The sequence below is a fragment of the Ensifer sp. KUDG1 genome (assembly GCF_050434285.1).
Taxonomy (GTDB): domain Bacteria; phylum Pseudomonadota; class Alphaproteobacteria; order Rhizobiales; family Rhizobiaceae; genus Ensifer.
The window spans coordinates 280,396-335,189 of sequence record NZ_JBNDIG010000002.1; the positions used below are offsets into that span (position 1 = coordinate 280,396).

61 protein-coding genes and 1 pseudogene (2 of these 62 only partly in view) are annotated in these 54,794 nt (G+C 64.6%); 29 read left to right on the plus strand and 33 right to left on the minus strand.

Annotated features, from left to right (window positions below; all coding sequences use genetic code 11):
* Positions 1-481, minus strand: the 5' portion of a protein-coding gene (locus tag M2267_RS06775) for a class I SAM-dependent methyltransferase (RefSeq protein ID WP_429113432.1). Its footprint begins 245 nt before the window's first position; 481 of the gene's 726 nt are visible here — the first part of the coding sequence; its start codon is at positions 479-481; its stop codon lies beyond the left edge, outside the window.
* 291 nt (positions 482-772) lie between these two features.
* Between M2267_RS06775 and M2267_RS06780 the strand changes: the two genes are divergently transcribed.
* Both M2267_RS06780 and M2267_RS06785 read left to right on the plus strand, forming a co-directional pair.
* Entirely contained in the window at positions 773-1,249 is a 477-nt protein-coding gene (locus tag M2267_RS06780; RefSeq protein WP_429113435.1) for a hypothetical protein, read from the plus strand.
* Positions 1,250-1,252: 3 nt separating this feature from the next.
* On the plus strand, positions 1,253-2,485 hold the full coding sequence (locus M2267_RS06785; RefSeq protein WP_043622471.1) for an HlyD family secretion protein: 1,233 nt from the start codon (positions 1,253-1,255) through the stop codon (positions 2,483-2,485).
* Positions 2,486-2,528: 43 nt separating this feature from the next.
* On the opposite strand, the gene M2267_RS06790 is transcribed toward M2267_RS06785, so the two are convergent.
* From M2267_RS06790 to M2267_RS06800, 3 genes are all read right to left on the minus strand, one after another.
* On the minus strand, positions 2,529-2,936 hold the full coding sequence (locus M2267_RS06790) for a hypothetical protein (RefSeq protein WP_429113438.1): 408 nt from the start codon (positions 2,934-2,936) through the stop codon (positions 2,529-2,531).
* A 595-nt stretch (positions 2,937-3,531) separates the two neighbouring features.
* A complete protein-coding gene (locus tag M2267_RS06795) occupies positions 3,532-4,008 on the minus strand; it encodes a GNAT family N-acetyltransferase (protein WP_043622477.1) in 477 nt (158 codons plus the stop codon).
* A gap of 188 nt (positions 4,009-4,196) precedes the next feature.
* The gene (locus M2267_RS06800; RefSeq protein ID WP_429113439.1) at positions 4,197-4,628 is read right to left on the minus strand and encodes a rhodanese-like domain-containing protein; all 432 of its coding nucleotides are present in this window, start codon (positions 4,626-4,628) and stop codon (positions 4,197-4,199) included.
* An 84-nt stretch (positions 4,629-4,712) separates the two neighbouring features.
* Here M2267_RS06800 and ftrA point away from each other — a divergent pair, with 84 nt between their 5' ends.
* Entirely contained in the window at positions 4,713-5,747 is a 1,035-nt protein-coding gene (gene ftrA / locus M2267_RS06805; RefSeq protein WP_429113440.1) for a transcriptional regulator FtrA, read from the plus strand.
* Between the two features lie 25 nt (positions 5,748-5,772).
* Here ftrA and M2267_RS06810 read toward each other — a convergent pair whose 3' ends face one another.
* Entirely contained in the window at positions 5,773-6,756 is a 984-nt protein-coding gene (locus M2267_RS06810) for a nucleoside recognition domain-containing protein (RefSeq protein ID WP_429113442.1), read from the minus strand.
* A 114-nt stretch (positions 6,757-6,870) separates the two neighbouring features.
* Here M2267_RS06810 and M2267_RS06815 point away from each other — a divergent pair, with 114 nt between their 5' ends.
* Positions 6,871-7,323, plus strand: a complete 453-nt coding sequence (locus tag M2267_RS06815) for an Lrp/AsnC family transcriptional regulator (protein WP_429113444.1) — start codon at positions 6,871-6,873, stop codon at positions 7,321-7,323.
* A gap of 98 nt (positions 7,324-7,421) precedes the next feature.
* Here M2267_RS06815 and M2267_RS06820 read toward each other — a convergent pair whose 3' ends face one another.
* The 3 genes from M2267_RS06820 to M2267_RS06830 form a co-directional block, all read right to left on the minus strand.
* Positions 7,422-8,171, minus strand: coding sequence for an SDR family oxidoreductase (locus M2267_RS06820; RefSeq protein ID WP_429113445.1), 750 nt, complete (start codon positions 8,169-8,171; stop codon positions 7,422-7,424).
* A gap of 328 nt (positions 8,172-8,499) precedes the next feature.
* Complete coding sequence (locus M2267_RS06825) at positions 8,500-8,631, minus strand: hypothetical protein (protein ID WP_256364293.1); 132 nt, start codon at positions 8,629-8,631, stop codon at positions 8,500-8,502.
* A 412-nt stretch (positions 8,632-9,043) separates the two neighbouring features.
* Positions 9,044-9,235: a hypothetical protein gene (locus M2267_RS06830; protein WP_156134222.1), complete on the minus strand. Its 192-nt coding sequence runs from the start codon at positions 9,233-9,235 to the stop codon at positions 9,044-9,046.
* Between the two features lie 32 nt (positions 9,236-9,267).
* Between M2267_RS06830 and M2267_RS06835 the strand changes: the two are divergent.
* Positions 9,268-9,351, plus strand: a pseudogene (locus M2267_RS06835) (DUF2280 domain-containing protein); the annotation flags it as partial.
* Between the two features lie 17 nt (positions 9,352-9,368).
* Here the strand turns inward: M2267_RS06835 and M2267_RS06840 are convergent.
* Positions 9,369-10,274 carry a LysR family transcriptional regulator gene (locus tag M2267_RS06840; RefSeq protein ID WP_429113449.1) on the minus strand — a complete coding sequence of 302 codons (906 nt, stop codon included), beginning with the start codon at positions 10,272-10,274 and terminating at the stop codon, positions 9,369-9,371.
* Between the two features lie 113 nt (positions 10,275-10,387).
* Between M2267_RS06840 and M2267_RS06845 the strand changes: the two genes are divergently transcribed.
* Complete coding sequence (locus M2267_RS06845; protein WP_429113450.1) at positions 10,388-10,612, plus strand: hypothetical protein; 225 nt, start codon at positions 10,388-10,390, stop codon at positions 10,610-10,612.
* 59 nt (positions 10,613-10,671) lie between these two features.
* Here M2267_RS06845 and M2267_RS06850 read toward each other — a convergent pair whose 3' ends face one another.
* The 8 genes from M2267_RS06850 to M2267_RS06885 form a co-directional block, all read right to left on the minus strand.
* Entirely contained in the window at positions 10,672-11,244 is a 573-nt protein-coding gene (locus M2267_RS06850; protein ID WP_429113453.1) for a nucleotidyltransferase family protein, read from the minus strand.
* Positions 11,241-11,942 carry a Type 1 glutamine amidotransferase-like domain-containing protein gene (locus tag M2267_RS06855; protein ID WP_429113456.1) on the minus strand — a complete coding sequence of 234 codons (702 nt, stop codon included), beginning with the start codon at positions 11,940-11,942 and terminating at the stop codon, positions 11,241-11,243. The genes M2267_RS06850 and M2267_RS06855 overlap by 4 nt, the downstream gene beginning before the upstream one ends.
* A 44-nt stretch (positions 11,943-11,986) precedes the next feature.
* The gene (locus M2267_RS06860) at positions 11,987-12,385 is read right to left on the minus strand and encodes a hypothetical protein (protein WP_429113458.1); all 399 of its coding nucleotides are present in this window, start codon (positions 12,383-12,385) and stop codon (positions 11,987-11,989) included.
* 109 nt (positions 12,386-12,494) lie between these two features.
* On the minus strand, positions 12,495-12,920 hold the full coding sequence (locus tag M2267_RS06865) for a hypothetical protein (RefSeq protein ID WP_429113460.1): 426 nt from the start codon (positions 12,918-12,920) through the stop codon (positions 12,495-12,497).
* A gap of 69 nt (positions 12,921-12,989) precedes the next feature.
* Positions 12,990-13,406, minus strand: a complete 417-nt coding sequence (locus tag M2267_RS06870) for a hypothetical protein (RefSeq protein ID WP_429113462.1) — start codon at positions 13,404-13,406, stop codon at positions 12,990-12,992.
* Between the two features lie 92 nt (positions 13,407-13,498).
* Positions 13,499-15,442 (minus strand): MacB family efflux pump subunit, encoded by a 1,944-nt coding sequence (locus M2267_RS06875; RefSeq protein WP_429113464.1) that lies wholly within the window; start codon positions 15,440-15,442, stop codon positions 13,499-13,501.
* Positions 15,443-15,462: 20 nt separating this feature from the next.
* Entirely contained in the window at positions 15,463-16,800 is a 1,338-nt protein-coding gene (locus tag M2267_RS06880; protein WP_429113466.1) for an efflux RND transporter periplasmic adaptor subunit, read from the minus strand.
* Between the two features lie 179 nt (positions 16,801-16,979).
* Positions 16,980-17,588 (minus strand): cysteine hydrolase family protein, encoded by a 609-nt coding sequence (locus M2267_RS06885; protein WP_429113468.1) that lies wholly within the window; start codon positions 17,586-17,588, stop codon positions 16,980-16,982.
* 198 nt (positions 17,589-17,786) lie between these two features.
* On the opposite strand from M2267_RS06885, the gene M2267_RS06890 reads away from it, so the two are divergent.
* The 3 genes from M2267_RS06890 to argS all read left to right on the plus strand — a co-directional run bounded on the left by M2267_RS06890 (position 17,787) and on the right by argS (position 21,075).
* Positions 17,787-18,635: a LysR family transcriptional regulator gene (locus tag M2267_RS06890; protein ID WP_429113471.1), complete on the plus strand. Its 849-nt coding sequence runs from the start codon at positions 17,787-17,789 to the stop codon at positions 18,633-18,635.
* 130 nt (positions 18,636-18,765) lie between these two features.
* On the plus strand, positions 18,766-19,149 hold the full coding sequence (locus tag M2267_RS06895; RefSeq protein ID WP_429113473.1) for a hypothetical protein: 384 nt from the start codon (positions 18,766-18,768) through the stop codon (positions 19,147-19,149).
* A 222-nt stretch (positions 19,150-19,371) separates the two neighbouring features.
* Positions 19,372-21,075 (plus strand): arginine--tRNA ligase, encoded by a 1,704-nt coding sequence (gene argS / locus M2267_RS06900; protein ID WP_429113475.1) that lies wholly within the window; start codon positions 19,372-19,374, stop codon positions 21,073-21,075.
* Positions 21,076-21,097: 22 nt separating this feature from the next.
* Here the strand turns inward: argS and M2267_RS06905 are convergent, their stop codons facing one another.
* Positions 21,098-21,676 carry an AAA family ATPase gene (locus tag M2267_RS06905; protein ID WP_429113478.1) on the minus strand — a complete coding sequence of 193 codons (579 nt, stop codon included), beginning with the start codon at positions 21,674-21,676 and terminating at the stop codon, positions 21,098-21,100.
* A 439-nt stretch (positions 21,677-22,115) separates the two neighbouring features.
* On the opposite strand from M2267_RS06905, the gene M2267_RS06910 reads away from it, so the two are divergent.
* Both M2267_RS06910 and ilvC read left to right on the plus strand, forming a co-directional pair.
* The gene (locus tag M2267_RS06910; RefSeq protein WP_402318770.1) at positions 22,116-22,763 is read left to right on the plus strand and encodes a TetR/AcrR family transcriptional regulator C-terminal domain-containing protein; all 648 of its coding nucleotides are present in this window, start codon (positions 22,116-22,118) and stop codon (positions 22,761-22,763) included.
* 54 nt (positions 22,764-22,817) lie between these two features.
* On the plus strand, positions 22,818-23,837 hold the full coding sequence (ilvC, locus tag M2267_RS06915; RefSeq protein ID WP_104663209.1) for a ketol-acid reductoisomerase: 1,020 nt from the start codon (positions 22,818-22,820) through the stop codon (positions 23,835-23,837).
* Between the two features lie 196 nt (positions 23,838-24,033).
* On the opposite strand, the gene M2267_RS06920 is transcribed toward ilvC, so the two are convergent.
* From M2267_RS06920 to M2267_RS06965, 10 genes are all read right to left on the minus strand, one after another.
* Positions 24,034-24,243: a hypothetical protein gene (locus M2267_RS06920; RefSeq protein ID WP_429113483.1), complete on the minus strand. Its 210-nt coding sequence runs from the start codon at positions 24,241-24,243 to the stop codon at positions 24,034-24,036.
* 116 nt (positions 24,244-24,359) lie between these two features.
* Positions 24,360-25,274 (minus strand): pyridoxal-phosphate dependent enzyme, encoded by a 915-nt coding sequence (locus M2267_RS06925; protein ID WP_429113485.1) that lies wholly within the window; start codon positions 25,272-25,274, stop codon positions 24,360-24,362.
* Positions 25,275-25,533: 259 nt separating this feature from the next.
* Positions 25,534-25,656: a hypothetical protein gene (locus M2267_RS06930; protein ID WP_256364274.1), complete on the minus strand. Its 123-nt coding sequence runs from the start codon at positions 25,654-25,656 to the stop codon at positions 25,534-25,536.
* Between the two features lie 107 nt (positions 25,657-25,763).
* Positions 25,764-25,985 carry a hypothetical protein gene (locus M2267_RS06935; RefSeq protein ID WP_043612665.1) on the minus strand — a complete coding sequence of 74 codons (222 nt, stop codon included), beginning with the start codon at positions 25,983-25,985 and terminating at the stop codon, positions 25,764-25,766.
* 41 nt (positions 25,986-26,026) lie between these two features.
* A complete protein-coding gene (gene rpsU / locus M2267_RS06940; RefSeq protein ID WP_043612663.1) occupies positions 26,027-26,263 on the minus strand; it encodes a 30S ribosomal protein S21 in 237 nt (78 codons plus the stop codon).
* Between the two features lie 176 nt (positions 26,264-26,439).
* Positions 26,440-26,649, minus strand: a complete 210-nt coding sequence (locus M2267_RS06945; RefSeq protein WP_043612661.1) for a cold-shock protein — start codon at positions 26,647-26,649, stop codon at positions 26,440-26,442.
* Between the two features lie 454 nt (positions 26,650-27,103).
* Complete coding sequence (locus M2267_RS06950) at positions 27,104-27,340, minus strand: helix-turn-helix domain-containing protein (protein ID WP_043612659.1); 237 nt, start codon at positions 27,338-27,340, stop codon at positions 27,104-27,106.
* Positions 27,341-27,612: 272 nt separating this feature from the next.
* Positions 27,613-29,199, minus strand: a complete 1,587-nt coding sequence (locus tag M2267_RS06955; protein WP_429113487.1) for an acetolactate synthase large subunit — start codon at positions 29,197-29,199, stop codon at positions 27,613-27,615.
* A gap of 154 nt (positions 29,200-29,353) precedes the next feature.
* Positions 29,354-29,986, minus strand: a complete 633-nt coding sequence (locus M2267_RS06960) for a LysE family translocator (protein WP_429113489.1) — start codon at positions 29,984-29,986, stop codon at positions 29,354-29,356.
* A 126-nt stretch (positions 29,987-30,112) separates the two neighbouring features.
* Positions 30,113-30,736 (minus strand): FMN-binding negative transcriptional regulator, encoded by a 624-nt coding sequence (locus M2267_RS06965; RefSeq protein WP_429113492.1) that lies wholly within the window; start codon positions 30,734-30,736, stop codon positions 30,113-30,115.
* A 75-nt stretch (positions 30,737-30,811) separates the two neighbouring features.
* Here M2267_RS06965 and M2267_RS06970 point away from each other — a divergent pair, with 75 nt between their 5' ends.
* The 11 genes from M2267_RS06970 (at position 30,812) to M2267_RS07020 (ending at position 41,903) form a co-directional block, all read left to right on the plus strand.
* The gene (locus tag M2267_RS06970; RefSeq protein WP_429113495.1) at positions 30,812-32,341 is read left to right on the plus strand and encodes a PLP-dependent aminotransferase family protein; all 1,530 of its coding nucleotides are present in this window, start codon (positions 30,812-30,814) and stop codon (positions 32,339-32,341) included.
* Between the two features lie 126 nt (positions 32,342-32,467).
* Entirely contained in the window at positions 32,468-33,055 is a 588-nt protein-coding gene (locus tag M2267_RS06975) for a hypothetical protein (protein ID WP_429113497.1), read from the plus strand.
* A 63-nt stretch (positions 33,056-33,118) separates the two neighbouring features.
* A complete protein-coding gene (locus M2267_RS06980) occupies positions 33,119-34,102 on the plus strand; it encodes a threo-3-hydroxy-L-aspartate ammonia-lyase (RefSeq protein ID WP_043626713.1) in 984 nt (327 codons plus the stop codon).
* Positions 34,103-34,439: 337 nt separating this feature from the next.
* On the plus strand, positions 34,440-35,102 hold the full coding sequence (locus tag M2267_RS06985; protein ID WP_043626719.1) for a peroxiredoxin: 663 nt from the start codon (positions 34,440-34,442) through the stop codon (positions 35,100-35,102).
* 405 nt (positions 35,103-35,507) lie between these two features.
* The gene (gene ubiA / locus M2267_RS06990) at positions 35,508-36,422 is read left to right on the plus strand and encodes a 4-hydroxybenzoate octaprenyltransferase (RefSeq protein WP_429113499.1); all 915 of its coding nucleotides are present in this window, start codon (positions 35,508-35,510) and stop codon (positions 36,420-36,422) included.
* A gap of 137 nt (positions 36,423-36,559) precedes the next feature.
* Complete coding sequence (locus tag M2267_RS06995; RefSeq protein ID WP_034792977.1) at positions 36,560-36,775, plus strand: hypothetical protein; 216 nt, start codon at positions 36,560-36,562, stop codon at positions 36,773-36,775.
* A 130-nt stretch (positions 36,776-36,905) separates the two neighbouring features.
* On the plus strand, positions 36,906-37,415 hold the full coding sequence (locus M2267_RS07000; protein WP_429113501.1) for a metal-dependent hydrolase: 510 nt from the start codon (positions 36,906-36,908) through the stop codon (positions 37,413-37,415).
* Positions 37,416-37,575: 160 nt separating this feature from the next.
* Entirely contained in the window at positions 37,576-39,267 is a 1,692-nt protein-coding gene (locus M2267_RS07005) for a methyl-accepting chemotaxis protein (RefSeq protein WP_429113502.1), read from the plus strand.
* Positions 39,268-39,808: 541 nt separating this feature from the next.
* Complete coding sequence (locus tag M2267_RS07010; RefSeq protein WP_043616378.1) at positions 39,809-40,723, plus strand: glycine betaine ABC transporter substrate-binding protein; 915 nt, start codon at positions 39,809-39,811, stop codon at positions 40,721-40,723.
* Between the two features lie 44 nt (positions 40,724-40,767).
* Positions 40,768-41,427 carry a L,D-transpeptidase gene (locus M2267_RS07015; protein WP_429114507.1) on the plus strand — a complete coding sequence of 220 codons (660 nt, stop codon included), beginning with the start codon at positions 40,768-40,770 and terminating at the stop codon, positions 41,425-41,427.
* A 182-nt stretch (positions 41,428-41,609) separates the two neighbouring features.
* Complete coding sequence (locus M2267_RS07020) at positions 41,610-41,903, plus strand: hypothetical protein (RefSeq protein ID WP_429113504.1); 294 nt, start codon at positions 41,610-41,612, stop codon at positions 41,901-41,903.
* 32 nt (positions 41,904-41,935) lie between these two features.
* Here M2267_RS07020 and M2267_RS07025 read toward each other — a convergent pair whose 3' ends face one another.
* Complete coding sequence (locus tag M2267_RS07025) at positions 41,936-43,456, minus strand: arylsulfatase B (protein ID WP_429113506.1); 1,521 nt, start codon at positions 43,454-43,456, stop codon at positions 41,936-41,938.
* A 631-nt stretch (positions 43,457-44,087) separates the two neighbouring features.
* On the opposite strand from M2267_RS07025, the gene M2267_RS07030 reads away from it, so the two are divergent.
* Positions 44,088-45,329: an RDD family protein gene (locus tag M2267_RS07030; RefSeq protein ID WP_429113508.1), complete on the plus strand. Its 1,242-nt coding sequence runs from the start codon at positions 44,088-44,090 to the stop codon at positions 45,327-45,329.
* A gap of 45 nt (positions 45,330-45,374) precedes the next feature.
* Here M2267_RS07030 and M2267_RS07035 read toward each other — a convergent pair whose 3' ends face one another.
* A complete protein-coding gene (locus M2267_RS07035; RefSeq protein WP_429113509.1) occupies positions 45,375-45,974 on the minus strand; it encodes a class I SAM-dependent methyltransferase in 600 nt (199 codons plus the stop codon).
* 228 nt (positions 45,975-46,202) lie between these two features.
* Here M2267_RS07035 and M2267_RS07040 point away from each other — a divergent pair, with 228 nt between their 5' ends.
* Positions 46,203-46,865, plus strand: coding sequence for a LysE family translocator (locus M2267_RS07040; RefSeq protein ID WP_429113510.1), 663 nt, complete (start codon positions 46,203-46,205; stop codon positions 46,863-46,865).
* A 125-nt stretch (positions 46,866-46,990) separates the two neighbouring features.
* Here M2267_RS07040 and M2267_RS07045 read toward each other — a convergent pair whose 3' ends face one another.
* Positions 46,991-47,440, minus strand: coding sequence for a hypothetical protein (locus M2267_RS07045; RefSeq protein ID WP_429113511.1), 450 nt, complete (start codon positions 47,438-47,440; stop codon positions 46,991-46,993).
* Positions 47,441-47,666: 226 nt separating this feature from the next.
* Positions 47,667-49,298 carry an arylsulfatase gene (locus M2267_RS07050; protein WP_429113513.1) on the minus strand — a complete coding sequence of 544 codons (1,632 nt, stop codon included), beginning with the start codon at positions 49,296-49,298 and terminating at the stop codon, positions 47,667-47,669.
* A gap of 459 nt (positions 49,299-49,757) precedes the next feature.
* Here M2267_RS07050 and M2267_RS07055 point away from each other — a divergent pair, with 459 nt between their 5' ends.
* The 5 genes from M2267_RS07055 to M2267_RS07075 all read left to right on the plus strand — a co-directional run bounded on the left by M2267_RS07055 (position 49,758) and on the right by M2267_RS07075 (position 54,403).
* Positions 49,758-50,987: a PLP-dependent aminotransferase family protein gene (locus M2267_RS07055; RefSeq protein ID WP_429113515.1), complete on the plus strand. Its 1,230-nt coding sequence runs from the start codon at positions 49,758-49,760 to the stop codon at positions 50,985-50,987.
* 264 nt (positions 50,988-51,251) lie between these two features.
* The gene (locus tag M2267_RS07060; protein ID WP_429113517.1) at positions 51,252-52,022 is read left to right on the plus strand and encodes a siderophore-interacting protein; all 771 of its coding nucleotides are present in this window, start codon (positions 51,252-51,254) and stop codon (positions 52,020-52,022) included.
* A 301-nt stretch (positions 52,023-52,323) separates the two neighbouring features.
* On the plus strand, positions 52,324-52,884 hold the full coding sequence (gene recX, locus M2267_RS07065) for a recombination regulator RecX (protein ID WP_429113518.1): 561 nt from the start codon (positions 52,324-52,326) through the stop codon (positions 52,882-52,884).
* Positions 52,885-52,964: 80 nt separating this feature from the next.
* A complete protein-coding gene (locus M2267_RS07070) occupies positions 52,965-53,486 on the plus strand; it encodes a MarR family winged helix-turn-helix transcriptional regulator (protein WP_429113520.1) in 522 nt (173 codons plus the stop codon).
* On the plus strand, positions 53,483-54,403 hold the full coding sequence (locus M2267_RS07075) for a DMT family transporter (RefSeq protein WP_429113522.1): 921 nt from the start codon (positions 53,483-53,485) through the stop codon (positions 54,401-54,403). The genes M2267_RS07070 and M2267_RS07075 overlap by 4 nt, the downstream gene beginning before the upstream one ends.
* Positions 54,404-54,455: 52 nt before the next feature.
* Here the strand turns inward: M2267_RS07075 and M2267_RS07080 are convergent, their stop codons facing one another.
* Positions 54,456-54,794, minus strand: the 3' portion of a protein-coding gene (locus M2267_RS07080; protein ID WP_192446611.1) for a group III truncated hemoglobin. The gene runs 132 nt beyond the window's last position; the window shows 339 of its 471 coding nt (coding positions 133-471); its start codon lies beyond the right edge, outside the window; it ends in the stop codon at positions 54,456-54,458.

Genomic DNA, 54,794 nt, shown 5'->3' on the forward strand with positions numbered 1-54,794 from the left:
CGTCGACGATGCGCCAGCCGGGGTTGTGCGAGGCCATGTAGATCGGGTGCTCGATGGTGAAGACGAAATGGGCGCCGGGCGCAAGCGCCCGGTGGATGGTGGCGACCAGCCGGCCGAAATCCTCGATATAGTGGAAGGCAAGCGAGCTGTAGGCGAAGTCGAAGCTTGCCTCGGGCAGGTCGAGCTGGTCGAGGTCGGCGATGCGGTAGTCGATCGCCGCATCCGACGTGTCGGCCTTGGCGCGGGCGATCATCTTCTCGGAGAGGTCGAGCCCGAGCACATGGGCGGCACCGGCCTCACGGGCGTAACGCGAAAACCAACCATAGCCGCAGCCGAGATCGACGACGCGGTTGCCCGACAGATCAGGCAGGAGCGCGCGGATCGCCGGCCATTCGGCAGCGCCGGCAAGGCCATGCACGGAGCGTCCGAGCTGGCTGTAGCCCTCGAAGAATTCCGGACGATCATAGATGTTCTGGGCCATGGCGGTCTCCTTCTTCGGCAATGCGTGGCGCGAGTCGCTCGGCGCGTCGCGCGGCGCAGATGCCTGCGCGCGATAGGCCGCTCCGGCATCCAACGCCGTTCCCGCGGGAACAGCAAGCTGGCTTTGATCCTGCTCGAACGCGGCGGCATTTCAATGCGTCTTCGCGGCGATTTGTTAGGGTGCACGGCTCCGCAATGTCAAGTTGCGCTTGACGTGCAAGCTTTTGTTTTTGTTTTCTAGCGGTGTGCTAATGTACGATTCTCGTGGTCCAGTCCGAATTGCGGAGGCCTAATGTCCGAAGCCATCCATCCTGCTGCCATTCATCATCTTCCAGGCTTTATCACGGCGCCCGGCCAGTCCGACTGGCTCCTCAATGCGGTCGCCGTGTTCCTGATCGTTTCGGTCTTCGCGCTCGGCACGATCTATCTCAGACTGCACTCCTTGCCGGAGCTCATGGCGCACAAGACCAACAAGATCCAGCTCGAGCTGGTGGCGGTCCTGGCGCTGTTGTCGCTGCTCACCCACAACAACATCCTATGGGGCGCAGCGCTGCTGTTGGCGCTGATCGACCTTCCCGATTTTTCGTCGCCGCTGTCGTCGATCGCCGGCTCGCTGGAAAAGATTGCCGGCAAGGTGGTTGATCAACCGGCAGCCGTGGAACGGGCGGCGACGGAGGCGGATCCGGCCGCAACCGAGCCGCTGCCGCTGCCGCGCGCCTTGCCCGGCCATGCGTCACCCGATCAGCCGTCGACGGAAGGGAAGGCATAAGCCATGTTCGAGTTCATCCTTTGCTCGATGCTGACCATCCTGCCCGACTACCTCTTCCGCCGCTATGGCCAGGGAAAACGCATCGGGCGCGAGATCACCATCTACTCCATGTGGTTCGAACTGCGCTGGGGCATCACCGCCTGCATCGTGCTGACGATCTCGCTGATCACGCTGATCTTCTACTTCCACCCGTCGACGAAAAACGTGACGGCGGCGTTCCGCACGGTCGCCGTTCTGCCGGAGACCAACGGCCGCGTCACGGAAATCTACGCCACGCGCTTTGAGAAGGTGAAGGCCGGCCAGCCGCTGTTCAAGCTCGACAGTTCGGAGGAGGAGGCGAAAGCCGAGGTTGCGCGCCGCCAGATCGCCGAGGTCGACGCCGAGACGACCGTTGCACGCACCGAACTTGTCGCCGCCGACGGCGTGATCGTCCAGGCGCAGGCCGCCGTGCAGCAGGCGCAGGACGAGTACGACACCCAGGTCGAGCTCAACAAGCTCAATCCGAATGTCGTTGCCCGTCGTGAGATCGAGCGCCGCCAGGTCAATCTCGAGGGGCGCAAGGGCGCGCTGACGGCCGCCCAGTCCAACAAGCAGACGCTGGAGACGAAGCTTTCCTCGCTGCTACCCTCGCAAAAGGCCAGCGCCGAGGCGGCGCTGAAGCAGGCGGAGGTCGATATCACCAAGACCACCGTGCGCGCAGGCGTGTCCGGCACGTTGCAGCAGTTTACGCTCCGGGTCGGCGAAATCGTCAACCCGCTCTTGAGGCCCGCCGGCGTGCTCGTTCCCGAAGACGCGGGCCGGGCACGACTGGTGGCCGGCTTCGGGCAGATCGAGGCGCAGGTGATGAAGGTGGGCATGATCGGGGAGGCGACCTGCGTCGGCAAGCCGTTCACCATCATCCCGCTTGTTGTCACCGAGGTGCAGGACGTGATCGCCGCCGGTCAGGTGCGCGCCAGCGACCAGCTGATCGACGTTGCGCAGATCTCGCAGCCAGGCACGCTGACCGTGGTGATGGAGCCACTTTACCCCGGCGTGCTCGACGACGTGCCGCCCGGCAGCAGCTGCATCGCCAATGCCTATACCAGCAACCACGAGGAACTGGACAAGCCCGGGATCTCGACGCTGCAATGGGTCTATCTGCATGGCGTCGATACCGTCGGCCTCGTGCATGCGGCGATCCTGCGCATCCAGGCGCTGATGCTGCCGGTTCAGACGCTGGTGCTTGGCGGACACTAAGCGACAAGCCAAACCGGCCGGGGTTCTCGATCCCGGCCGGTGCCTATTGCACGCAGACCTTGCCCTTCATGTGAGCCACGGCTTCTTTCAGTCTTGCCCGGTCGGTCTGCACATTCCCGCTCTTGTCCTTCTCCATCGGGCCGATCCTCCAGCGCCAAAGCCCGTGCGGGCCGTCCTTGCTGTTGAAACGGTCGCATGCGCCGTCGAATTGCGATGCGAGGCAGCGCATCTTCGCGCCGGCAAAGATCGTCACGGCCCCATCGTCGGTCTTGCCCACCTCGACAGTTTCAAGGGCGGAGAAATCGACGGAGAACGTTCCCGCCCGAAAGACCGCAAGCGCCCCCGTGTCCGAAAGCTCTGCCCTGAAGCTGCAGGCCCCGGTGCGTTCGACGGTAATTCGCCCGATTTCGGCGCGCTGGGACCCTTCCACCATGGCGATGGCCACGGTCAAAGGCTTTGCCGACGGGGAGAAGGTCAAGAGGCCGGGCGGTGCCGGGGCATGCCGATCCAATCCGAACAGGAGATAGGTTGCGACCTCCTCCTCGGACATGGTCTCGAAGGAACCGGCTGCGCTCGGGGAGGCCAGGAGCATCAGGGCGAGGGCTGTGCAAAGACGGCTGATTTTCAAGAATGGCCTGCCGCAATCGTGACGGGAGCGCCCGGTTCGGGGCGCCATCTTCCGTTGCGTCTACACCTTGCTGCGATTTCTGGAAAGTCCCGACAATGCCAGTCGGTCAAGGACCCAAACGGGCCCCAAAAATGATTGAGCCCCCGTGGGGACGGAGGCTCAAGCGCGCAATTAAATTAATAAAGCAACTGCACTGCAATATAACCGCAAGCATGCATACTCTTCCGGGGATTGCATACTTCCGGGGCGCAATCGCAAGTACAGTGTGGCAAAACCGGCCGCTGAAAGCAATGGAATTTAAGGGGATTTTAATAGTCAATTTGGGTTACGGGAAAATCCCCAACTTATTCACCCGATAGGGCCAGGATTTTCCTGACAATAGCCCGCAGGGGCAAAGGCGGGATCCCGACACATTCTTTTAGGCGTCATCACTCCCGATCGACAGCGCCCAGGGCTCCCAGATTGCGTCGAGCACGGCGCCCTGGCGCCGATAGAAGCGCTTCGCATCGTCGTTGCTCGCAAGCACCGACCACTCGATACGCGGCGCGCCGATCGCCGCGGCGTGGCGTTTCAGCGCTGCGATCAACGCCGCGCCGGCGCCCAGGGAACGTGCTGTTTCATCGACGAAAAGCTCCTTCAGCACGAGCGTCGGCTTCAGGTCGTAGGTCCAGGGGATGACGTAGTGCACGGCGATGCCGACGACGCGGCCGTCAAGTTCGGCGACCAGCACGCCGAAGCGCGGGTTGTCGCCAAGTCCGTGCGCGATCAGATCGCCCTCGGTCACGCGGAAATCGTCGATGTAGCCTTCGAACACCGCAAGGTCGCGCATCAGTCGCAGCACGCAGGCGACGTCATCTCGTTCGAATGGGCGGACGATAAGGGGTGACGCGGTCATCGCGATACCTCGTGCAAAGGGGTTAGCGGGCCGGCGCGGGTTACAGAGGCCCGGTGAAGGGGCGATCGTACCGCATCATCGGCTGCAATCGCGATCGATTTCAGGCTGAAACCGACCGCGATCCAGAATGCTGCAGCGCCGTGCATCCGGCCAGGCGTGCGGCGCTGCAAAGGGCCTTCGGCGCCGGCTCAAGCGGCGAGCAGCGCCTGCGCTTCGCCGGGGGCAGCGCCGGTCGCAAAGGCGAGACCTTCGTCCTCCCAGCCGGTGATGCCGCCGATCATGAGCTTCACCGGCCGGCCGAGACGGGCGAGCTTGAGTGCGGCCTGGTCGGCGCCGTTGCAATGGGGGCCGGCGCAGTAGACGACGAACAGGGTGTCTTGCGTCCATTCGGCCAGACGCTCGGCCGAAATCTGCCGGTGGGGCAGGTGGATCGCGCCCGGCACGTGGCGGCGGGCATAGGCCGCATCCGAGCCGACGACGTGCAGCAGCACGAAATCCTGATCGCCGCTCTTCAGCGCCTGGGCGACGTCGGAGCAATCGGTCTCGACGCTCAGGCGCCCGGCGAAATGGGCAATGGCGATTTCAGGCGATGCGGCGGCGATTTCGGTGACGGTGCTCATCGGGCTCTCCTTGGTGTGTGTGTGTTGACGAGGAGATGTGTAGCAGCGCTCGATCGGGGCTGGCAGTTGGCAACATTGCCATATATGCTCAAGATCATGCCAAAGTCGTTTTCCGCCGCTGTGCCACTCACAAACCCGCTCGTCGTGGCTCTCGCCTATGACGGGCTCTGCACCTTCGAGTTCGGCGTCGCCGTCGAAATGTTCGGCTTGGCGCGGCCGGAAATGGGCGAGGGCTGGTATCGCTTCGCCGTCGCCTCGGTCGACCCGGGCGAGCTTCGGGCAACCGGCGGCGTGCGCTTCGTCGCCGACGGCGGCATCGAGCTTTTGAGGCAGGCCGGTACGATCATCGTGCCCGGCTGGCGCGGTGCCGATCAGCCTGTGCCGGAGCCGGTCTGTGAGGCGCTGCGGCAGGCCCACGCCCGCGGCGCGCGCGTGCTTTCCATCTGTTCCGGGGTCTTCGTGCTGGCGGCGACTGGGCTGCTTTCGGGCCGCCGGGCGACGACCCACTGGCGCTATACCGACAAGCTGAAGGCGCTCTATCCCGATATCGAGGTGGTGCCGGATGTGCTCTATGTCGATGGCGGCCAGGTCTTGACCTCGGCGGGCAGCGCCGCCGGCATCGATCTTTGCCTGCATCTGATCCGCCGCGATTTCGGCAGCGAGGCTGCCAACCGCGTGGCCCGTCGTCTCGTCGTGCCGCCGCATCGCGACGGCGGCCAGGCGCAGTTCATCGAGCGGGCAGTGCCGGATGTGCACGAGAGCGCCAGGCTCGGGCCGCTGCTTGACCGGATGCGCGAACGGCTCGGCGAGGATTTTTCGATTGCAGCGCTTTCAAAGGCCGCCGCCATGAGCGAGCGCACCTTCCTGCGCCGCTTCGAGGCGGCGACCGGCACGACGCCGGCGCGCTGGCTCTTGTCCGAGCGGCTGTCGCGCGCCCGGCAATTGCTGGAGGAAACGGCACTCGGCATGGAGCAGGTGGCCGAAGCTTCCGGATTCGGCTCGACCCAGACGCTGCGCCACCACTTCCGCCAGCAGCTTTCGACCACACCCGCCGCCTATCGCGCCGCCTTCGGGCGGATGCCGGGTCCTGCCCTGGCTGTAGAGGTCGCGGCGGAATAGCGCCGCCGCGCCTCGATTGCAGGCTTCAAGCCTCCGACAGGGCGGGCTCGCCGCCGTCCTTGCGGAAGAAGGAGCGGAAAAACACGGCGTCCGGCGCCGAAGCGACCACCCGGGCGATGATCGCGGTGGCGACGATGGCGAAAACCAGCCGGCCGAAGAAGACGCTGGCGAAATCCGCGCCCAGTGCCACGACCACCAGCGTGTCCTCGATCAGGCTGTGGCCGAAACCCATGAAGACGCAGGCGAGGAAGACCTGGCGCGGCTCGACCTTTGCCTCGCGCGCCTCGCGGATCAGAAGCGCGCCGCCATAGGAAATCCCGAGCAGCACGCCGACGGCGGTGAAGGGCACCGTTTGCGTCTGGATGCCGGCCAGACGGAAGAGCGGCGCCATGGCCCGGTTCAGCCAGCCGAGAATGCCGACAAGCTTCAGGATCTCGATCAGCCAGCTCAGCGAGAGCAGCACGACGAGCATGGTGGCAAGGGTCTTCAGCGTGCTCCACGCAAAACCGGTCCAGGTGGCCGTCTCGTTCGCCGGTATCCAGCTCGGAGCCAGCGGCGTCGAAAGCCAGCCGGTCAGCGCGAAGACCTGGTGGAGCAGCGCTGCGAAGACCAGGCCGCCGCCGATGCGGATCACGGCGGTGGCGAGAAAGCTCGGGCCGGCCTTCTGGATGATGCGCTGCTCGATCGGGATCGCGTGCGCTACCAGGATCAGCGCCGAAAACACCGTCATGTCGGCGGTCGTCAGCTCCGAGACCGGCACCAGCGTGAAGACGACCACCACGGCGCCCCAGATGCCGACGAGCAGGCCCGTCAACCAGGCAAAGGCAAACTCCGGCGGCAGGCCGACGATCGTCATCAGCGGCTCGAAAACCGGCGCGACGGCGCGGATGACGCCGAGTTCCTGCAGCACATGGGTGGCGATGGTGACGGGAACGATGATGCGCACCAGGTCCCAGTAGACTTCGAGCGTGGCGAGTGTCTTGCGGTAAAAAATGATCAGAACGGGCATGGCGGTCTCTCCTTGAATTTGTTGTCCAAGGACTAACGCGAGGCGCTTCGCAGTTGTGGTCAAAATATGCGCTTTCGTGCAATAAAATTGCATGGGGCCGAAACGGGGACGAACATGGACAAGATCGACAGCAAGCTTTTGAGGCTCCTGCAACAGGATGCGTCGCGCACCAATGCCGAGCTTGCAGCGGAAGTCGGCCTGTCTCCTTCGAGCTGCCTGCGCCGCATCCGGCGGCTTCATCAGACGGGTGTCATCGACCGCATCGTCGCGGTTCTCAATCCGGCCAAGGCCGGTCGCACCATGAAGGCGATCATCACCGTCGAACTCGAGCGCCACGGCGAACAATATATCCGCCGCTTTCTCGACATGGCGACCAGGGAGCCGGCGGTGGTCCAGGCCTATAGCGTCAGCGGCGAGACCGACGCCATTTTGATGCTGCGGCTGAAAGACATGGACGAGCTTGACGCGCTGACCGAGCGGCTGTTTCGCGAGGAAACCAACGTCGCGCGCTATTACACCGCCTTCGTGATCCGCACCGGCAAGGAGACGACGGAGATACCGGTGTGAGGACGCTCGCCGAAAGGCAATAGCGGCGACCGCCGGCGACAGGCTTGCAGAACATGCGGTTGCGCCGGGGAACAGTCTCCCCGGCGCTTCGGGTGGCGTCACTTGACCGCTGCGTTGCCGCCATCGGCAAAGAGTGCGGCGCCCGAGACGAAGCTTGCCATCGGGCCGGAGAGGAAGAGGGCGGCCTGGGCGATTTCCTCCGGCTGGGCGATGCGCTTCATCGCATGCAGGCCGGCGGCCCATTCCTTGTTCTCCTTGCTGCCGGCCGCCGGCGTGTCGACGCCGCCCGGAAGGAGCGCGTTGGCGCGAATGCCCTTGGCGCCATAGTCGGCGGTGATGCCCTTGACGAGGCCCATCAGGCCGGCCTTTGCCGCGCCATAGGCGGCCATGCCGGGGATGCCGACGCTGGTGCCGACGAAAGTGGAGGTGAAGACCAGCGAGCCGCCATCGCGCTCAAGCATCGCCGGGATCTGGTGGCGGGCACCGAGGAAGGCGGAGGTCAGGTTGGTTGCAAGCGATTGCTGCCATTCCTCAAGCGTGATCTCGGCGACCGGCTTCATGACGTTGACAGCGCCGGCATTGTTGACGGCGATGTCGAGGCCGCCAAAATGTTTGAGCGCCGCTTCCACCAGCCGGATATGGGTGTCTTCCGCGGTGACATCGCCGCCAACCGCGATCGCTTCGCCACCGTCCTCGCGGATAGCGTCGACGACGGCGTCGAGCTGCTCTTCACCGCGGGCGTTGGCGACGATCTTCGCACCCTCGGCGGCAAAGAGTCTCGCGACCGCGCGGCCAATGCCGGAGGAAGCACCGGTGACGATCACGATCTTGTCTTGCAGCATGGTCATGGACTTTTCCCTTCTCTTGATTGAGGCGCCCTGCCTACTGCCGGCGGGCATCAGCGCCCACCCGATTTCCGATCGGTGATTGTGACAGCGCAGATTTTCAATCGCCCCGGCGGCATAGCCCGCGTGGGCGAGGAAGGAGAGAGGGAAGGATGCTGAAGACCGAGAGCGGCAGCTGCCAATTGCGGCGCAGTGCGGATCGAAGCGGCTGAGATCCGCCATGTGCGGCGCACCCAGACTGTACTAATCGCAGCCGCCCAATTTTTCACCGGGCGGCTTTTCCAATCTGGCAAGCGCGGCCGCCCCGTACCGGTTTGTCACCCGAGCAGGGTCACTTCTTTTTGTTGAGCGCGCTCTCGCTATTCTTTACCTGCGAGCCAAGGGCTGGCGCCGCCGATTTCTCGACCTTGTCCTTCTTCGGCTTGCGAACCTCTTTGTTGCTGCGAACCTGACCTTTAGCCATCACCTAGACTCCTCTGGTTGATGGACGAGAAATACCCGCTTTCACCCCACTATCCAAGGGCGCGCTAGGGCTGCTAATCCCGCATGCCTGAATAGGGAGCCGGACCTCAGGCCCGGTTCCCCCGATGTCTCAACTTGTGCCCTCAGGAGGATAGAGGTTGCGATGTCATGCACCCCGCTCGTCAGCGCTCTTCGGTCTAACAATCCTCAAGATGCTTTCGGCAGGCCCCGAAGTTCAGCGGATCGGCTGGCAGCCCGATGTTCGTCATCCGTGCACACGAGGCGCTCGCCGGAGTAGCCAGATGTTTGGGTGCTGCCGGCGTCCGGGCCAGGGTCGATACAGCCAACCAGAAGCCCGAGATCGCCAGGGTGCAGAGCGCGCATGCATGCGGCGCCTGCCAGTTTCGCGTTGCTTAGTCCTTGTCCGGCGCAGTCGACATATCGCGCAAGACGGCCTCGGCCGCGACTTCGGCATTGCGTCTTGAGCCCGAGATGGTTCCGGATTTGACGATCTGCTTGCCATCGAGCAGCAGCTGCCAGTTCCACGTGTTCAGGCCGCGCCCCTGGATGCGGAGTTTCAATCTATCGGGATCGTACTTCGTCACTTCTTGCTCCTTTGACGGACTTTGACAGACCAATGGCCAAACCAAAACTAAACGATGAGGTCAAGTGCTACATCGTTCAGGCTCCGGCATGCTTCGACAGCCCGTCTGTCGTCGCTAGGCCTTGAATAGGGGTTTAGGGCTTGATGTCGGGCTGTCCAAGCGCAGCCGTCGTCTTCAGTGCGGCGAGCGTTTCGCGCAGGGCCCGGTCGAGCCGCTTGTCGCTTCGAAGCACCAGGGCGAAACGGCGGAAGAGCGTTGGGCTGACGGGTCGCACCACCAGGCGTTCCCGGTCGCCGGGGCGAAGGGCGATTTCGGGGACCAGGGCTGAGCCGAGGCCGACGGCGACCATTTCCTTGATCGCGTCGACGCTGCCGAGTGCCATCACCGGCTTGACGGCCGTGCCTGAGGTCGCCAGCCATTCGTCGGTGATCCTTCGCGTGTTGGCGCCGGGTTCGTAGAGGATCAGCGGCCGTTCAGCGAGCATCGCGGGCGTGACGGTATCGGGCAGAACGGTTCCGAGCGGCGCAATCGCCACGAAGCGCTCGTCGAAGAGCGGGGTGATGTCGAAGATGCGGCCGGAGACGGGCAGGCTGACGAGGCCGATGTCGAGGAGGTTCTCGTCGACCGCGCGGACGATGTCGGCGCTGTTGCCTGTTGTTACGGTGATGTCGAGATCAGGAAAGCGGCGCTTGAGATCGGCCAGGAGCGGCGGCAGCAGGAAGGCGCAAGGCGTGGCGCCGGTGCCGAGCCGGACGCGGCCGAGCACGCCCTTGGCGTGGCGGGCGACCGCCTCGATCGCCCGGCTGGTGGCAGCCTCGATGCTGCCGGCATGGGCCAACAGTTCCTCGCCGGCCGCACTCGGCCGCGCCCCGCGGCCGACCCGTTCGACCAGGCGCACGCCGAGCTGTCTTTCCAGTACCCGCACCTGCAGGCTGACCGCCGGCTGGGTCAGGCCCAAGCGCTCGGCGGCGGCCGAAAAGCTGCCGAGTTCGGCGACCAGCGCGAAGGTTTTGAGATAGTCGAGATCAAGCGCACTCATGCTCGGGTTTCTCTTGTTATCAAAGTTTCTCTTATGCGTGGAATAGGAATGCTAAGCTTCTTTTAGGAGATGTCGAGGCGCAGACTGTGTCCATGGTTGGAAACGAAACATGGATGTTCGACATGATCCGGGAACTCGGTCTTTATCTCGTTGCCTCGCCGCGCTCGCGGTACTGGCAATTGCAACACCTGCGCGACCTCGATGTGGAGCGGCTTGCCGATATCGGCCTGACGGAGGCGGAGGCGAAGCTTGGACGGCGCAAGGCCGCGCCGCTGCCGGTGCGCGAAGGGTCCATGGCCGTCCGGCAAGCGGAAGCTGCGCGGGCCGGTGCGATGTAGCGGTTTCAGCCCGCGCACGGCCTCAAGTGGCGCGCGCGACCGTCGCAGGAGCGTCTCGCTCAAGCCGGCTTCAGGTCCCAGCTTTCGATCGCAAGGGCTGGCCAAAGGGCGCGCCACCGTTCAACTTTGCGCTCGTAGATGGCGCGGGTGATCTGGCTCCTGTTGGCGCGCACGATCGGTGCGAGCAGGTCCGCAAGGCCGAAAGGGGCACAGATCTCCAGTCCGTCCCGAGACGGGCGAAGACCGACAGCGGTTGCCGTCGTCGGAAATGTCGCGATCGCGTCTCGCGTCGATACGTAGGGCCTGATCGGCGCGCCGAACTTTCCTTCGTACCAGAGGTGGACGCGCGCTTCGTTCTTGACGTCGTTCCGCACGGGCAGGTCTGCAAACAGGCCGCCGATCCGCTTCGCATGCGCGGCCTCCACCTCTTCCGAGAGGTCGTCACCGTCAAAATAGACGATGTCGATATCGCCGATGCCGTGCGTCGCGGGCAAGGCGAAGGCATGGTTCCAGACGGTCTGAGCGACCGCGCCGGCCGCCAGCCATGCGTCGGGCAGGGCAATCCGGTCCCAGCGATCCAGGATCGGAACCAATAGCGGGCTCTTCAGGATGATCGTCTGCAGGTCCGTCATGGCATCTGCATCCGCATGAAGCCCTGGAGCATGGGCTCCGTCGGCGGTCGCGCGGCGCCCGCGGCGATCCATAGAGGATTACCAAAACACTCGATCCGCCCGCCCGAAACGACGATGCCGTCGCCGTCGTTGCAGGCAAGGATCGGTCGCGGCGTCGACAGGCTGTAGCGCAAGAGCGCGGGCAGGTAGCTGTCGTCGTCGCCGAGATGCGGGAAGAACTCGAAGGGCGTGAGATCGAGTGCAGCGCCGTCCTCGATGTCCTCTGGCCGTTCACCGATGAAGAGCGCGTCGGTCGCGATCGTCGGGGCCATGAGAATGGCGCCGGCGCTGACGCCGATGAGGATGCCGCCGGACCGTGCCCAGTCGCTGAGCGGCCCGAGCATGCCGCTCCGCTTCAGCCGTTGGAGAAAGCCGCCGGTGTGACCGCCTGCCAGGTGAATGGCGTCGGAGGCGAAGAGCGCCGCAATGTCGCCTGCCGAATGCGGTTCGTCCAGATCGAAGAACAGCGCGAGATCGAGACCCAGTCTGCCGTAATAGGCCTGCCCGGCAAGGAAGAAGTCGCGGTCCGGTTCCGGACCGGAAGCGACATAGGCGATGCGTTTTCCGGCGCCGCGTGCCGCCATCATCTCCACCAGCCTGAGATCGATCGCCGCGCAGGCGGGGACGATCTGGTCGCTGTAGAGGATGAGGTTGAGCATGTCTTTCCTGTCGTGACGAAGGGGTGCGGGCCGGTTTACTCGGGTTAGCCCGCGATCGCCTTCACCCGGCGGCCGTAACGCCAGATCCCGAGCCAGCTGAAATAGTTGACCAGAAGGGACAGGCAAAGCCAGAGCAGAGGGGTGAGGTCGTCGCCGCCTTCGAACTGCCCGGCAAATCGCACGACGCTGATCAGCGACAGTCCGCCGAGAAGGATGCCGAGCAGCCAGCTGTAGGGCCGCCAGAACCCGAAGGGGGGGACCTGCAGGTTAAAGGCGTAAGCGACGAGGCCGATCGCCGTTGCCAGCGCCATGACCAGACTGATGCCGCCCAGGATCTTGATCCCGTATGCCATCTCGTCCCACAGGCCCAGGAGCAGCGTCGCGCCTATGACCAGGCCGAAGGCGAGGCTGAGCACGTAGAAAATTGCAAATGCCTTCCACATCGCGAATCATCCTGTATCTGCGTTGGTGGCAGCTTCGGCGGTGATGGGCGCCTTGTCCATCGTTCGGCGGGACAGGTCGTCGCAAGGCCAAGCGGCCTGCGTGCCGCCGCTAGGCCATGGAGGCCGGTTGCTGCGCTATGCGGCGGCCATAGCGCCAGACGCCGAGCCAGCCGAAATAGTTGAGAAGGAGCCGAAGCAGCAAACCGAAGGAGGCCGACAGCAGGCCTTCGTCTCCGGGCTGGGGGCTGGTAATGAGGGTGACGAGATCCCAGGCATCGGCCAGCGACGAGTAGAGACACCAGCAGGCGAGAACCCAGCTGAATGGCCGCCAGAATGACAAGGGCGGGACCCTCAGGTCGAAGGCGTAGGCAAAGACGCCTATCATGGCCGCAAATTCCACGGCCAGGACCGCATAGAACAGGGCCCGGTCGGCGGACGACAGCTGCACGGCGATTTCAGGGGGTAGCGTGACGAAAGCCAGTGACAGCAGGAAAACGAAAATCAGCCCGTAAAGAACGGCAAACGCCTTCCACATCGCGACGCGTATCTCCCAACCAGAATGCTTCGTCCGTCCTCAGCAGGACCAGACCCTGAACACTTGCCTCTAGCGCGCTTGCGCCGGTTGCTGCGCCATGCGCTGTCCATAGCGCCAGACGCCGAGCCAGCTGAAATAGTTGAGAGCCAGGCCGAGGACCAGCCAGATGAGGTTCGTGACGCCAACGTCGCTTCCGGCCGGGATGGTGGCGAACATCTGTGCGAACCGCACGACGCTGAGCAGCGACACCAGCAGCTGATAGACGCCGATGAGCCAGCTCAGCGGCCGCCAGAGCCCATAGGGTGGGGCATTCAGGTTGAAGGCGTAGGCGACGAGCCCGACGGCGGTCAACAACACCATCACGAATGCCACGGAAGCCAGGCCAAGGCCGATAGTCGACATGGGCCGGCCCGCCATCAGGTAGCCACCAAGCAGGGCGCCGAACGTCGCCAAGAGGCAGTAAAAAACGGCAAACGCCTTCCACATCGCGAATCATCCCCCGAACGTGCAGTGCCTGCTATCTTGGGTCGTGTCGCGACACTTGTCTACCGTCTGACGGGCAGGAACGTCGCTCTTGCCTAGTCCGCACTCAGCGCCACCGCCGGCTGCAGGCGCGAGGCGTTGCGGGCGGGCAGGAAGCCGAAGACGAGGCCGGTCAGGAAGGCGCAGGCAAAGGCGAGCGCCACCGGGCCGACGGTGAAGGAAACGGGCATGCCCAACTGGCCGGCGAGCGCGCCGGTGCCGAGCCCGAGCGCGACGCCGAGCGTGCCGCCGATCGCCGAGACAACCAGCGCCTCGATGATGAACTGCAAGAGGATATCGCGCTGGCGGGCGCCGGTCGCCATGCGCACGCCGATCTCGCGGGTGCGCTCGCTGACGGAGACGAGCATGATGTTCATGACGCCGATGCCGCCGACGAGCAGCGAGATCGCGGCGACCGAGGCGAGGAACAGCTTCAGCGTGTTGGAGGTCTCGGTAAAGGCTTCGCGCACGGACGACATGTTGGTGATCTGCGTGTCCTGGCGCTTGTGGCGCTGGTCGAGCAGCGCCTGGATCGTCTGCTGGGTGATGTCGATCGCCGAGCCGTCCTTCACCTGAACGGTGATGGTTCGGATGTTGCGTTGGCCGAAGAGGCGGATGCTGCCGGTCGAAAGCGGCACCAGCACCACGTCGTCCTGGTCGTTGCCGAAGGAGGTGGCGCCCATTTCCGCCATCACGCCGATGACCTGGAAGGGGATCTTGTTGACCAGCACATATTGCCCGATCGGGTTGTCGCCGTCGGGAAACAGCGTCTTGACCACGGTCTGGCCGAGGACGGCCACCGGTGCGTAGGTGTCCATGTCGTTCTGGTTGATGAACTCGCCCTTGGCCATCTTCCAGGATTTTGCCGTCGTGAACTGCGGCACGGTGCCGTTTGCGGTCGTCTGGTAGTCGACATTGCCGCGGCGAAGCGTGACGGAGCTCGTCATCTCCGGCACGGCGAAGGCGACGTTCGGCACCTCCAGGATCGCGTCCGCGTCAGCTGGTACCAGCGTCACGTTGCTTCCGCCGGCGCTGCCGCGGAAATTCGCCATGCTCGGGCGCACAACGAGCAGGTCCGAGCCCATCGACGAGATGCGGCTCAGGACGGAATCCTGCGCGCCGGTGCCGATGGCGAGCATCGCGACAACCGAGCCGACGCCGATGACGATGCCGAGCAGCGTCAGGATGGTGCGGAAGAGATTGGCCTTCAACGCCCGGAACGCCATCTTGACCGCTTCGGTGACGTCGGCGATCGCGGCCGAGCCTTCGCTGACATGGCGGGCGAGGGCGGCAGCCCCCTCGGCATTCACCCGGGCTTTCTTGGCGCGATCGGCGACGATGCGGCCGTCATGGATCTCGATCAGGCGGTCGGCCTGTTCGGCGACCTCGCGCGAGTGGGTGATGACGATCACCGTGTGGCCCTCACCGTTCATGTCACGCAGCAGCGCCATCACGTCGGAGCCGCTCTGGCTGTCGAGCGCGCCGGTCGGCTCGTCGGCAAGGATCACCCGGCCGCCGTTCATCAGCGCGCGGGCGATGGAGACGCGCTGCTGCTGGCCGCCGGAGAGCTGGCTCGGCCGGTGGTCGAGGCGTTCGCCAAGCTTCAGCGCCTCCAGGAGCGCCTCGGCGCGGTCGTGCCGGTCGCGCGCCGACATGCCGGCATAGACGGCGGGTACCTCGACGTTTTCCTTGGCGCTTGCCGTCGGGATGAGGTTGTAGCTCTGGAAGACGAAGCCGAAGGTGCGGCGGCGAAGGGCTGCGAGCTCGTCGCTGTCGAGGGTCGCGACGCCCTCGCCGTCGATCAGGTAGTCGCCGCCGGTCGGCTGGTCGAGGCAGCCGAGAATGTTCATCAGCGTCGACTTGCCGGAGCCGGACTGGCCGACGATCGCCACGAACTCGCCGGCCTCGATATCGAGCGACAGGCCATGCAGCACCTCGACGGCGAGGTCGCCGTTGAAATAGGTCTTGCTGACGTGCTTGAGCGAGATGAGCGGGGTCATGGCCAGTCTCTAAGCCCTGATCAGAACATCGGCGGCATGCGCATGCCGCGCTGGTTTCTGTTGTCGCGGGTGTTGCCGCTGCCGGTCGATCCGGTGCTGACGACGACCTTCTCGCCCTCTTCGAGGCCGCTCTTGATTTCGGCGCTGACGCGGTTGCGAATGCCGACTTCGACGTCGCGGGTTTCGAGCGCGCCCGAGGCGGTGACGACCGTCACCTGCGCCTTGCGGGGCTCGCTTCCGGTCCCGTTCCTTTGGCCGTCGCGCCGGCTGCTGGCCTGGCCGTTTGCATCTCCGGTACCCTTGGGCGGGTGGCTCAGCGCGCCGCTCGGCACGATCAGCACATCCTTGGCGGCGGCCTGCACGAAAAACACCTGGGCGCTCATCGACATCATCAGCTCGCCTTCGGGATTGGGCACGTCGAAGAGCGCGTAATAGAGCACGACGTTGTTGGCGGTGTCGGGCATCGGCTGGATCTGGCGAAGCTTGCCGGCGAAGTGCTTGCCGGGCTGGCCGAGCAGGGTGAAGTAGGCATCCATGCCGACCTTCAGCCGGGTAACATCGGCCTCCGATACCTGCGCCTTCACCGTCATGGTCGAAAGGTCGGCGATGGTGACGATGGTCGGCGTCGTCTGGTTGGCGTTCAGCGTCTGGCCAGCCTTGGCCGGGTTGGCGACAATGGTGCCCGAGATCGGCGCATAGATCTTGGTGTAGCCGAGATCGACCTTGTCGCCGGCGAGCGTCGCCTGCTGCTTGCGGATCTGCGCCTCGATGGCGTTGACGTCGGCCTCGGCGGCAGCGAGATCGGCAATCGCCTGGTCGAGCGTGGACTGCGCCACGCTCCGGGTATCGACGAGGTTGCGCTGCCGCTCGATATTGGCCTGTTTCAAAACCAGCTGCGCCCTCTTGGAAATCAGCTGCGCCTGGAGGTTGGCAAGTTCCGCCTGGTCGATCTCGATGCGGTTTTCGATCGTGGCCGGATCGATCTCGGCGACGAGCTGATTTTGCGTGACCGTGTCGCCGATCGCCACATGCAGCGCCTTCAGCTGGCCGGAGACCTGCGCGCCGGCATCGACGGAATTGACCGCGTCCAGCGTGCCAACGGCGGTGACGCTGTTTTCGATGTCGCCGCGGGTCACCATCTCGGTCACCATTGCGGTCGAGGCCGGGTTTTCGCCATAGCGCGTCCAGCCGTAATAGCCGGCGCCGGCGACGGCGAGGATGACCGGCAGCCACAGCCAGGACCGCGCGCGGCGCTTGCGCTTCACCGTCTTCACCGCACCGGGAATAAAGGTGACGTTGGGCGCCGCATCGTCGCGGGGCGTGGTGTCGGCTCGCGCCGTCTTGGCTGTCTTGTTCATCGCTTGCGCCTAACCGGCATCGCCGATGCCAAAAATGGATAGGTTCAAAAATAGAAGCGAATGGACGCGGCGAAAAGCATTGAGATCATTATATTTTCGTAATCTTCGCCATCTGCATGGCAGGAGAAAGGCGCCCGCGGCTGCGGGCGCCCCGTTTTCAAAGGGGAACGACGGGCCTATCAGCCCCGTGCCGCAATCAGCTCGGCGACGTCGACGACTGCGCCGTGGTGGTCGGCAAGGCCGGCAAGTTCGGCCTCATGCAGGGCGCGGGCGGAGATGGTGCCGCTTGCCGAAGGCAGGTCGCGGGTGGTGCAGGCATCGGCGGCGATGGTGATGCCGTAGCCGAGATCCTTGGCGGCGCGGGCGGTCGAAGACACGCAATTGTGGGTCATGAAGCCGGCGAAGATGACCGGCGTGCCGGCCGGGCCGATGATTTCCGAGAGGTTGGTGTCCGAGAAGCCATTGGGTCGGATCTTCTCGACGATGGCTTCGCCCGCGATCGGCGTCAACGCATCGACGATCGCGCCGCGGTGCGCCGTCCTGTCGAACATGCCTCCGGCGGCTCCCCTATGAGCGACATGGATGACCTTCGCGCCGGCGTCGCGGGCGGCGACCAGCAGTTGGCGTGCCTTTTCGATCGCCGCTTCCGGCTCGACGAGGCGCACCGGGCCGGCCAGATATTCGTTCTGGTAGTCGATCAGGACCAGCGTCGCCTGCCCAAGCGGCGGCGGGGCGAGCGTGACGCCGGCAAGCGTGAAGAGGGTCGCAGCGGGGGCGGAATCGGACATCGGAAGGCTCCTTGTTTCAAGCGCGCGAGGGTCGAAATGGGTTCGTGGAAGGCGGGTCGGTGGACGTCGGCCCTGGCCGGGCGTTGGCTCCGGGGCCACGGCCCCTGGGTTTGGTTCGTCGAAGCGGTCTGTCTATGGGCTTGATCTTAGCGGCTGCGTCAGCGCAGAGTGATCCGAAATTTTCGGAGGAGGATCTGCATGAGTGCAGGGTCGTGGGCGGATCTCGAACTGCTCGATCATCTCGTACGCGGCGCGACGCTCAGCCAGGCGGCGCGCTCGCTCGGCGTCGACCAGACGACGGTGTCGCGAAGGCTTGCGGCGCTGGAGCGCCGGGTGGGGGCCGCACTCTTCGACCGCATCGATGGCCGGCTGACGCCGACGCCGGTGCTGGCTCCCGTGGTCGAACGGCTGCGGACGATCTCCGAGGAGGCGTCCCTGTCGCTTGCAACGCTCTTGCGGACAACGGCTGAGCTGAAGGGGCAGGTGCGGGTAACGAGCATCGGCTTCGTCCTCAGCGCCATCCTGGCGCCGGCGCTTGCCCGCCTCGAACAGCGCCATCCGGGCCTCACTCTCGATCTCGTTGCCGACAACCAGATGCTGAGCATCGAGCGGCGTGAGGCCGACATTGCCATCCGCATGGCGCGCACCGGCGAGGACAGCGTGCGGGTGAAAAGCCTTGGCACGCTGCGCTTCCGGCTGTTCCGGCCCAAGGGCCAGGGGGCGGGGCCTTGCCCTGTCGTGCGCTACGGCTCGACACTGGCGCATGTGCCGGAAATGCAGGCGCTCGACCGGCTGCGCCCGGATGCCCGCGTGGCGCTGACGGCCGATAAACTGGAGATCCTGATGGAGGCAGCCCTTTCGCTCGGCGCCGAGGTGATGCTGCCGGAGGTTTCGGCAAGGCGCGACCCGCGCTTCGAGCCGGTCGACGAACCAGCGGCTGTCGCCGAGCGCCCGGTCTATCTGATGATGCACCCGGAGCGGGCACGCGTGCCGAGCGTGGCGGCAGTGGCCGCCTTCATCGAGGAGACGATGCGGGGGTGGCGGTAAGCGCCCGGTTCTGCCACGCTCTGCAACTCTTCCGGGCCAGGCTTGAAAATTCTACGCTAAATGGGAGAATGTTCGAAGGAAGCGCCTGGAACGGTACAGGCGATGATTGCTGCGCAACCCGGACACGGCAATGGATACCAATAGTCCCAGCGGCCGACTTGCTGCACTGTCTTTTCTGGTGTTCTGGGTGCTCATCACGATCCCGCTCTTTAGCGCCGCTCGTGCCGGACTTGATGCCGGGCCGAGCGCCGATGATCTGGCCCGCGCGAAAGATCGGTCCGGCGGACGAATAACCCGGTCCATGAACGAAAAAGTTCGGGAAGCTGGAGCCGCAGGTCGGGCCATCGAGGCAAGGGCCGCTTCCTATTTCGCGCGTCGCATCGGCAAAATCCACCTGGCAGCGCTGGCATTTTTCGCCATGACGACCCTGTTTCTCACTTTCTGGAATCTGCATGAGGCCAAAGTGCAGCGCCTGCAGCAAATCCAGGTCCCATCGCCGCCCGACCGGGTCTGAAGGCTTGCAAGCCGGAGGCCCTGCCTCTCGAGAGGCAGCAGGTGCCGGGTCTGCGGCGATTGCGGGACCAGTTGATCGCAAGATTGCCAAGGCGCATCGCACGGTCTATTGAGGGCTTCAATCTAGAGGTCTGCCATGAACATGGTTCTGAAAATTGCAGGACGACGACGCTGAAGCTCCCGCTTTCGCGCCCTACCGTCATGCAATTTCAGGAATTGATCCATGTCCGTCAAATCGGCAGCCCTTGCCGCACTTGCCTCTGCCTATCAACTGAACGGCCTTGATGCCGCCCCCTCGATTGTCCGTTCGACACGGACCGAATTCGGCGATCTCCAATGCAACGACATGATGCGGCTGGCGAAATCCACCGGCGGGAACCCGCGCGCGCTCGCGGCTGAAGTCGCAAAGGCGGCCCGGGGCGCTGCTTTCGAGGACGTATCCGTCGCGGGCCCTGGCTTCATCAATTTTCGGCTGAGCGATGCGGCCGTCGCGGTGGAAGCGAGTGCGATGCTCGCCGATGCGACGCTTGCGGCCGAGACGGTGGAGCCGATGCGCACGGTCATCGACTTTGGCGGCCCCAATGTCGCCAAGGCGCTGCATGTCGGCCATCTCAGATCCTTCGTCATCGGGGAGAGCCTGCGGCGAATCCTCATGGAGATCGGCCACGACGTTGTGTCCGACATCCATCTCGGCGACTGGGGCCTGCAGATGGGCAAGCTTCTGCTGGGGGCGGCTGAAGCGGCCGGGTGGAAGGCTGGCGATCCCGCACCCTTCATCGATCCGCGCACCTTCGATGCCATGACCGTCGATGCGCTCGGCAGTCTCTACAAGGCGGGCAATGCTGCCTGCGAGGACGAGACTGCGCTTGCGCATGCGCGGATGCTGACCACAAGATTGCAGGACGGCGATCCGCTACTGACTGAGGTCTGGGCGCGGATGCGGGCGATTTCGCTCGCGTCGATTTCGGCTACCGCGGCGATGCTTGGCGCGCATTTCGACCTCATCAAGGGGGAGAGTGACGCGCATGCGGAAGTCGCCCCCATGCTCGAGGATCTGACGGTCCGCGGGCTGGCGCGCGAGAGCGACGGTGCCCTTGTCATCGATGTCGCCGGTGACGGACTTCCCGACAATGCGCCGCCCCTGCTTCTTCAAAAGAGCGACGGCGCGGCGCTTTATGGCACGACGGATCTGGCGACGCTGCGCCAGCGGGTGCGTGATATCGGTGCAAGGCAGATCGTCTATTGCACTGACGACCGGCAGGCGCTGCATATTGCCAGCGTGTTTGCGGCGGCGCGGGCGGCAGGCTATGCCGATGGCGTCACGCTGCGGCACGCGACCTTCGGCACCGTTCGCGGCCATGACGGCAAGCCCTTCAAGACCCGTGACGGCTCCGCGGCCTCGCTCGCCGACATGATCGATCTGGCGCTCGCCAAGTCGTCGGAAAAGGTTGCTGACAGTCAGGCGGCCGTGGCCGTGGGGCTCGGCGCGTTGAAGTTCGCCGACCTCTCCACGCCGCGAAACACGGGCTACGTCTTTGACATCGACCGGATGACCTCCTTCGAGGGGCGGACCGGGCCGTATCTTCAATACGCTTACGCGCGGATCGCATCGATCCTCGATAAGGCGGCGGAGTCGGGCATGGTTCCGGCCGAGCGGGTCTCGATCAGCCATCCCTCCGAGCGCGCCGCGCTGATCGAATGCCTCTGGTATCCGCATGCGCTTTCACAGGCGGCCCACCATCTCGAATCGTTCGAAATCGCCGATCGGGCCTACCAGGTGGCGGACGCGTTCAGCCGCTTCTATACGGATTGTCCGGTGCTGAAGGCGGACGACCCGTCGGGTCGGCTTGCCACCTGCAAGCTGGTCGCAAGGGTCATCGGCAAGTGCATCGGGCTTCTCGGGATGGAGCCGGTGCGGCGCATGTAGGGTGGGTGGCCGACCTCGTCGGTCAGCCCGCCGAAAACGCCTGCACCAACGCATCGAGCGCGCCCGGCACTGCAACATGGATGCACCGGATGTTGGCCGTTCGGGCAGCTTCGAGCATTTCCCTGTTTTCCCGAAGCGAGCGCTCGATGAATTTTTCGATGATCGCCGCCTTCTCATCGTATGCTTCGTCACGGCGGGCTTCGTCCATCATCCGCCGGCGCAGGAAATCGTCGTCTGCATGGAGAAAAAGGGCGGTGACGCTGCCGAGGTCGAGTGTGGCCACATATTCCGGCCGCAACGCCGCACCCTCCAGCACGAAGGGCTGCCCACGCTCCCGATGGCTATCGACGATCTGGCGGATGCGCGGCCACATGTTTTCGTGGTGCACCTTCAGGAACCAGTGGATCGTCTCGTCCGTCAGGCTGGCGTAGTATTCGGCGACTTCGGGGCGAACAGTCGGCCAGGGCCTGCCGGGATGGCGGCCGAGCGCGTCCGTCGAGATCAGCTCGCGGCTAAGCGAACGGGCCAGGGTTCCCGCGAGTGTCGATTTGCCGACATGCGAGGTTCCGCCAATCAGGATGCCGAGGGCTGGCTGCTGCATGCGTTGAACTCCTTCACACGATCGACTGGTCTAACTTCGCCGGGACCAGGCCGTTTTGACACGTTGCGCCGATTGTCTGCATTTGCGGGGCGCATACAATCAGCCCCAGGCGACGTAAACGAAGCGGGCAAGCACAAGTGTCCCGCCAATACCGGCAAGACCGCAGCACCATGCTGTGATCGCGTCCCGTTCGTAGTGGAAGTGCCGGACGCCCTTAATGCAAAGAGCGATGAAGAAAACCACGATAATAAGTATGTATGCCTTTTGATGCGGTGGCACCGTCGACCTCTCTCCAGTCTGCTTCTTCAGCCTATGGACAGAGACTTTCTCCGTCACCGCCGAAATTTTGCCGCTTCTTGAGAATCGTCTTGACGCCTTCGGGAGGCTTCACTAGAAGAATGCGAACCGTACCGTACGGTACTGATTGGGGCGAGGCAGCGTGCAGATGACTGTGGCGATGAGGGAGGCGAGTGCCGGGGAGGGGCTGACGGAACGTCAGGGCGCCGTTCTCGAGCAGGCATTGCGGCTTCTCGTCGACGGCGGCGAAAAGGCGCTGACGACGGCCGGCATCGCGCGGGCTGCCAATTGCTCCAAGGAAAGCCTCTACAAGTGGTTCGGCGATCGCGACGGGCTGATCTCGGCGATGATCGGCTTCCAGGCGAGCAAGGTGCGCACGCAGGACGTTGCCGCCCGCGCGCTCGATGCCGAGAGCCTGCAGCGCCATCTGATCGTCTTTGCCAAGGATCTGCTTGAGGTTCTCGCCGGTGATGTGTCGCTGGCGCTCAATCGTCTCGCGATCGGCCAGGCGAGCCGTGACGGCTCCAAGCTTGGCCACATGCTGCAGGAGCGCGGGCGCCGGCAGATCGGCCGCCGGGCGGCAGCGCTGCTCGAAGCCGGCCGCAAGGCGGGGCTCTTGACGTTCGACGATGCCGAGGAGGCCTATGGCGCGCTCTATGGGCTGATCGTCTCCGACTGGCATCTGAAGATGCTGCTCGGCGAAGAAGCCGAGGAGATGAGACAGAGTTTTGGCCGCAAGGCGGAGCAGGCGGTTTCCGCCTTTCTCGCGCTTTACGGCACGAAAAGGTAACGGCGAGGGGAACCTCGCTTAAACGACTGACAAACAACGGGAAGGACCACAACAATGCGCGTCTATTACGATCGTGATGCCGATATCAACCTGATCAAGTCGAAGAAGGTCGCCATCGTCGGCTACGGCAGCCAGGGCCGCGCCCATGCGCTGAACCTGAAGGATTCCGGCGCCAAGGAAATCCGCATCGCCCTGAAGCCGGGTTCGGCAACGGCTGCCAAGGTCGAGGCCGACGGTCTCTCCGTTCTCTCGGTTGCGGAAGCTGCCAAGTGGGCCGACCTCATCATGATGGCGACCCCGGATGAACTGCAGGCCGAAATCTACAAGGCCGAAATCGCCGGCAACATCCGTGACGGCGCTGCGATCGCTTTCGCCCACGGCCTCAACGTTCACTTCGGCCTGATCGAGCCGAAGGCTTCGCTCGACGTCGTCATGATCGCGCCGAAGGGCCCGGGCCACACGGTTCGCGGCGAATACCAGAAGGGCGGCGGCGTTCCCTGCCTCGTTGCCGTTCACCAGGACGCTTCGGGCAACGCCCTTGACCTCGCGCTCTCCTACGCCTGCGGCGTTGGCGGCGGCCGTTCGGGCATCATCGAAACCAACTTCAAGGAAGAGTGCGAAACCGACCTCTTCGGCGAACAGGTCGTTCTGTGCGGCGGTCTCGTCGAGCTCATCCGCGCCGGCTTCGAAACGCTGGTCGAAGGTGGCTACGCTCCGGAAATGGCCTATTTCGAGTGCCTGCACGAAGTGAAGCTGATCGTCGACCTGATCTATGAAGGCGGCATCGCCAACATGAACTACTCGATCTCGAACACGGCCGAGTGGGGCGAATACGTCACCGGTCCGCGCATCATCACCGAAGAAACCAAGGCGGAGATGAAGCGCGTCCTCAAGGACATCCAGACCGGCAAGTTCACCTCCGAGTGGATGCAGGAATACAAGTCGGGTGCGGCCCGCTTCAAGGGCATCCGCCGCGTCAACGACAGCCACCAGATCGAAGAAGTCGGTGCCAAGCTGCGCGGCATGATGCCCTGGATCGGCAAGAACAAGCTGGTCGACAAGGCGAAGAACTAAGCCTTATCGAACGGTCGAATGAGAGAAGCCGGGGCGTCAGCTCCGGCTTTTTTCGTGGCGTGGACAGGCGGATTGTAAAACCCCGTTATTGCTGTCGGGTCGGCGCGATTGGTCGATGCAGGCCGGTGGCGGCTAACCGTCCATGGTGCAGGCTTCCGGCCCGGAGAGACGAGGGCACCAGAACCCGGCCCCGCGATTAGTTCCAGAAAAACCGAAACAGGCCGACAAAGGCCTGCTCTAACAGGTCGATAAGCAACAGGTCGGGGAACCAGGCGGCGAGCGCTCCCTCCCAGCCGTGGCCCTGCCAACCGTACATGGCGCCGATCGTGGTCGCCCCGCCGACGACTGTGACCCACCAGAGAACCTTGAGGGTGGTCATTGCACGGCGCATGAACGTATCAAACATCTGCTTCCCCTGTCGCAGGCCGGAACACGCTGTGGTTCCGCACTGGACGTAAGTTCGCGCAGAGGTAAATTCCAGATCCGTCGAAAAACAATTGCGCGGCGGCGACCCGGCTCGGCTTAAAACTCTTGCCAGGCCTGCAGCCGCTCGACGGTCGTCGTCGCGCCGCCGCAGACGATCATGAGGATGCGCTTGAAGCGTGCCAGCCGGTCGGCGTGGGCGTAGGCGACGGCAAGGGCGGCGCCGCAGGCGGGCTCGACCAGAACGCGGTGGTCGTCGAGGAAGCGGATACAGGCTTGGGCGGCATCCGCGTCGCTGACGACGACGCTCTCGACAGGGCGTGTCTGGCTGAGTTCGAAGGCGCGCTGGCTCACCTGCCTTGCGCCAAGCGAGGTGGCGATGCCGCTGACGGCCTGAAGCGCCACCAGTTGCCGTGCCTCGATGGAGGCGGCGAGCGAGGCGGTTCCTTCGGTCTCGACGGCAAGGATCGGTACCGCGCCAAGCCCGTTGCGCTGAAGCCCCTCGGCAACGCCGGCAAAGAGCCCGCCGCCGCCGACCGACAGCACCACCGCATCGAAGGCGAGGCCGGCCTTGACGGCCTCGTCGATCATCGTCGCGTGACCGGTCCAAAGCAGCGGATCGTCGAAGGGATGGATGAAGGCGGAGTCCTCGTCGAGGGAGGCAAGGGCCTTGGCATTGGCTTCATCCCAGGCGGCACCGTGCACGATGACGTCGGCGCCCTCCTGGCGGATCAGCGCCTTTGCCCTTTCGGTGGTCGTTTCCGGAACATAGACCGAAACCGGGATCGAAAGCTGGCGGCCCGCATAGGCGACTGCCATGCCGGCATTGCCGCCGGAGGAGGAGACGAAGCGTCGCTTGCCCGCCCGCGCGTGGTGTTCGCAGGCGGCGCCCACGCCGCGGATCTTGAACGAACCCGGCGGCTGCAGCGCGTCCATCTTCAGCCAGACGTCTCGCCCTGCGGCAAGGCCGAGCGGAAGGGATTGAATGAGCGGCGTTTCGATATGAAGTGGCATGGGGCGCCCCGTCCGTGCCTGTCTCCCTGGATCGCCCTCGATACAGGAGAAAGGCATGCAGAAAATCAAAGTGTTACAGCGATTTTTGCGTGACTGACAAGAGACGCGCTGCGCTGCGGGTGAGAGGTTGGCCGGCGGCCGGCGAAAAGCCGGCGCCCGCGAATCTGCCCGCAGTCTGCCTCCGGTCGCCGCTTCGACGCAACACTGGAAGCGTTCCGTGGCGGCGTGATGGCCGCGACCGAAGACGGCGCAGCGCCGCCTACCAAAGAAGTCCGTTCAGGATCATCAGCACGACGAAGAGCAGGGAAAAGGCAAGCGATAGCCTGATGGCTACCGGCGCATAGTCATAGCGTCGGATCCTGCGTGCGAAGGTATGAAGCATGTGGTCGTCCGTCTTGATTGTTCGCATGGGCGACTGGCCGCGGCGCGCGGATCTCTTCCGTTTCGGAAGATCCGACCCTGGCGCCCTACGTTGCCGGGCGCCTGCAATCACACGCGTTGCGATTTTCGCGGCGGCTTGGATGGCGCCGCATCCACGGCCGGTTCGGCCGCGGCGCGCTCAAGGCGCTGTGCCTTGAGCTTTTCGGTCTTCCTGTCGCGCGCGAGTTTCTCGGCGGCGACGATCGCCCTTGCCGTGTGGTCGGTTGCTGCCGCCCTGTCACTTGCGGAGGTCTTGGCCGGCTTGGAATTGGCGCCCTGGTGTGGAGTCATGTTCTGTCTCCTTCAGGGGCCGGGTCTGCCGGCCCCGATCGTTAGCGTGTGCGCGCTGCTCGCTTGGGTGCGGGCAGCAGGCCTTCGCGCTGCAGCTTCTTGCGCGCCAGCTTGCGCTGGCGGCGAATGGCTTCCGCCTTTTCGCGAGCGCGCTTTTCCGACGGCTTTTCGTAGCTCGTGCGCGCCTTGAATTCGCGGAACAGACCTTCGCGCTGCATCTTCTTCTTCAGCACGCGCAAAGCCTGGTCGACGTTATTGTCCCTGACGAGTACCTGCAAAACTTGTTCTCCTGTTGTTGGCCGACGCAAATTTGAGCGCCGACATGCCTATCTCCCGTATCGAGAAACGTGGGGTCCAAAGACGCAAAAAGGTCGGGGTGTTGTCCCGACCTCTTCCCGTCATTCAAGCGCCTTCCTGCCAGTACATCCGTGGTCAGAGAAGGGCGAATGACAAATTATGCCGACCTCAGATTGTCGGCCGAGCTCTTGCCCGTCTTGCGGTCGCTGACGACGTCGAAGGTAACCTTCTGACCTTCGGCGAGCGAGCGCATGCCGGCGCGTTCGACTGCGGAGATGTGAACGAACACATCGGTGCTGCCGTCATCCGGCTGAATGAAGCCGAAGCCCTTGGTGCCGTTGAACCATTTTACCGTGCCTGAAGCCATGGTGATTTCCTTTCAATCACTGCGTTTTCCAGGAAATATTTCTCTGGAATTGATCGATATTTGAGAGGAGATCTGGCCACGCGAAAGCGCGCTGTCAAAGGTCACAAGCAATATTCGACGAGGTGATATATAGACGATACGCCTCAAAACTCAATGAAGATATTGAATTATTCAGTTTGGGGCATCCGCGAAAACCTCGTCAAAGCCCTGAAACAGCGGGCTTTTCGTGCCTTCAATTTTCCCTCTATTCTATGTCATTGTCCCCGGAATGGCCGCCGAAATGCTGTCGATGCCGGCAGCGCGAAGCAGCTGCCAGAGGTTGAACATCGGGTGATCTTCATTGGGGAAAGTTGGCTTGGCCCTTGCGCCGTGTCACGCAATCGGGGCGGTTCGGCGCCGCCAAAGATAAGGTGAGGCGGCGGTACGCATGTCTGTCGCGCACCGCCCCCGCTTTTCAGGTGAAGGTCTGCGGCGAGACCTGCAATGCGGCGGCGATGCGCTGCAGCTTGGCGGGATCGGTATCGGCGCCGAGCTCGATCTTGGATATTTCAATTTCCGTCAGGCCTGTGGTGACCGACAGATCGTCAACCGAATAACCGGCGGTTTCACGCGAAAGCTTGATAGCGGCTCCGATTTTGACGCGGGACAGAGATGCGCCTGGAGCCTTGGTTAGGTCTTTCTTAAAGGACATGAAGTGTCTCCTTCGTTGGTCCACCGGCAAAGAACGCTGCCGGTTGAAGGGGGCCCAAAACTGAAATGCGACTCGGGCAGATGAGTGCGAACCTAGGGCGTCGCTAATATAAGCGAGAAGTCCGCAGGCGCAAGTTTGCGCCCGAATTTTTGTAAAAACGCTATTTATATCAATATTTTACCCTGTGATTATCGGGCGCTGGGCAGTCCGTTTCCGGGCAATCTGGCGTGCCGAGCTCGCGCGCCGGTCGCCATCGAAACGGGCGCGAAAACTCACGCCAGGCGCGCCTCGATCAGGAACGGTCCGCGCCGCGACAGGGCTGCGGAAAAGAGCGCGGCGAAGGCTTCGCAGGAGGTGGCGACGGCGGCTTCGACGCCAAGGCCGCGGGCGAGCGACACCCAGTCGAGCGCGGGGTTGTCGAGGTTCAGCATCTGCCGCGCATTGGTGCCGATCTCCCCGACGCCGACATTGCGCATCTCGGCATGCAGGATGGCATAGGTGCGGTTGGAGAAGATGACGGTGACGATGTCGAGGTTTTCGCGCGCCTGGGTCCACAAGCCTTGAATGTTGTACATGGCGCTGCCGTCGGCCTGCAGGCAGATCACTTTCCGATCCGGGCAGGCGATGGCCGCGCCGGTTGCAAGCGGAATGCCGTCGCCGATCGCGCCGCCGGTCTGCATGATGAGGTCGTGCGGTGCGGAGAAGGCGGACAGGGCAAAGAAGCGCCGCGCCGAGGTCACCCCTTCGTCGCAGACGATAGCGTCTTCCGGCACCTTGTGGGCGACGATGACGGCGATCGCGTCTTCGGTCAGCGTCCCCGAGGGCTCGCCTGTGTCGGTCGGACTGCCTGCCACCGGCAGCGGGGCGGTCGGGCTGACGCCGAGTTCGTCGCCAAGCGCCTCCAGCGTCGTCTTCAGGTCTTCGCCATGGCGGGCAAGGGTCGCGACCGTGCAGCCCTCCGGCACCAGTCGGCCCGGCATGCCGGGATAGGCGAAGAAGGCGACCGGCTCCGGCGCGCCGACAAGGATGAGAACGCGGATGTCCTTGAGCGTGGCGAGCGCCATGTCGATCGGGTAGGGGATGCGCGCCGGCGCCACCCGTCCGCGGCCGCGCTGGGTGTGGGCGACCAGAACCTCGTTGAAAAGCTGGATGCCGCACGCAGCCGCGATCCGCCCGGCGACCGCAAGGCCATCGGCCTGCGCCGCGGCGCCACTGACGACCATGGCGACCCCTGCAGGATTCGAACGTATCAGACGCGCCACTTCGCGCACGGTTTCGGTGCTGGCCGGGCGCGGGACTTCAAGGATCGCCTTTTGTGGCGGGGTGGCAAGGGCAAGCGTTCCCCAGGCGGCGTCAGCGGGCAGGATCATGGTGGCGACGCCCGGCGGCGTCAGTGCGGCCTGAACGGCGGCGGCAACGGTGGGGCCGACATCGGTCGGATCCTGCACGCGCCGGACCCAGTTCGACATCGGCGCGGCCAAGCTTTCGATATCGGTCGTCAGCGGCGCGTCGAGCGGGAGGTGATGGGAGGCGTGGTCGCCGACGATGTTGACCACAGCCGCCCGGGCCCGGCGAGCGTTGTGCAGGTTGGCAAGGCCGTTGGAAAGGCCAGGGCCGGTGTGCAGAAGGGTCGCCGCCGGGCGTCCGGCCATGCGCGCATAGCCATCGGCAGCGCCGGTGACGAGGCCTTCGCTGAGGCCCAGGATGCAGCGCAGCTCCGGCTTGCGGTCGAGCGCCGCGACGAAGTGCATTTCCGAGGTGCCGGGATTGGCGAAGCAGACGTCGACGCCGTTTGCAAGCAGCGTATCGACAAGCACATCCGCGCCGGTGGTGCGAATTCCCTGGCCGCCTTCTCCCATGCGCGTGTCCCTCGATCACCCTCAAGGGCATGATAGCGGCAAGTTGCGCCGGTGCAACCGGGGCATGGCGAGCCGCCCGGCGCAGGACCAGTCGGCCAAACGTCGGCCTGCCAATGCAGGTCGGCTAGCGCATGGCCGGTTTACCTGTCGGGTATCAGGTCCGCTGCCAGGCGAGGTGGGCGCCAAGCCCGATCAGCACCGTGCCACCGGCGCGCTGCATCAGGCGCTGCGCCCTGCCGGAGCGACGCATCCGCGAGACGACGGCGCCGGCGAGGAACACGCAGACGATATCGGCCGAGGAGAACATCAGGTTGGCGAGGGCGCCGAGCAGCAGGAACTGCACCCAGATCGGGAAGGCGGCAGACGCATCGGTGAACTGCGGCAGGAAGGCGACGAAGAAGATCGCAGTCTTCGGGTTCAGCACTTCGACAGTGATGCTCTCGAAGAAGGCGCGGCGCGCCGATTTCGCCTCGGTCAGGGGCAGGCTGCCGTCGCCCGTCGCCTTGGTGCGCATCAGCGTGAAGCCCAGCCAGACGAGATAGGCGGCGCCCGCAAGTTTCACTGCCAGATAGAGCGTCGGAACCGCATGAAACAGGATCGAAAGGCCGGCAGCGGCGGCAATGACGTGCACGTAGCAGCCGAGATGGATGCCGAGCGAGGCCATCAGCCCGGCGGAGCGGCCACGCGCCACGGTCTGCGCGGCGGCGTAGAGCATGGCCGGGCCCGGGATATAGGCGAAGATCGCCGTGGTTACGAAGAAGGTGAGGAGGATGTCGAGCGATGGCATGCGGTATACCTCGTCTGCTGCTGCGTGGCCTCTTGAGTCGTTGTAAGGGCTTGCGCGGGAAAGTTGAAGGAAAATCATAAGTGCTGGGACCGCCGGGTCAGGCGCCGGCCGCCCCTTCGTCCGTCGTCAGACCGGTATCTCCTCCGCGACGAGGCGATCCTCGCGGCGGGCGCTGGCCGCAAGCCCGGCTGCGACGCCGGCGCGGTCCTCGGCACTGCGGTTCTGGCTCAGCTTGCGCTTGCCGTCGAGACGCTCGATCGGCAGCCTGAGGCCGATGATGCCGCGAAGCTGCGCCTTGACGTAGGCGGCGGGCGCGTCGCCGACCTGCCAGCGTTCGGCCCGTCCGGCCTCATGCCGGTTGGTGAGGCGCGTGACGATGTCGAGCAGCCGGTCCTCGTCGGTGAAGAACTCGGCCGCGCCATAGGCGTGCACGGCAACATAGTTCCAGGTGGGCACGACCTTGCCGTGTTCGCGCTTGGAGGCGTACCAGGAGGGCGTGACATAGGCGTCCGGTCCCATGAAGGTCGCCATGGCCGCGCCGATCGCCGGCGTCGTTCCCTGCGGATTGGCGCGGGCGACGTGGCCGTAGAGCGTGCCGTTCGGCCCCTCGTCGCGGACAAGGAGCAGCGGCAGCGGGGTCGCCAGCAATCCATCGGCCGTGGCGGTGACGAGGGTCGAGAGCGAAGCGGCCTCGATGATGTCGTGCAACACGCTCAGCGTTTCTTCCTTGAAGGCGGGCGGTGTGTACATGATCTCGCTCCTTGTGCTCGTCCCGTGATAGAGGCAAACTGGACGGACCAGAACATCCAGTTTCCGTGTAAATGCGTGGGCCAGTTCGTGACGGTGAAGGACGAAGCGACGATCGGGACCACCCGGCGGATCTATGAGGCGCTGAGGGCGCAGATCCTTGATGGCACCTATGCCGCCGAGGCGTTGCTGCCGTCGACGCGGGCGCTCGCCGCCGAACTCGGCGTTTCACGCACGACGGTGACGGCCGCCTACGAGCAGCTTATGTCCGAGGGGTATCTGGAAAGTCGGCCGGGCGCGCGTTCGCGGGTCGCCTTGCTTGCGGCCCGGCAGGGGCCTGGCCCGGCGGGCACCCCCGGGCATCCTGCGCGCCAAAAGCATCGGGAGGAGGGTGTGGCGGCGGCTCGCCTGTCGCGCCTGGGAGCAGCCCTTTGCGACGGGCCGACCTGGATGCCGCCGGCTTCTTCGAGGCTGATTGCCGATTTTCGCTATGGCGACCTGTCGGCCGCGGATTTTCCACAGGATGCGTGGCGGCAGGCGGTCAACGCCGCGCTCCGCCGGCGAAAGCCGCGACTTGCCTATGATCATCCCGCCGGCTCGTCTGCCCTGCGCACAGCGCTGCAGGCCTATCTCTGGCGGGCGCGGGGGCTCACTTGCGATCCGGATCAGATCATCGTCGTCAACGGCTCGCAGCAGGGGCTGGACCTTGCGGCGCGCGTGCTTGTCGACGCCGGCGACCGGGTGGCGATGGAGGATCCGGGCTATGTGATGGCGCGTCGGGTCTTTGCGGCTTCCGGCGCGCAGGTGGTTCCCGTCGCCGTCGATGCGGAGGGGCTGCGGACCGACATCCTCGAACAATCGGCGGACGCCAGGCTCGCCTATGTCACGCCCTCGCATCAGTTCCCGCTCGGCAGCGTGCTGTCGGCGCGGCGGCGGCAGGAGCTTCTGGCGTGGTCGAGGCGGACCGGAGCCTACGTGCTCGAAGACGATTACGATGGCGAGTATCGCTACGACATCCGGCCGATCCCGCCGCTTCAGACCATGGCGCAGGCGGAGAACGTGCTTTATCTCGGCACGATTTCCAAGAGCCTGTCGCCGATGCTGCGGCTTGGCTATCTCGTCGTGCCGCCGGCGCTAGTCCCGGCCTTTGCCGCCGCCAAACAGCTGATAGACCGCCATTCGCCAAGCCTCGAGCAGGAGGCACTGGCGGCGATGATTGCAAGCGGCGCCTATGAGCGCCACATCCGCCGAAGCCGGCGCAACAATGGCCGCCGGCGCGAGGCGCTGTTGACGGCGCTCAAGGCGGAACTCGGCGACGCGGTGAGCATTTCCGGCGCCGATGCCGGCCTGCATGTGGTCGTCTGGTTCGAACAGCTGGAAAAGGCGCAGGAAGACGCGCTGATCGCGCGGGCACGCGCGGCTGGCATCGGCCTTTATCCGGTTTCGCCGCTCTATGCGGCGGGTGAGGCCGGCCACCGGCCGGACCGGGCCGGCATCGTCATGGGCTATGCGAGCCTGGAGGCAGCGGAGATCGGCAAGGGGGTGGCGGCCCTTGCGCAGGTGTTGCGGCCCTGGGACAACGAGAACGCGGACGCGAAGCCGTCATAGGCTTGGAGCGAGCGATGTGGAGCCCGTAAGGGTTGGCATCGCGGCGGTACGTTACGGTTAGCCGCTTGCGCCCGGCCAACGTGCCTTCATAGTGGCGGCCGTTCCGCGTTGGCCCAGGCGATTTCCATGAGATCTCTTCGCATCCATCCCCACCTGCACGACGTTTTCGGCGAAGAGCAACCGGTCGCCTATCTCGCCGCCATTCTGCTGTTCGGTGCCGCCGTTGCCGCCGTCTTTACGCTGTCGGCGGGGCCGCTGCTTGCCGATCTTGCCTGGTGGCGGGCGGCACTGGCGCTTGTTTTCGTGCTCGACATCGCCGCCGGCTGCGTCGCCAATTTCACGCCGTCGACCAATGATTTCTACGCCGCCCGGCCGCGCAACCGCTGGGTTTTCATCGCCATCCATTTCCACATCGTTCTCGTCGCGCTGCTTGTCGGCAGCGGGACCGCGGCGGCGGTCGTCGTCTGGGCCTATACGATCGCGGCGGCCGCGCTCGTCAACCGGCTGGCGGGGCAGGGCGCGCAGACCTTCGTCGGCGGATTGCTGCTTGCGATCGGCCTTACCGGCCTGCCGCTTCTGCCCGGTCTGACGCCGGCGATGATGGCGGTCTCGGGCCTCTTCATGCTCAAGGTGCTCTTCAGCTTCGCCGTCGATCACTATCGCACGGTCCCGGCCCACGATGGACAGGTGTCCAAAAATGGGGGACGCGGCTGACGTCCTTGCCTTGCATGGCGGTCTTTACTAGCCTTCGGAAAGCAGGCTCAGGGGAGAGACTCGATGGCAGTTTCAGCGGCGGACGAGGCAGTGCGTATTCCGACATTCGACGACGTGCAGCTGGCCCGAAACCGCATCGCCGGCGTCGCGCACCGCACGCCGGTCCTGACCTCGCGCACGGCGGACGCCGCCACCGGCGCCCGGCTGTTCTTCAAGGCGGAAAACTTCCAGCGCGGCGGCGCCTTCAAGTTCCGCGGCGCCTATAACGCCATTGCTGCGCTCAGGGAAAAGGGATCGAGGCAGGGCGTCGTCGCCTTTTCCTCCGGCAACCATGCCCAGGCGATCGCCTATGCCGCGCGCCTGCAGGGTGTGGCAGCGACGATCGTCATGCCCGCGGATGCGCCCGACATGAAGGTGGCGGCCACGCGCGGCTATGGCGCCGACGTCGTCTTCTACGACCGCTACAAGGAAGACCGCTCGGCGATCAGCGCGAAGCTGGCGGCCGAGCGCGGCGCCGTGCTGATCCCGCCCTTCGACCATCCCGATGTGATCGCGGGCCAGGGCACGGCAATTCTCGAACTGATCGAGGAGGTGGGCGAGCTCGACCTGATCGTCACGCCACTCGGCGGCGGCGGGCTGCTTGGCGGGACGGCACTCGCCGCCCGGGAGCGCTCGCCCGGCGCGACCATCGTCGGCGTCGAGCCCGAGGCCGGCAACGACGGCCAGCAGTCGCTGCGCCAGGGCCGGATCGTCGAAATCGCCATCCCGAAGTCGATCGCCGACGGCGCGCTGACCCCCAGCATCGGCGTCCACAACTTTCCAATCATCCAGCGCGCGGTCGCCGACATCGTCACGGTGAGCGACGCACAGCTGGTCGAAACCATGCGTTTCTTCGGCGAGCGGATGAAGATCGTGGTCGAGCCGACCGGCTGCCTGGCGGCGGCCGCCGTGCTCGAAGGGGTGCTTGCCTGCGCCGGCAAGCGCGTCGGCATCGTCCTCAGCGGCGGCAATGTCGATCTGGCCACCTATGGGGCGCTGCTGCGGTAGATCCGCCGCGCATAGATGGCCGACGACCAACCAAGCGGTGTCATGGGCGGGGCGTTGCAATTGCCCGTCTTTCCGGTTGCCTTAAACGGCAAAAGTGGCAAACTGGGCGTCGCGCCAATTGCGACGGGCATCCGAACGGGCTTGCAACGGTTACTGTAACAATTTGATATTCCAAGAAATATTTCCTCCTGCCATTTCAGGGCGGAGCGTGGAAATGGAAGAAACCGGAGACTTACAGCGGACCAGCCAACGCCCCGGCGGACGCGCCGCGTTGCCAAAAATCTAAGCGCTGCCACCGCTCCGGATGGGCGCGGTGCATACACAACTGGAGGGTATCGTGACGCTTGCAATCAATGACCTCGCACCGGACTTCGAGGTCGGGACGACCGACGGCACGATCCGGTTTCACGACTGGATCGGCGACTCCTGGGCGGTGCTGTTTTCGCACCCGAAGGATTTTACGCCCGTCTGCACCACGGAGCTCGGCTACATGGCGCGCATCAAGCCGGAATTCGACCGGCGCGGCGTCAAGATCATCGGCCTTTCGGTCGATCCGCTCGACCGTCATGCCGGCTGGGCCGCCGATATCGAGGAGACACAGGGCCACGCGCCGAACTTCCCGATGATCGCCGACGTCGACTACACCGTCTCGAAGCTCTACGGCATGCTGCCGGCGCCGGTTTCCGGCGACCCGACGAAGCGCACGCCCGCTGACAACCAGACGGTGCGTAACGTCTTCGTCGTCGGCCCCGACAAGAAGATCAAGCTGATCCTCATCTATCCGATGACGACGGGCCGCAACTTCGACGAAGTGCTGCGCGTCATCGACTCGCTGCAACTGACGGCCAAGCACAAGGTGGCGACGCCGGTGAACTGGCAGCAGGGCGACGACGTGATCATCGCCGGCTCGGTCAGCGACGAGGATGCCCGCAAGGTCTATCCCGAGGGCTGGAAGGCCCCGAAGCCCTATATCCGCATCGTGCCGCAGCCGAAGGGCTGAGGCGGGGCTGAGGTTTCGCCAGGGGGCGGAAGCGCTCGCGCTGAAGGTTCGTCCTTCGTCGCTGGGGTGAGGGGTTTCTTCGCACTCCGCGGCGAGGGGACTGCCCCTCATCCCGCGGTGAGGGGGGCTGTTCCTCATCCGCCTGTCGGCACCTTCTCCCCGCATGCGGGGAGAAGGGACGTTGCCGTGCCCTCCGGGTTTGCTTCTCTTTGCCTGCGGGAAGCGGGTCGTTTGGATAGGCCCCGTTTCCATCGCCCACGGTGCTGTGGAGCAGTGAACCTCGCGCCTGAAGCCTGTTTCTTCTGCGACAGAATCCCTCCTTTATCTAAACACGCCCACGCCTATAGTGCCGCTGTTTGCGGTCGCTGTCGGAGTGCGCCGCCCCCTGACTGGATGACCCGCCCCATGACCGCAGCAAGCCGACCCGACCTGACAGACATTCACCGCGGTGACTGGGTGGATCGCCGGTTGCCGCGGGCGGTGCGACCGTATACCCGCCTTGCGCGGCTCGACCGGCCGGTCGGTATCTGGCTGACGCTCTTTCCCTGTTGGGCGGCGCTTTTCCAGGCGGCGCACGGCCTTCCCGAAATCCGCGATATTCTGGTGTTCACGCTCGGCGCGTTTCTGATGCGCAGCGCCGGCTCCACCATCAATGACATGGCAGACCGCAATTTCGACGGGCATGTCGAGCGGACGCGGTTCCGTCCGCTTGCAAATGGCGAGATAGGCATGTCCCGCGCCGTTCTCTTCCTGATCGTCCAGCTTGCGCTCGCCGCCTCGCTGCTTGTGTTCCTGAGCCCCGCGACCCGCGTGCTTGCGGTGTGCGTCGTGCCGCTCGTGTTCCTCTACCCCTTCTGCAAGCGGTTCACCCACTGGCCCCAGGCGGTCCTGGGCGCTGCCTTCAACTGGGGCATGCTGATGGCCTGGTCGCAGGTTGCCGGACATGTTCCGGCTGGCGCCGTGCTGATGTGGGCCGGTGCCGTTGCGTGGCAGATCGGCTACGACACGGCCTACGCCTATGTCGATGTGCGCGACGACGCGCGCCTCGGTCTCAAGTCCACGGCGATCCTGTTCGGGGCTCGCGGCAAGGCCTGCATCGCCCTGTTCTACGGCCTGACGCTCGCCGCCTGGTCGCTCGGCGGCTGGATGCTCGGCATGTCGAGCCTCTATGCCGTCGGCATGGTGGTGATCGCGGCCCATCTCGCGTGGCAGGCCTGGCGTTTCGACCTCGATCGCCCCGAACTCAGCTATCGTCTGTTCCTGGCGAATATCCTGACCGGCGTGCTCTTGGCTGCAGCCGCTCTCGCCGGAACGTTTTGACGGACGCCGAGCGTCCGGCTCGCCATAGGAAGTCGACGATGAGGCCGGTGACGCATTGACGCCCGGCGCGCGCGCTCCATGTCATATCCAGATGTCAAATCTGGGCGCTCAGCTCAGTCAAACGGGCAGGGCAGGCCATGCAAAGGTTCTTCGTCAGCGTCGCCAAGGAATTCGAGGCCGATAGCGCCGAGGAGGCCGCCCTTTTGATGTACCAGTATCTGACCCGCGAGCCGGCGCCGCTTTCCTATGCCGTCACCGACGAGGCGAAGAACATCACCAGGCTGACGCTCGAGCGCGACAAGGCGGACGAATTCGCCAGCGTCGATCACACGGCCGATCCCGGCAACTGGTAGCGCCTGCCGGCTGTAACGGCCGTGGGCGGAAGCCATCAAAGCGACATGTTCGGTTGCAAATCCTCCGGCGTTCGCGTCAACACTGCGCCTGTTGGGTGCAGCTGTCGACGCGCTTCGGGAGGAAGCCCACTTGTTCATTGCCCATCTGCCGGCCGGCTATCTGCTGAGCCGCCCGTTTGCGCGCCGCAACCCCTCGCAACGCCGCGCCATCTTCGGTGTCGGGCTTCTCTGTTCCGTCCTGCCGGATTTCGATCTCGCCTATTTCTACCTGATCGACCAGCGTCGCACGCCGCATCACGACTACTGGGTGCACACGCCGATCTTCTGGCTGGCGCTGGCGGCGGCGATCGCGCTGCTTCTCATCGCCACCAGGCGGCGCAAGCAGCTCGTCCTTGTCGGCGTCGGGCTTTTGAGCGTGGTCCTGCATCTGGTGATGGATTCGATCGCGGCCGATATTCGCTGGTTCTTTCCCTTCGCCGATCTCAGGGTGAACCTGGTGCATGTGCAGGCGGTCCACAAACCCTGGTACCTGAACTTCATCCTGCACTGGACCTTCGCGCTCGAAGTTTTGATCTGGCTGCTGGCCGGTCATTTCGCCTCGCGCGATTTTCGGGCGCAGCGCGCAATCGGGACCGCATGAGGGCAAAAGCACAGCAATTCTAGGGGTCGCGAAAAGAATCGCTTAAGGAATTTATCATACCAATAGCTACAATTCGCATGTATCCCTTTTCGATTTGTTAGCTATAGGTCCCGCCCTCATGACTGGCCTGCCGTCTCTTTTTTCGTCCGATGCCAAAGCCATGCTCGATGCGATCAACCGGTCGCAGGCGATCATCGAATTCGATCTTTCCGGCACGATCCTGACCGCCAACGAGAATTTCTGCCGCGCGATGGGTTACGATCTCCACGAGATCGTCGGCCGGCACCACCGCATGTTCGTGCAGCCGGAGGAGGCGGCGTCCGCCGCCTACGCCGATTTCTGGGCGCGCCTTGCCCGCGGCCAATACGACAGCCAGCAGTACCGGCGCATCGGCAAGGGCGGGCGCGAGATCTGGATCGAGGCCTCCTACAATCCGGTGTTCCGCGGCCGCAAACCCTATAAGGTGGTGAAGTTCGCGACCGACATCACCGCGACGAAGGCAAAGAGCACCGACGACCAGGGCAAGATCGACGCCCTGTCGCGGGCCCAGGCCATCATCGAATTCACGCCTTCGGGCGAGATCATCACCGCCAACGAAAACTTCCTTTCGGCCATGGGCTATGCGCTTCCCGAGATCGTCGGCCGGCACCATTCGATGTTCTGCGAACCGGACGATGTCCATTCGCCCGCCTATGCCGGATTCTGGCGCGATCTTGCGGCCGGGCGCTTCGTCACCGACCAGTTCAAGCGCATCGGCAAGGGCGGCAAGACGGTCTTCATCCAGGCGTCCTACAATCCGATCCTCGACGATGCCGGCCGGGTGTCGAAGGTGGTGAAATTCGCCGTTGACGTTTCCGATCGCGTGCTTGCGGTCCAGGAGATCGGCGCCGGGCTCGGCCGCCTTGCCGAGTGCAACATCCGCATGACGCTGGACGAGCCCTTCGTCGGCGAGCTCGAAACGCTCCGGCGCGACTTCAACACCTCGATCGGCATGTTCCAGGAAACGCTGTCGGCGGTGCTCAGCCAGACCCGCGACCTCAACAGCAACAGCCACGAGATGAAGGATGCGGCCGAGCATCTTTCCGACCGCACCCGCCAGCAGGCGGCAGCGCTGGAGCAGACCTCGGCGGCACTGGAACAGGCGACGGCGACGGTGCGCACCTCGACCGAGAACACCCAGCAGACCCGCGCGTTGGTGCAGAATGCGCGGCAATCGGCGCACAGCTCTTCCGGCGTCGTGCGCGATGCGGTGACGGCGATGCAGCGCATCAAGGCGGCGTCCGAGGAGATCAGCCAGATCATCGGCGTGATCGACGAGATCGCCTTCCAGACCAACCTCCTGGCGCTCAATGCCGGGGTCGAGGCGGCGCGCGCCGGCGACGCCGGCAAGGGCTTTGCAGTCGTCGCCTCGGAGGTGCGCGAGCTTGCCCAGCGCTCGGCCAAGGCCGCCAAGGAGATCAAGGCGCTGATCCACAATTCGGTTGCCGAGGTCGCCGAAGGCGTGCGCCTCGTCGGCGATACCGGCAACGCGCTGAAGGAAATCGAAGACTTCGTCGCTGCGATCGACACGCGGATCGCCGCAATCGCAACGGCCGCGACCGAGCAGACGGCAGGCCTCGGCGAAATCAACGCGGCCGTCAACGACATCGACGTCATGACGCAGAAGAATGCAGGCATGGTGGAGCGCACCGCCGACGTCAGCGTCCGGCTGGCCGAGGGCGCGCAGCGGCTGACGGAACTCGTCAACCGCTTCCAGCTCAACCGCCGTGCCGAGCGGCGCGAGGCCGGCACGGCAGCGGCTGCGGGCGGCATCGGCGATCGTCGCCGCGCGACCGACGCGCGCGCCGCCTGAGGCAACAAAGCGGGACGCGCGGGGCGATCACGCCCTGCCGTTCGCGGGCAGGCGGGTCGGGGGTGCGGCCCGCCTCATCCCTTTCTGAGCACCGTCCGTGCACGCGAGCTCGAACGCCACACCGAATTCCGACACTGTCGTCTCCAAAGTCCGGCGTGGGATTGCTGCGTGATCGACGATCGGCAGACGTGTCCGTGCAACGCGTGGTATCGCTGGTACGTTGACGAAGCCCGCGGTTCTATGCATCCTGCCGGCCAACGAACGAAGATGCCGGATACGGCACGGGGAAGAGCAGGGCCAAGGGCCCAAGGCATTGATAAGCTTCGCATTCGCCCAAGGGGACCGCGCGTCTCGCCGGGTCGCCATGGCATTCTGAAGAGCTGCAGGGTCTCGTCATCAAGGGAAATCTGCAGAGTTGCGGCGCGCTTCGGCGTCGCTAAAGCACGACATACGCATTCACGACGTCATTCGCATCGTTTGCTCGAGGCCGGAGGGGATTGTGAAGGAAAAGTCGAGGTTTCTGCCAGCCCTGCTGGCTGCCATGCTGGCCGCATCCGTGGCGCTGCCCGCCACTGCCGCCGATCTGGTGATCGCCATGCCCAACTGGCCGTCGGGCCAGGCAACGGCCAATATCCTGAAAGTGGGCATCGCCAAGAAGTTCGGGCTCGACGCCGAGGTCAAGGAACTCGGCACGCTCAATGCCTTCGTTGGTTTCGAAGCGGGCACGGTCGACATCCAGCCGGAAGTCTGGCGACCGAACTTCGAAGACGTCGTGCGCAAATACGTGACCGACAAGAAGGTCGGCCAACTGACCGAGCGCAGCGTGCCGGCCTGGCAGGGGCTTTGCGCCACGCCGGAAGCGGCCAAGACGATCAAGTCGGCCGCCGATCTCAGCGACCCGGAAAAGACCAAGATCCTCGACACCGACGGCGACGGCAAGGGCGAGATGTGGATCGGCGCCGCCACCTGGCTTTCAACCGGCATCGAGCGGGCGCGGGCGGCCGGCTACGGCTACGACAAGACGCTGACGCTGTTCGAGGCGGAAGAGGAGGTGGCGATGGCGGCTGTGGACGCGGCCGTCGCGACAGAGCGGCCGATGGTCTTCTACTGCTACGCGCCGCATCACGTCTTCGAGCTGCACCAGATCGCACGGCTCGAAGAGCCGCCGCACGATGCCGCCAAGTGGAAGATCCTGCCGCCGAGCGATCCGCTCTGGGTGTCGAAATCCAGCGCTTCGACCGCCTGGCAGGCGGCGCATTTCCAGATCGCCTATGCCACCGCCTTCGGCAAGAAACACCCTGACGTGGCGAAGTTCCTGGAGAAGGTGGATTTTTCGCCGGAGGAAGTGACCAAGATGAGCTACGCGCTGGAGGTCGAGCGGCAGGCGCCGGCCGACTACGCCAAGAAATGGGCCGAAGACAACGCGGCGCGCATCGACGGGTGGGCCAAGCCATGAGCGGACGTTCTGACGACAATCGCCCTGCCGGCAAGGACCGGCCGATGTGGACGCGGCGCAGGTTCGGCATAGCGGTGCTTGCCGCTGCCCTGACGCTCGGGCCGCTTGCCGCCTGGGCGCAGACGCAGATCTACGACGCCCGCACCAAGAAATGGGTCAACTACGACAAGAAGAAAGCGCGGCAGTATTTCGCCCGCAACAACCAGCTGCCGGAGGCCTTCCGCCGCCAGGTGGTGACCTTCCGCACGGCGGAACAGCCGGGCACCATCATCATCGACGGCAACCAGCACTTTCTCTATCTCGTCCAGCCCGGCGGGCAGGCGATCCGCTACGGCATTGGCGTCGGGCGCGAAGGCTTTGGCTGGGCCGGCATCGTGCGCGTCGGGCGCACCGCCGAATGGCCGACCTGGACGCCACCGGCCGAGATGGTGGCGCGCGACCCGAATGCGGCGAAATGGGCGGCCGGCATGCCCGGCGGGCCGGACAATCCGCTCGGCGCCCGCGCGCTCTACCTCTACGAGGGCGACCAGGACACGATCTACCGCATCCACGGCACGGTCGAGCCCTGGACGATCGGGCTCGACGTCTCCTCCGGCTGCATCCGCATGAACAATGACGACGTCATCGACCTGCATTCGCGCATCGAGATCGGCGCCAAGGTGATCGTGCTGATGCAGGGGGCAGCGCTCTACAAGGGCGTTTGAGCAGAGCAAGGCAGGCCGCTTGGGAGCGGCGCGCCGGCGCAGGCACTTTGTGGGGGCAGGCGCCTTGCGGGCGCCAGGATGGAACCGATCGGCTGCCGGGGACACGCGTGGCCGATCGCGCGAAGGAACAGGGACAGAAGATCCGAAGGGGAGGATACGTGGTGAGCGAGGGGATATTGCGTATGAAGAGCCTTGTTCTGGCACTGGCGGCCACGGCCGCGATCAGCGGCTGCCAGTCCGCGCCCAAGCCCGAGGACATGGCCCGCACCAGCCTGCAGACGGCGCCGGCCGACCTGCAACTGCTCTGCGCCCATGCCGCGGCGGGCGCCGCCCAGGTCGACAGCACAAAGGTACTGCCGACCAGTTCGCGCGCGCTCGATGCCGCTTCCTACAGCGTCGACCTCGACGCCGCCGGCCGCAAGTTCACCTGCATCGTCGATACCGCCGGCAGCGTGAAGTCGGTCACGCCGGTCTAGCGACAACTCGGCCGCGGCCATGCCGCCAGCCGTCAATCACCGAGATTGAACAGCGTCGAGGGATCGGCAACGACGGGCGGCGCGTAGAAGGTCAGGCGCGCCGCTTCCATCAGCAGCAGCGGCTGGTCCATCTCGACCGCAAGGCTGGTGATCCAGTCCTGGAAGTCGCGCACCCGGTCGGCGTAGTCGGCCGAAAGATCATGTGCCTCGGACGGGTCGGCGCCAAGGTCGAAGAGTTCGACCTTTTGCGGCAGCGTCGCCTTCCAGACGAGCTTCCAGTTGTCCCTTCGCACGGCGCCGCCCATGGGATCGACGTTATAGACCACCTCGGTGCGCGGCGTCGGCTTGCCCTCGCTCAAGGAGGGCCACAGGTTGATGCCGTCGAGCGGCTGGTTCTTGTCGAGCGTCGCGCCGACGATCGCGGCCAGCGTCGGATACATGTCGACCACGTGGACCATGCCTGCGACCTTGCCGGGCTTGATCTTCTTCGGCCAGTTGGCAAGCGCCACCACGCGGGTGCCGCCCTCGTAGAGCGTGCCCTTGCCGTCGCGGTAATGGCCGTTGTCGGCCGGCAGTTCGCCGTTCACCTTGCTGTCGCCGGCAAAGAGCGAACTCGTCACGCCGCCATTGTCGCTGTGAAAGACGATGAGCGTGTTGTCGCGCATGCCGCGTTTTTCGAGCGACGCCAGCAGTTTGCCGATGCCGTCGTCGAGCACGGAGACCATCGCCGCATAGGCCCGGCGGTTCTTGTCCGTGATGTGCTTGTAGCGGTCGAGTGCGTCGTCCGGCGCCTGGAAGGGCGTGTGCGGCGCGGTGAAGGCGAGGTAGAGGAAGAGCGGGCTTGCGGGATCGTGGCTTTCGACCACCCGGGCCGCCTCGTCGCCGATCAGTGTGTTGTCGAAGCCGGTCTCCTCGATCGGCCTGTTGCCCCGGTACCAGTCCTTCACCCCATGGGAAGAGTGCTTGAAGTGGTCGATCTCGCCGACCAGCGCGCCGTAGAAGGTGTCGAAGCCGCGTTGCTTCGGCCAATATTCCGGCTTGGCATGGCCGAGATGCCACTTGCCGACGAGCGCCGTCCGGTAGCCGGCGTCTTTCATCACCTGGGAAAGCAGATACTCGTCGAGCGCCAGGCCATAGGAACCGGGCGAGGGGATCACGCCCGTCTGCAGGCCATAGCGCAACGGGTAACGGCCGGTGAGGAAGGCGGCGCGCGTCGGCGTGCACATCGGCTGGGTGTAGAACTGGTCGAAGGTTACGCCGGTGGCCGCCAGCCGGTCGAGATTGGGCGTCCTGATGTCCGAGCCGCGGAAGCCGACATCGCCCCAGCCGAGATCGTCGGCGATGATGTAGACGATGTTCGGCGCCGTCGTGCCGGCTGCTTGCGCCGCATCCGGGGCAAGAGCCGCAAGGCCCGCCGGCAGTCCGGCGGCAAGGGCAAGCGCCGCACCGCTCATGAGAACGTCGCGCCGGGTCGGGCCCGCTTGCGGATCCGCGCCAGCCGTCTTGTCGCCGCATGCGTTTGCACGGGCGTTATTCGCTTGCAGTTCAGACATGCGCACCCCCTGGAAATGCGACCCGGCCGGACGGCGGATCTTTTTATTCGATATAGCTAATATCTGCATCTTCCGGTAGCGCCGTCAATTAACATTGTCGTGGTGGCGAAGGGGCGAAATGCCGCGTCTCGGACGGCCTATCGACGGCTGCATCAAAGAGCTGTCGTGGCACTGAGGTCGATAATTTTCATGGGATTAAGCTTTGTGCAGTGCAGATAAATAATGCTGCAGTGCAAATAGTATTTTGATTAATTGCGTTGTTTGATCAGTATATTTTTCAAAACTTCTTCCAAGTTTTGGAAATATGTGCTCTCATAGGTTTAGTTGGAAGGAGGAAATGCCATGCCCTCGTTCTTCGAGCACTTTGCACTTTTCGACGCCTTGATCGTTGCGGCGATCTGCACGCTTCTGATCCTGAGTTACTTCAGCCGCGAGGCCTGAGGACTGCGGTCGCGAAGGCGGGGTGATTGCAGACCCGGAGCGGTCGGAAAACGCCAGGCATGCGCGTCATGCCAGCCGTCGTGGCGCCTCCGAACGGCGACAACTCCTGGCTATTTTCATTTTCTATCTGCACAACTTTACGGCTGTGAAGGTGTTTGCTACCTGAGACGCTCAGTCGAGGGGTAGCAGCATGGCAGTTTGGTACTATTTGACCGGACCGGATCAACACGGTCCTGTCGATGACGACGATCTCCGAGCGCTTGTTCGGGATGGCAGGATCACGCAAGAAACCATTGTGTGGCGCGAAGGTCTGGAGGAACGGCAGGCGGCCGGATCCCATCCAGACCTTGTCGATGCCTTTGTGCCGCCACCCATCTCGGCGACCGCAGCCGAGGCGGATGTCGCCGAACCCATCGTCGATGAACCAGCCGTTCAGCCCGGACTGATCCGCAATTCCCGGCCCTGGCCACGGTTCTGGGCGCGCCTCATCGACAATTTTCTATTCACCCCGCTGCTCGGATTCGGTATCGGGCTATTGGCCGTTATCTACGCGCCGAACATCTACCTGCAAATCGTCTCCATAAATGGCGTTCTATTCGGCTTGATGTTGTTGCCGCTTGTCGCTTTGGTGCTGGCGCTTAGCATGACGATCACGGGGACGACGCCGGGCAAGGCGATCGCGGGTGTGCGCGTCCCGGTGCCTGCGGGTCGCAACCGTGCCCTGTTCTTCCTCGTAAGGGAGTTCAAGGTATGGGTTATCGGCCTCGGGCTGGGCATTCCGATCATCGCGCTCTTCACCCAGATCCGACAGCACCGCCGCGTCTCTCTTGGGCAACCCGCAAGCTACGACAGCGGGAACCCCGTCGTTGTCGCCGATCCCTCGCAGTTTCGGTTCGGGGTGACCCTGGTCGTGGCGGCCGCTCTCCTCATCGGTAGTTTCGCGCTGCAAGCGGAGGAGCGGGCCATGGAGAGCAACCTAAAGACCACTCAGGGCTGGTCCAACCCTATGACCCAGCGTGTGGCGACGATCGGGAGGTCCTGGAAGCCAGAGGAACTTGAGACCAATAGCGGTCGGATTTTCTACTTCGTTTCCGACGAACTTCTCTCCGAGGCGCTTTTCGGGCACGAACAGTTGCCTTCGGATGGCATTGGAGCGGACCTCTATGCGGAGGCGCTCGAGAAAGTGCTCCGCGAGGAGGTCGATATCACCACCGGCTGGCAGCCCGTCACTATTTTTGACATGGCGGGCCTTCAGGCAGGCCTCAGGGCAACGGGCAAGGCAGTGAGCGCAGAGGACACGTCTGTTGAAGTGACGGTCGCCGTCAGCGGTCGCGATGCGTGGAGAACGCTGGTTTACACCCGCGGCAATTCCGCTGAGCAGGAGGCGGAGAAGAGACGGTTTGTCGACGCCATGTTTGCGACGACGAAGTAGCGGAGTTCGGCGGCGCGGGCGCGCGGGCGGCTCTCTGAATGCGCTTCAGTCCGCGCGGTTCGCCGCGACATGCAGCCAGCGGGTCGGCTCGCCGTCATAGCCGCCGCCGTCGGCCTCGCCGATGTCGACTTCGGGCCAGCCGGCGTCTTCGAAGCAGGCACGCAACCAGCCGGCTGAGGGGTAGTTGAAGTAGCGGCCGAAGCGGTCGTGGCCTTCCGTCTCGCCTGCCTTGAAACTCGCCTGCAGCAGGCCGCCCGGCTTCAGCGCCCGGCGAATGCGGGTGAGCACGTCGGCGAGCTCCGTGCGCGGCACATGCAGGAGCGAGGCCTCGGCCCAGATGCCGTCGAACCGGTCTTCCCAAACGATCTCCTGAAACGCGATGACCTCGACCTTGCAGCCGATGCGCGCTTCCGCTTCCCGCGCCAGTTCCGCCGAGCCGTCGCAAGCGCTGACGTCGAAGCCATGCTCCAGCAGGACGAGGCTGTCATGTCCGCCGCCGCAGCCGAGATCGAGCACGCAAGCCCCGGGAGCGAGGCGGGCCATGAAGGCCGCCAGACGCGCCTGCGGCGGCTTGCGGTCGCGCGCCGCATAGGTGGCGGCATTGTCGCGATAGAAGGCGAGGGTATCGTCGTCGGGTTTTGTCATCGATGCTTTCTGGGCGTTGGTGGCGGGCGTGGGAAGGGCGATTGCCGTGGCCGCGAAAAGATCCGTTCCGGCAACTGACCGTTCTCGTCCGCGAAGCCCGGCAACAGACTAGACGAAGATGGTGACAGGCGGAGCAGAAATGTCGAGGTGCCGCGCGCAGAAGGGCTGATCGACAGACCGGGCGCTTCCGGATAAGCATGTGGCAATTGTGCTTAGCCGGAACCTTCAATGGCCGATCTCCCCGTTCTCCTGACCTTCGTTGCAGCCCTCTTCGTTCTTGAGATCACGCCCGGTCCGGACATGATGCTGGTGCTCGCCCGCGGGATCGGGCAGGGGCGCCGGGTGGCGCTGCTGACGGTGGTCGGCATGATCTTCGTCGCCGGCGTCGTGCAGGTGGGGCTGCTCGTTCTCGGTGTCGCCTCGCTGCTGAAGGCCTATCCCGCCGGGCTCATGCTTCTGCAATGGGCGGGGGCGGCCTACATGCTCTATCTCGGCGCGCGGATGGTCTGGTCGAGTTTCGGCGATGCGGGTGCAGCCAAGCGACTGGCGGCGACCGAGGTTTCCGACTGGCGCGCGGTCCGCGAGGGAACGATCAACAGCCTGACGAACCCGAAGTCGCTGCTCTTCATGTTCGCCTTCCTGCCACAGTTCGTCGATCCGACCGCCGGCCCCGTGTGGCTGCAGCTTGCCGTGCTTGGCACCGTGCAGAAGCTCGCTGGCATCCTCTCGCTCGGTTCGGTGGCGCTCGCCTCGGGAACAGTCGGCCAGGCGCTTTATCGCTTTCCGCGGCTGCTCGTCTGGCAGCAGCGTTTTACCGGTGCCGTCATGCTGGCGCTCGGCATCCGGCTCCTCTTCACAGGCAACGCCGGCGCGCCAGCGGTCAGAACGTAAAGCAGCGCCTGCCCCCGCTGGTGGCGGGGACAGCGCTTGAATGACGTACCGCGTTGGCAGAGTGCCCAGGCCCTCTGCCGCGTCGTGTCGATCGGCCGGGTGTGGAGCCGGCAATATCTACGGTGTCACTTGGCCGCCTGGGTGGTTCCGAGCACGTAGTCCCCGTCCCAGTGCCAGATCTGCTTGTCGTCGACCGTAACCTTCACGATCGCCTGGAAGCCGGCGAGCGTGCCGCTGCCGGCATGGAACGCGCAGGTGCCGAGCGGCGGCTTGGCCGTATCGTAGACGACGCAATATCCGACCGCCGAGTCACCGTTTCCAACCGAGATGACGGCAGTGCTGCTGGAGAAGAGGGGATTGGCGACCACCGGTCCATAATAGAGGATCTTGGTGCCCGCCGGGATCGCTTCGAGGTTCGATTCCGTGATGGTGCAGAAGCTCGGCGTGTCGCCGGTAAATTGGCTGCACTCCTTGGCAATCTTGAGGGGTTGCGTCTCTGGCGCCGCGGGTGCTGCGAACGCCGATTGTGCCAGCGCCAGGATGGTGCCAGCCGACAGGATAAACAGTCTGCTCATAGCCTAGTCCCTCCGGTCGAATTGAGGGGCGGGATTTTACGCTTCGGCCTCTCCCCCGGCAATTTGCCTCTTCGGATTATCAGGGCACCGGGTGCAGCGGCCGGCCCGTTCGGAAAGCCTCGCAAGGCACAGCATCGGGCAGGCTGAACCATCCGGTCGAAAGGCAAGGAAAGACCATCCCGCAAGGCGCTGCCCTGCGAGATGGCGGCGGCAAAGGGCATCCTCTCTACTGCTTCGCGTTCGACAGCTTGCCCATCACCTCGTCGAGGTTGAAGCTCGCCGGCTTCTGGCGGATCGGAAAATCCTTGAAGCTTTCGAGCCACTTGGCGACGAGTGCCTGCGAGGGCACGAGGATGAAGGCACGCTCGGCCATCCAGCGGTCGTATTCGAAGGATTCCGGGCCGCGCTCGAACGGATCCGCCCTGAGGTTGAAGATCAGAGGGATGCGCATGTTGGTGAACTCGCGCTGCCAGACGCCGATGCCGGTGTGTTCCTGGATCTTGAAGTTGAGCTTCCAGTCCAGCACGCGGACCGCGACCAGTTCGCCGTCGTCGTTCCAGTAGAGGAAGTCGCGGCGCGGGCCATCGGCGACTTCGCCGCGGAAGAAGGGCATCAGGTTGTAGCCGTCGAGGTGCACCTTGAAGGTCTTGCTGCCGGCCTGATAGCCGGTCAGGCACTTGGCGACGACATCCGGTTCGCCGGCCGCCGCACAGAAGGTCGGGATCAGGTCGTAGTGCGAGAACATGTCGTTATAGACCGTGTTCGGCTTGATGACGCCCGGCCAGCGGATCAGCATCGGCACGCGGTAGCCGCCTTCCCAGTTGGTGGCCTTCTCGCCGCGGAAGGGCGTCGTGCCGCCATCGGGCCAGCTCATCACCTCGGCGCCGTTGTCGGTGGTGTAGACGACGATGGTGTTGTCGAGCACGCCGAGATCCTCGAGCTTCTTTAAGAGTTCGCCGACCATGCCGTCATGTTCGACCATGCCGTCGGGGTAGAGGCCCTTGCCGGTCTTGCCCTGGGATTCGGCCTTCAGGTGCGTGAATATGTGCATGCGGGTGGAATTGAAGTAGCAGAACCAGGGCTTCTCAGCATTATGCTGCCGGTCGATGAAATCGAGCGCTGCCGCCAGGAACTCGGCATCCACCGTCTCCATGCGCTTCTTGGTCAGGGCGCCCGTGTCCTCGATCCGACCGTCGGCATAGGAATGGATGACGCCGCGCGGGCCGAAGCGTTTGGCGAATTCCGGGTTCTTCGGATAGTCCGGGTTCTCCGGCTCCTCTTCGGCATTGAGGTGGTAGAGGTTGCCGAAGAACTCGTCGAAGCCGTGGGCGGTCGGCAGGAATTCGTCCTTGTCGCCCAGGTGGTTCTTGCCGAACTGGCCGGTGGCATAACCCTGCGCCTTCAGGAGTTCGGCGACGGTCGGATCTTCCGGCTGCAGTCCAAGATCGGCGCCGGGCAGGCCGACCTTCGTCAGGCCCGTGCGGATCGGCGACTGGCCGGTGATGAAGGCGGCGCGGCCGGCGGTGCAGCTCTGCTCGCCATACCAGTCCGTAAAGAGCGCGCCCTCATTGCCGATGCGGTCGATGTTCGGCGTGCGGTAGCCCATCATGCCGCGGTGGTAGATGCTCGGATTGAGCCAGCCGATATCGTCGCCCATGATCATCAGGATGTTCGGCTTGCCGCTGTTGCCCGTGGCCGGCGTGCCCGATTGCTGGGCGTGCACGGCGGGGGCCGAAACGGTGAGGGCGGCTGCGGCGAGCGCGCTGCCGCCAAGCAGGAGATCGCGCCGGCTGACGCTCAAATGCGGTTCGGTCTGGGGATCTGTCGGTTCGGGATCGGAAACCGGATGCTTGGTCATGGCACATCGCTCCATATCGTCAGAGGGTCGAGGCTTAACGAAACTCAGGCTATCGGGATTGAGCTGGTGAACGACAATCGGTCGGGCGGGACTCTGCGCCCGGTTGCCGCCGGCGGCAAGAATTTAACTGTTACGCTGCGCTTGCATTGCGGTGGGGCGCGTGGCATTCGCCTCGGACTGACGTTGCGTCAGGCTCTGGACGCTACGTGCGGAGGGTCGAAAAGCCCGAAAAAGGCACGGAATTAGGTCAATAATATTGACATAAATTGGTCGTCGTGGTCCTGTCGCTTCACCGTCCAGGGTATCCTGCTTCCAAGGGGGATCGCTCGAGGCGGAAAGATGCTCTAGAACAAAAACCAGAGCGTCCTTTGTGCGTTCAAGCGAACGCACGGCGCTCTAGAATGACGCGGGAGGAAGCGGAGAACCGCTTTCCGCACATAATCTCTGAGGAAACACCCCATGCTGGATTGGGAACATATCTTCGCGACGCGCTCGAGCCGGATGCGCGCCTCGGAAATCCGCGAACTGTTGAAGCTGCTCGACCGTCCCGACATCATCTCCTTTGCCGGCGGCATTCCCGATCCCGCGCTGTTCCCGGATGCGGAATTCAAGGACGCCTATGCGGAGATCTTTTCCGGTCCGGCCGTAAGTGCTGCGCTGCAGTACTCGGTCAGCGAAGGCTACAAGCCGCTGCGCGAATGGCTCGCCAAGGAGATGGAAAAGATCGGCATCCCCGCCGGTGCCGACAACATCTTCATCACGTCGGGCTCGCAGCAGGGCCTCGATTATCTCGGCAAGCTGTTCCTGTCGCCGAACGATACGGCGCTCGTCACCTGGCCGACCTATCTCGGCGCGCTGCAGGCGTTCAACGCCTACGAGCCGACCTACGACCAGCTGAACCCCAACGGCAACCGCACGCCGGAAGCCTACCGCCAGGCGGCAACCGATGCCGGCGGCCGCGTCAAGTTCGCCTATCTCTCGGCTGACTTCGCCAACCCGACCGGCGAAACCGTCGACCGGGCCGGCCGCGAGCGCGTGCTTGAACTTGCCGAAGAGCTCGACATTGCCGTCATCGAAGACGCTGCCTACCAGTCGCTGCGCTATGACGGCGAGCCGGTGCCGCCGATCCTGGCGCTCGAAATCGCCGAGAAGGGCGACATCAACAAAACCCGCACGATCTATTGCGGCTCGTTCTCCAAAACACTCGCCCCCGGCCTTCGGGTCGGCTGGGTCTGCGCCTCGGAAAAGGTGATCCGCAAGCTCGTGCTCTTGAAGCAGGCAGCTGACCTTCATTCCTCGACCATCAACCAGATGGCGATCTGCACCGTTGCCGAGCGCGGTTTCGACCAGCAGGTGGCCAAGATCCACCGGGTCTACAAGCAACGCCGCACGGCCATGCTCGCAGCGCTTGAAAAATACATGCCCGAGGGCGTGTCCTGGACGAAGCCGGAAGGCGGCATGTTCGTCTGGGTGACGCTGCCGAAGGGCATGGATGGCGCCGCACTGCTGGCAAAATCGATCGAGACGGCCAAGGTCGCCTTCGTTCCCGGTCGCGCCTTCTTTGCCGATGGCTCGGGCGAGAACACGCTGCGCGTCTCCTTCTCCTGCGCCAACGACCAGATGATCGACGAGGGCATCCGCCGTCTCGGCGACCTTATCCGTGGCGAAGTCGCGGCGCTGGCGGCTTAAGGCACCGGCTTTCCGGAAATTGTCGAACGCGCTCGCTCCGGCGGGCGCGTTTTTCTTTTGGCTGGTAAAACCTTCTTCTTTTAGTCAAGATGACGCATTGATCGAAGCGGGGCCTTCCGATAGACAGGACGGACATGACCGGGCACGCCCGGCCACGTAAGCGTTAACGTCACTCAACGCGTATGATCGAACGGCCAGAAGCGGCTTCGATCTGCGCGACTGTGTCCTGCGGATCGAGCTTTCAAGGCCTTCCAAAGGATGCAAATGGACAATTCTCCCAAATATTCCCATCTCCCGACGCCGCGTATCGAACGTGTTCGCCACGAGCTGAAGCGCCGATCGCTCGTCGTTTCCGCGATCGAGCGGGTCACGCCCGGCATGCTGCGGATCACGCTTTCCGGCGACGATCTCGCCGATTTCGTCAGCCTCGGGGCGGATGACCACATCAAGATCTTCGTGCCCGGCGCAAACGGCACCGAAGAGCGCCGGGACTATACGCCACGGCGCTACGACACCGACGCGCGCGTGCTGGCGCTCGATTTCGCGTTGCACGAGGCAGGCCCCGTGACCGCCTGGGCAATGGCGGCGTCCGTGGGGGACAAGCTCGAGATCGGCGGGCCGCGCGGTTCGGCGGTCGTGTCTGGAGATTTCACGCGATGGCTGCTGATCGGCGACGAGACGGCGTTGCCGGCGATCGGGCGGCGGATCGAGGAGACGCCGGCGGGGCATCAGATCACCAGCATCGCCGCGGTCACTGGGCTGGACGAGCGGCAGAAATTCCGCACCAAGGCGGCACTCACCACCCATTGGGCCTATCGCCCGCTCGGCCAAGCGCACGATCCCGCAGCGCTGCTTGCCGTCGTGCGTCAGGTGGCGCTGGAGCCCGGCACCTTCGTCTGGATCGCGGCCGAAGCCGCAGTCACCCGGGCGATACGGACCCATTTCGTCGAGGAGCGCGGCCTGCCGCTCACCTGGCTGAAAGCCTCGGGCTACTGGGTGAAGGGCAAGGCCGACAGCACCGAGAAGTTTGAATAGACCATCCCGTGCTCGGGTGCCCTTTTCAGGGCATCGCGACGGGAACGCTCGACCGGCGGATCGCAAGATCCGCGCGGGCCTCCCGCGTCTGTCTCAGGCGCGCCTTTCCGAAGGGGCGCCTGCCGCGCTGATGCCGACAGAGCAGGGCCGGCAGAACAAGGCCGGGAAAACCGTTCGGTTGCCCGGGTGCGCGGTTGCCTTGTCGCGGAGAGTCAGCTCATTTCGCTTGCTTGGGCGACGTCGATCCGATCCTGCGGAGCGACGGCTGCCACCCGTGGTTCACTTCGAGGGCAGGGCAGGCTTGGACCTCATCGACGATCAAGCGCAATCCGATCAGCCGACGCCGCGCATGTATGCCTGGGCGCGCAATTCGGCCGCCTATCGGCTGGCGCGGCAGATGCTGACGGAAAAGCAGCTCTTCGACGCCATCTCGCGCAAGGCGCGGGAGAAGTTCGAGGATATCAGCGTCAACCAGGTGGAACTGCTGGCCGCTGCCGCCGTGACCTTTGCCTATGACAACGGCGCGCTTAACGACAAAGCTTACGCCGAGATCAAGACCCGCTCGGCCATGCGCGGCGGCAAGTCGAAGCGGGCGATCGCCCAGAAGCTGTCGGAAAAGGGCGTCGCGCGGGATGCCGTCGCTGCGGCGGTGGCGGAAGCCGACGATCTCTATGCGGCCGTCGTCTTGGCGAGAAAGCGCGCCTTCGGGCCGTTCCGCAAGGCGCCGCTCGACGAGAAACGCACGGCCAAGGAGCTTTCGGCCTTTGCCCGGGGCGGCTTCGGCTTCGAACTGGGCAAGCGGGTCTTTGCGATGTCGATCGACGAGGCCGAGGACATTCTGTTCTCCGGCCGCTCGCTCTGACCTCAAGGGTCCGTTCCTGCCGTCTGAGCTGCGAACGGCCACGCCCCAAAATAGACATATGAATGAGTCATTCATTTAATATGACATCGGCTCGTTTCATCAATCTGGTCGCGGCACTCGGCACGGCTCTCGCCGATGCCCAGGTCAGCGCCTGCGAAAAGCTCGGCGTCGTTCCGAGCGACGCCGCTGCCCTGATCACGGTCGGTTATCACCAGGGAATGTCGGTTGGCGCGCTGGCGCCGATCATCGGTTTTACGCAATCGGCTGCCGTGCGCTCGGTCGATCGGCTGGTGGCCCAGGGGCTGATCGAGCGGGGGCGGGGCGAGGACAAGCGCCAAGTCGCGCTATCGCTCACGGCAGCCGGCATGGCCCTGCGCAGCGATATACTCGATGCCCGCGGAAGGGCGGTCGAAAAGGCGGTCGCTGCACTCGATCCGTGGCAGCAGATCGATCTCGAACCGATGGTGGAGACGATGCTGGCGGCGCTGACTGCGAACCGCCGCAGCGCCGACCATATCTGCCGGCTTTGCGACGAGACCGTCTGCACGCCGGAGATCTGTCCGGTCGAGCGCGTCGCGGTCGCCCGAGAGGCCGGGCCGTGACCGGGCACGGACAGGAGGCGGTTGCCGGCAAGCTCGGGCTTGGGGCTGCCGTTGCCGCCATGGTGCTGTCCGCCGCCTGCTGGGGCTTTGCCACCGTCATGTCGAAGGGCGCGCTTTCGGCCTTTTCGCCGGCGTTGCTGGTCAGCCTGCAGCTCGGCGCCAGCGTCGCCTTTCTCTGGAGTGCCGTCGGCGCCTCCCGGCAAAAGCTGCGCTTCGATCGCCATACGCGGCTGGCGGCGCTGAGCGGTGTGCTCGAACCGGGGCTTGCCTATGTCTTCGGGACCTTCGGCCTGCTCCTGACGACGGCCGGCAATGCCTCGCTGATCGCCACCACCGAGCCGCTGTTGATCGCGCTGCTCGCCTGGCTCCTGTTTCGCGAGAAGGTCGGCCTGCCGACCCTGCTTGCGATCCTTGCGGCGATGGCCGGTGTTACGATCGTCACGGGCGCGCATGGCGCCGGCAGCGGCTTTAGCCCGGCCGGCGACCTTCTCGTCATTCTCGGCACGGTGTTTGCGGCGCTCTACGTGGTGTCAAGCAGCCGGCTCGTCGCCAAGGTCGATCCGCTGGTGCTCGCGGCCCTGCAGCAGTCCGTCGGCCTCATCTTCGTGCTGGTCTTCCTGTTCGCCTGGGTCTCACCCCAGGCGATCGGCAAGGACCTGGCCGCTGCGGAGGCGGGCATGCTGGCGCTCGCTTTTGTGTCGGGCATCGTCCAGTACGCGCTTGCCTTCTGGCTTTATCTGATCGGTCTCAAGCGCCTGCCGGCGAGCACGGCCGCGCTGTTCCTGACCCTGACGCCGGTCTTCGGCATCGGCGGCGCGGCCTTTTTCCTCGGCGAAGCGGTGACGCCGTGGCAGGCGATCGGCACGCTCATCATCATCGCCTCGGTCGCCGTCGCATCGCAGGTCTCACGCAGGTGACACCGATGCAAGCGCGGGGACACGGGTATCGGCGGCGCAAGAGCCGCCGCGACTATCCGCGCTTCAGCGCCGGATCGTCCATCGCCGGATTGTAGAACAGCGACAGCGTCAGGCTGCGGGCGATGCGCTCGGCCGTGGCCATGAACCAGGCCTTGGCCTCGCCGTTCGGGGCGATGTCGTCGAGCGTCGTGGAAAAGAGATCAAGCCATTTCGGGAAGAGATCCGGCGTCATGTTGGCGACGCCGACATGGGCCTGCACCGGCTTGCCGCCATAGGCGCCGTTGCGAAAGGCCACGGCCGACCAGAAGCTCTTCATCTTTTCCATATGCTCCGGCCAGCGGCCGGAAAGCCTGGCGTCGAAGACGGGGCCGAGCTCGGGATGGGCAAGCAC

Coding starts and splice junctions, on each gene's coding strand:
- M2267_RS06800 (WP_429113439.1), bottom strand. CDS start 4,628: ATGAGCACCGTCACCGAAATCGCCGCCGCATCGCCTGAAATCGCCATT.
- M2267_RS07060 (WP_429113517.1), top strand. CDS start 51,252: ATGGACAATTCTCCCAAATATTCCCATCTCCCGACGCCGCGTATCGAA.
- M2267_RS06855 (WP_429113456.1), bottom strand. CDS start 11,942: ATGCTCAACCTCATCCTCTACAGCGACCAGATCGTCCCCGCCTGCGCG.
- M2267_RS06810 (WP_429113442.1), bottom strand. CDS start 6,756: ATGCCCGTTCTGATCATTTTTTACCGCAAGACACTCGCCACGCTCGAA.
- M2267_RS06820 (WP_429113445.1), bottom strand. CDS start 8,171: ATGACCATGCTGCAAGACAAGATCGTGATCGTCACCGGTGCTTCCTCC.
- M2267_RS06935 (WP_043612665.1), bottom strand. CDS start 25,985: ATGACTCCACACCAGGGCGCCAATTCCAAGCCGGCCAAGACCTCCGCA.
- M2267_RS06865 (WP_429113460.1), bottom strand. CDS start 12,920: ATGTGGAAGGCGTTTGCCGTTCTTTACGGGCTGATTTTCGTTTTCCTG.
- M2267_RS06950 (WP_043612659.1), bottom strand. CDS start 27,340: ATGTCCTTTAAGAAAGACCTAACCAAGGCTCCAGGCGCATCTCTGTCC.
- M2267_RS06825 (WP_256364293.1), bottom strand. CDS start 8,631: ATGGCTAAAGGTCAGGTTCGCAGCAACAAAGAGGTTCGCAAGCCGAAG.
- M2267_RS07010 (WP_043616378.1), top strand. CDS start 39,809: ATGCTGGCCGCATCCGTGGCGCTGCCCGCCACTGCCGCCGATCTGGTG.
- M2267_RS07050 (WP_429113513.1), bottom strand. CDS start 49,298: ATGACCAAGCATCCGGTTTCCGATCCCGAACCGACAGATCCCCAGACC.
- M2267_RS06890 (WP_429113471.1), top strand. CDS start 17,787: ATGAGTGCAGGGTCGTGGGCGGATCTCGAACTGCTCGATCATCTCGTA.
- M2267_RS07045 (WP_429113511.1), bottom strand. CDS start 47,440: ATGAGCAGACTGTTTATCCTGTCGGCTGGCACCATCCTGGCGCTGGCA.
- M2267_RS06840 (WP_429113449.1), bottom strand. CDS start 10,274: ATGAGTGCGCTTGATCTCGACTATCTCAAAACCTTCGCGCTGGTCGCC.
- M2267_RS06930 (WP_256364274.1), bottom strand. CDS start 25,656: ATGCTTCATACCTTCGCACGCAGGATCCGACGCTATGACTATGCGCCG.
- M2267_RS06965 (WP_429113492.1), bottom strand. CDS start 30,736: ATGTACACACCGCCCGCCTTCAAGGAAGAAACGCTGAGCGTGTTGCAC.
- M2267_RS07070 (WP_429113520.1), top strand. CDS start 52,965: ATGACATCGGCTCGTTTCATCAATCTGGTCGCGGCACTCGGCACGGCT.
- ftrA (WP_429113440.1), top strand. CDS start 4,713: ATGCTCAAGATCATGCCAAAGTCGTTTTCCGCCGCTGTGCCACTCACA.
- M2267_RS06995 (WP_034792977.1), top strand. CDS start 36,560: ATGCAAAGGTTCTTCGTCAGCGTCGCCAAGGAATTCGAGGCCGATAGC.
- M2267_RS06780 (WP_429113435.1), top strand. CDS start 773: ATGTCCGAAGCCATCCATCCTGCTGCCATTCATCATCTTCCAGGCTTT.
- M2267_RS06860 (WP_429113458.1), bottom strand. CDS start 12,385: ATGTGGAAGGCATTTGCAATTTTCTACGTGCTCAGCCTCGCCTTCGGC.
- M2267_RS06945 (WP_043612661.1), bottom strand. CDS start 26,649: ATGGCTTCAGGCACGGTAAAATGGTTCAACGGCACCAAGGGCTTCGGC.
- M2267_RS06880 (WP_429113466.1), bottom strand. CDS start 16,800: ATGAACAAGACAGCCAAGACGGCGCGAGCCGACACCACGCCCCGCGAC.
- M2267_RS06955 (WP_429113487.1), bottom strand. CDS start 29,199: ATGGGAGAAGGCGGCCAGGGAATTCGCACCACCGGCGCGGATGTGCTT.
- M2267_RS07035 (WP_429113509.1), bottom strand. CDS start 45,974: ATGACAAAACCCGACGACGATACCCTCGCCTTCTATCGCGACAATGCC.
- M2267_RS06850 (WP_429113453.1), bottom strand. CDS start 11,244: ATGACGGACCTGCAGACGATCATCCTGAAGAGCCCGCTATTGGTTCCG.
- ubiA (WP_429113499.1), top strand. CDS start 35,508: ATGACCGCAGCAAGCCGACCCGACCTGACAGACATTCACCGCGGTGAC.
- M2267_RS06905 (WP_429113478.1), bottom strand. CDS start 21,676: ATGCAGCAGCCAGCCCTCGGCATCCTGATTGGCGGAACCTCGCATGTC.
- M2267_RS07015 (WP_429114507.1), top strand. CDS start 40,768: ATGTGGACGCGGCGCAGGTTCGGCATAGCGGTGCTTGCCGCTGCCCTG.
- M2267_RS06920 (WP_429113483.1), bottom strand. CDS start 24,243: ATGTTTGATACGTTCATGCGCCGTGCAATGACCACCCTCAAGGTTCTC.
- M2267_RS06785 (WP_043622471.1), top strand. CDS start 1,253: ATGTTCGAGTTCATCCTTTGCTCGATGCTGACCATCCTGCCCGACTAC.
- M2267_RS07020 (WP_429113504.1), top strand. CDS start 41,610: ATGAAGAGCCTTGTTCTGGCACTGGCGGCCACGGCCGCGATCAGCGGC.
- M2267_RS06925 (WP_429113485.1), bottom strand. CDS start 25,274: ATGCCACTTCATATCGAAACGCCGCTCATTCAATCCCTTCCGCTCGGC.
- M2267_RS06975 (WP_429113497.1), top strand. CDS start 32,468: ATGAGATCTCTTCGCATCCATCCCCACCTGCACGACGTTTTCGGCGAA.
- M2267_RS07025 (WP_429113506.1), bottom strand. CDS start 43,456: ATGTCTGAACTGCAAGCGAATAACGCCCGTGCAAACGCATGCGGCGAC.
- M2267_RS06815 (WP_429113444.1), top strand. CDS start 6,871: ATGGACAAGATCGACAGCAAGCTTTTGAGGCTCCTGCAACAGGATGCG.
- M2267_RS07040 (WP_429113510.1), top strand. CDS start 46,203: ATGGCCGATCTCCCCGTTCTCCTGACCTTCGTTGCAGCCCTCTTCGTT.
- M2267_RS06960 (WP_429113489.1), bottom strand. CDS start 29,986: ATGCCATCGCTCGACATCCTCCTCACCTTCTTCGTAACCACGGCGATC.
- M2267_RS06980 (WP_043626713.1), top strand. CDS start 33,119: ATGGCAGTTTCAGCGGCGGACGAGGCAGTGCGTATTCCGACATTCGAC.
- argS (WP_429113475.1), top strand. CDS start 19,372: ATGTCCGTCAAATCGGCAGCCCTTGCCGCACTTGCCTCTGCCTATCAA.
- ilvC (WP_104663209.1), top strand. CDS start 22,818: ATGCGCGTCTATTACGATCGTGATGCCGATATCAACCTGATCAAGTCG.
- M2267_RS07055 (WP_429113515.1), top strand. CDS start 49,758: ATGCTGGATTGGGAACATATCTTCGCGACGCGCTCGAGCCGGATGCGC.
- M2267_RS06870 (WP_429113462.1), bottom strand. CDS start 13,406: ATGTGGAAGGCGTTTGCCGTTTTTTACTGCCTCTTGGCGACGTTCGGC.
- M2267_RS06875 (WP_429113464.1), bottom strand. CDS start 15,442: ATGACCCCGCTCATCTCGCTCAAGCACGTCAGCAAGACCTATTTCAAC.
- M2267_RS06885 (WP_429113468.1), bottom strand. CDS start 17,588: ATGTCCGATTCCGCCCCCGCTGCGACCCTCTTCACGCTTGCCGGCGTC.
- M2267_RS06845 (WP_429113450.1), top strand. CDS start 10,388: ATGTTCGACATGATCCGGGAACTCGGTCTTTATCTCGTTGCCTCGCCG.
- M2267_RS07005 (WP_429113502.1), top strand. CDS start 37,576: ATGCTCGATGCGATCAACCGGTCGCAGGCGATCATCGAATTCGATCTT.
- M2267_RS06895 (WP_429113473.1), top strand. CDS start 18,766: ATGGATACCAATAGTCCCAGCGGCCGACTTGCTGCACTGTCTTTTCTG.
- M2267_RS06795 (WP_043622477.1), bottom strand. CDS start 4,008: ATGACCGCGTCACCCCTTATCGTCCGCCCATTCGAACGAGATGACGTC.
- M2267_RS07030 (WP_429113508.1), top strand. CDS start 44,088: ATGGCAGTTTGGTACTATTTGACCGGACCGGATCAACACGGTCCTGTC.